A 47,781-nucleotide genomic window follows, 5' to 3' on the forward strand; every position below is an offset into this window, starting at 1 on the left:
CCAGCAGCCGTTTGACAACCTTGAGGACCAGAATGTCGCGGAATCCGTAGAGCCGCTGCGTTCCCGAACCCGCAGCGCCCCGCACGGCGGGTTCCACCAAGCCTGTACGTGCCCAGTAGTCGAGCTGGCGGTAGGTGATTCCGGCCGCTTTGCAGGCTGTCGGTCCGCGGTAGCCGGCGTCCTCATCGAGAACCGGCAGATCCTCAGTGAACAGCAAGCCCTGGGCTCCGGGAACCTTACCCGGCGCAGCGGCGTGGATGTGCTCGCCGGCAGTGCCTTTCGGACTCACTTGTGCCTCCTTGTAGCGGTTCCCGGTGGGGGTCCGCACGGGACACGGAGACGTCGGGAACGACCATCTTCAGTGTGCCCCGCTGAGCCTCTCAAGGGAAGGAGCTACGGATAGATCATGGAAATAAACCATGGGCTACAACGTGGGCTAACCCGGGAGCGGGGAGAGCGGAGATCCGTGCAGTGGGAACTCTATGCTTCGACGTTAGATCTGACCACGTCCAAGGTCAAAGATGCCCGCCCTTTTTCTCAGGGCGTGTCGGCTCAGCGCTCGAAGTCCTCGGGCTCAACGTCCGCCAGGAACTCGCGGAACTGGCGCAGTTCCTGCTCGGCGTTCTCCTGCTCCTCCTCCGCGGGATCCTCGTCCGTTGCCTCGGCGATCCGCACTCCGGCTTCGTCAAGAACCGCATCAGCGCACAGGATGGGACAGGCGGCCCGCAGGGCAACCGCTATGGCGTCGGATGCCCGGGAACTGACCGTAACTCCGTTGTCGAAAACAAGCTCGGCATAGAACACGGTGTCCTCGACGGAGACAAGCCGGACCTCACTGACGCTGCGCCCCAGGGCAACCACCACGGAGGCAAGCAGGTCATGGGTCATGGGCCGGGGAGGAACGATCCCCTGCTGCACGAAAGCTATGGCACTGGCCTCCGGGGCACCGATCCAAATGGGAAGGTGGCGCTCGCCGTTAATCTCCTTGAGCAGCACGAGGGGCTGATTGGACGGAAGTTCGATCCGCACGCCCACAACTTCGACTTCGCGCATGCTTTTCAGCTTTCCATTCGTGCGATGTGCCCGTTGACCAGGGCACTGTGCAGGTTAAGGCAAAGGTCACTGATTTCCCGGGCGGTCTCCGCTGCCCTGGCTTTGGAAGCAACATCGCGGCGGGATGCCAGCGGTGCCACCACGCTTTCGACCAGCCCCAGCTCACGGTCGGCGGCGGCCCGGAACGGACGCAGGTGCCGGGGCTCAATCCCGTGAGCCTGCAGCTTCGCGCCGGCACGGGCAACCTTCAAGGCGTGTTCGTCGTAGAGACCGTTCTCGGAGCTGCTGTCGGGAGCCGCAATGAGGCCGTAGTTGGCAAGGCTTTTCACCAGGTCAGCCGAGGCTCCTGATTCCCTGACCAGCTCGTCGAATGTCAGCCCGCGGGCAAGTGTCCGTGCGGAGAGTTCCCCGGCCAGCTGTTCGGAGACCGCGCGCGGGGTCAATGACATGCCGCCGGGCAGCGACTCGGGCCGTTCTCCCCGGTCGATGGCGTCCAGATAATCCTTGATGACCTTCAGCGGCAGGTACTGGTCGCGCTGAAGCGCCAAAACGAAACGCAGCCGCTCAACGTCGGCGGTGGTGTATTTCCGGTAACCGGCTGCCGTCCGCTGCGGCGTCACCAACCCCTTTTCCTCCAGAAAACGGATCTTGGATGCGCTGATGCCGGGGAAATCGGTGCTGAGTTCCCTCAGCACCTCCCCGATATTGAGCACACGGCCGCGCAGGCGCTCGTTCCCCGTGCCAAGGGTCCGCCTGATGGGCTGTGATGCTGACATACGTGGTACCTGTTCCCTCAAGTGTTCCCGTGGACATCCGGCCGGACACTTTCGTGCCGGCGTTTCCTACTGCTTGGCGGCTGTGGGCCGTGCGGCATAGAAGGTCAGCCGGAACTTGCCGATCTGGACCTCGTTGCCCGTGCGCAGCAGCAGAGAATCCACGCGGTCATTATTCACGTAGGTGCCGTTCAGGCTCATCGAGTCGACCACCCGGAATCCCTCGGGAGTCCGGCGGAACTCCACATGCTTGCGGGAAACCGTCACGTCATCAAGGAACACATCCGCATTGGGATGGCGTCCCGCAGTTGTTACATCCTGGTCCAACAGGAACCGAGCCCCGCTGTTGGGTCCTGAATGCGCGATCAGCAGTGCAGATCCTGCAGGCAGAGCGGCAACTGCAGCGCGCTCGTCTGTGCTGAGCTTGGGCTCGACAGTCGTATCGCTCTGCGGCGGCAGACTGATAGTCGTGGTGTCCTCGGCGCCCAGTTCACGCCGTTCTTCACCGTGGCCGGCGTTGTTGTCCTCGCGCGCCATGTTCCATCCTCCCCAAAAGATGCGGCCAACCAATCACTTCCTGGCTGGCCGCACAGTTCCTGCTGACAAAATCTTGCCGTACCGGCTGTCCTAGCCTACCTGCTGAACGGCCATCACGGCACTGACGTATTTCGGAGAACTCGGATCCAGCGCTTACCGGCCCCTTCCCGGACAGCCCCGGGCTGCGAAAGCACCCCTTCCCGCCTGTTGGCATCCGGAACAACAGGAACGGCGCCCGGGGCCGCCCTCGCATCGGACGGCACCCGGCTTTTCGGATTAGTCGTTGACGAGCGCCTTCAGATCCAGGCCCGCAACGGGCATGGTCTCCTGATACCTGGAGGTGTCGGCGTGGACGAGCGGGTTGTCCCCGTACCAGGTCATGCCGTAGGTCATATCCTTGGGTTCCCATACCAGCGGCTCATGGTCCGGATCAAAGAACGGGTAGCCGCCGGTGTAGAGCTCAATGCGGTAACCCGAACCCGGATCACGCACGTAGAGGTACATGGCCTGGCCGACGCCGTGCTTGCCCGGTCCCGCGTCAATCTGGATGCCCAGATCCCGCAGCTGGTCCACTGCGGTGAGGACGTCGTGCATGTTCTCAAGCGCGAAGGCGACATGGTGGAACTGGGCATCCTCTCCGGTCATGGACGAGCCGATGGCAATGTCGTGCAGTTTGGAATTCACTGACAGCCACGAGACATAGGGGACGTCCGGGTTGTCCGGCAGCATCATTGCCTCACGCCTCTTCATGCCCAGGGATTCACGGAGCCACCCTTCCGCCTGCGCCATGTTTTGCGTACTGGTCTGGATGTTAAGGTGGTCAATCCGCTGGACGCCGAGTCCCCTCCGGATTGAGCTGTTCCCGAAAAGCTTTGAACGCATCCCCTCCGGAGCCAGGGGGCGGTCGATGCCGTAATAGAGCTCCAGCGGATGCCCTCCGCCCGGCAGCAGGAGCCGGACGGCCTCACCGCGGCCGAGTTCCGCGCCGGCGCCCACGTGACGCACTTCGATGCCCTCTTCAACAAACTGGTCATGGAACAGTTCCACGTCCTGGGGCCGGTTGACCCGGAGGCTCATGGCATTGATCCGGGCTTCATTCTGCTGGGTCAGCACCAGAGAATGATGGATCCTTTCCTGGTATCCGCGCAGATAGGCAACGCCGTCATCCTCGGCGGTTACCTCCATGCCGAAGATGTCGCGGAAGAACCACAAAGACTTCTGCAGGTCCGGTGTGCCGATGTTGATGCCGCCCGCGTGGGCGATCGTGGGACCGGGATCATAGGTGGGGCGGGGTGCCATGCGTTTTCTCCTTATGGTGTTGTGGTTCCGGGCATCTCTTCTGGTTCAGGTTCGGACCCGCAGGCAATTAGGCCGCGGGTGAGCGGTAATGCGCGTTTGCGGCTTCGACAACTGGACCGCGGGGGTGGGCCGAGCGTTTCTCGGCGTCGTCACCGAAGCCGTCGGGGTACCAGCTGGGCCCGTCGCCGAGGTGGTTCAAAACCTCCCGGGCCACGGAAGCGGGATTGGACGCACGCACCCCGGGGGCATCAAACTGGTAGCCGAGACGCTCCATTGCGGGCGTGCGGGTCAGGCCCAGGCACAGCTCCAGAACATCTACGTTGTACGGGCGCATTTCCATCCACAGCGCCTCGGCAAAGTTGTGCACAAAGGCCTTCGCCGCAGAGTAGAAGCCAATTCCCGCGCCTCCGGCGAAGCCGCTGAGCGAACCGGTGAGCATGATGCCCCCGCGCTGACGCTCCTGCATGGGCAGGCCGAACCGGCGGACCAGGGCGGCAGTGACCGTGATATTCAGATCAATCACCCTCTGGGCGCGGTCCGCGTCGGAGGTCACAATCTCGCTGCCGTAGGTGTTGGCGCCGGCGTTGGATACCAGCAGGCCCACTTCGCGGTCTCCAAGCCGCTCGGCAATCGATTCGACGGCCCCTTCGGCCAGCAGATCCTGCTCAATGGCGAGCACTTCGACGTCGTACGACGCGCGGACGGATGCAGCCACCTCTGCGAGGGGGCCGGGTTTGCGCGCCACGATGGCCACATTGAGGCCACGCCCGGCCAGCTCGTGTGCCAGCGCGGCGCCCACGCCCTCCGATCCGCCGGCAATCAGAGCCCAGGGTCCGTACTTCTCGAAACCGCTCATTCCATATTCCTTTCGTTACCGGTCAAGCGCTTGTTTGCATCTCGAGCCACTGGTGATATTAGATACAAGCTAAAGGGAATTCGAAGGGGAATAACTGATGAGTCCACTGACCGGGATCGCCGCTCTTGAAGAGCGCATCCAACGCCTGGAAGACCACCGCGACATACTTGGCGTCCTCGCCGCTTATGGTCCCGCCGTCGACAGCGGCAGCGCCGACGCCGTGGCCGGCCTATGGACCGAGGACGGCAGCTACACCTACAGCCTTGGTGACGGGGAGGCAACACTGAGCGGCACTGAGGATTTCCTCGGCATGGTGCACGGGCCGTCGCACCAGAAGATCATTACGGAGGGCTCCAGCCATTTCCTGGGGATTCCGGACATTCGGGTCTCCGGCGACGCCGCCGTCGCCACCGGTTACTCCATGCTGGTGCGGCACCGGGACGGCGCCGATCCGGGCTATTACGTGGACAGGCTCTCCGCCAACCGCTGGGAGCTGACGCGCACCGGGCGGGGCTGGAAGGTCACCGCCCGCACCAACTCACTGCTGGACGGCCGCGCCGCTTCCCGCCACATGCTCGCCAACGCAGGGAGCGCAGCACTGTGAGCACACACCCCGGTTACACCGAGACTGAAGCCAACCCTGCCGCCGACCCGCTGTTCCGCGGGTTCAGCGTAAGGTCGCTGCACCTGCCCAACCGGATCGTCATGTCACCCATGACCCGCACCCACTCCCCCGGCGGCGTGCCCGGCGAGAACGTGGCCCGGTACTACCGGCGCCGGGCCGAAGGCGGCACAGGGCTGATCATCACCGAGGGCGTGGCCATCGACCATCCGGCATCGGTTGACCATGCCTCGGTGCCCAACATGTTCGCGGCGACGGCGCTGGACGGCTGGCGCTCCGTCGTCGACGGCGTGCATGAGGCCGGCGGACGCATCATCCCGCAGCTCTGGCACGTGGGACCCCTGTGGGGGGCGATGGGCGGAAGCCCGGATATCACCCCCATGCGGCCTTCCGGCCTGTGGGGCACACCGGGGATCACCACCTACTCCGATGAGTACGTGAGGGCAGCCGAACCGGTGACCCGCGCCATGACAACCGCTGACATCGAAAGCGTCATCAGCGCCTTTCGCGCCGCGGCCCGCAGCGCCGTCGACGCCGGTTTTGACGGCATCGCGCTGCACGGCGGGCACGGCTATCTCCTGGATGCCTTCCTCTGGGCGGACACCAATCGCCGCGACGACGAGTGGGGCGGGGACGCCGAACGCCGTGCAGCCTTCCCCGCTGCGGTGGTTCGGGCTATCAGGGAGGAGATCGGCGAGGAGCTGCCCATCTTCTTCCGCTTTTCCCAGCACAAGCAGCAGGACTTCGGCGCGCGGCTCGCCGACACCCCGGAAGAGCTCGGCGCCCTGCTCCGTCCGCTCGTTGCAGCCGGCGTCGATGTCCTTGACGCCAGTGCCCGCCGCTTCCAGGCTCCCGCGTTCGAGGGCAGCGACCTGAGCCTGGCAGGGTGGGCCAAGCAGCTCACCGGCGCCTCGGCCATGGCAGTGGGCAGTGTCGGGATCGGTTCGGCCATCAAGGACCGGCGCAGCAGCGGCAATCCGACCCTCGATAACCGGGAGGAGCTTCTGCGCCGCCTGGCGGATGACGAATTCGACCTCATCGCCATTGGGCGGCTGCACCTTGCCGACCCTGATCTGGTGCAGACCCTGCGCGCCGGACGGCCGCTGCCACAGTACGACTATGTGCTGCACGAGTCGGACCTGCTGTGACCGGCTAGGACGGGGAGCCGAACCACCGGGGCAGGCGGGTGAGGGTCCCGCTGGTCCTCCCCCGCCCGAACCGCATGTCCGGCACCGGCGGCAACGGAGTGCCGTTCAGACCGATATGTGGCCAGCAGCCCCTCAGGTTTCCATCCGTGCACTTCAGCGGCCAGTTTCCAGCCAAGGTTAAACGCGTCCTGAAGGCCGAGGTTCAACCCCTGCCCGCCGCGCGGCGGATGGACGTGCGCGGCGCCGCTGCGGAGGGCTTGACCAGAGCCATCACGCCCGGGCTCGGCCCCACGGGTGTCCGCACGGTCTGCATGCGCCCCCAGCGGATTGCCGACACGCTGGGTGCAGGTACGCTGGACAAAGTTGCCCGAAGCTGCCGGTCAGCCGGCAGTACTGAGACGAAGGATCCGGTCATCATCCGGCTCCGGGTTGCCCCGCCCGTCGGTGTTGTTCGTCAGCACCCACAGGCTCCCGTCCGGGGCTGCAACGACGTCGCGCAGCCGGCCGTACTCACCGCTCAGATACAGGGAAGATAAGCCTGTCTCCCGTAGGGGAACCTCCCGGAGGCTTTCCCCGCGCAGGTTGGCGATGTAAACGGAGTCGCCGACGACGGCGATGCCGCTGGGGCTGGCATCAGCAGGCTTCCACTGCTGAACCGGGTCAATGAAGCGTTCGGCGCCGGCGATGCCCTCGACGTCGGGCCAGCCGTAGTTGCCGCCGGGCGTGATCACATTAAGTTCGTCCCACGTGTTTTGACCGAATTCGCTGGCGTACATGGTTCCGTCCGCATCCCAGGCAATGCCCTGCGGATTGCGGTGACCGTAACTGTAGACCAGTGACCCGGGGAACGGATTGTCCTCCGGCACATCCCCCTCGGGCGTCATCCGTAGAATCTTTCCGGACAGGGATCCGGTGTCCTGGGCGCTGCCGCGGTTCCCGGCATCGCCGGTGGTGGCATACAGCAAGCCGTCGGGGCCGAACGCCAGGCGACCGCCGTTGTGAATGGAGCCGGCCTCGATGCCGCTCACAAGCGTTTCGGCACCGCCCAGCCCAAGGGAACCGCCGCTGCCCGTCAGCTGCCGCCGCTCGATGCGGTTTTCCGACCCGGCGGTGGCGTAGCTGTAGAGGTATCCGTCCTGCACGGCGATCCCGAGCAGGCCTCCCTCTCCCCCGCCTGCTGCGCCGTTTATGGTGCCGATCTCCCGGACGTTTCCCCCAGTGTCCACTTCAAGGATCCGGGCGGAGTCGCGTTCGCTGACCAGCGGGATGTCGCGGTGGAAGGTGATGGCCCATGGTGCTTCGAGTCCGGTGGCCACGGTCTGGGGTGAAGCAGTCCCGGCAGCCGGGGATTGCGGCGATGCCGGACCGGTGTCCCCGGTGCCGCTGCCGGTGGGTGAAGCGCTGCAGGCCGTGAACAGGGCCAGGCTCACGGCCCCGGCTACCGCAGCTCCGGCGGTCCGGCGTCGTTCTCGTTTCATGGCGGGTCCGCGTTTCCTCAGACAAGCTTTCCAGGGATGGGGGCGTTACCAAGGCTAAGGGGCCCGGCGGCATGAGGCGATACCGCTGCGAAGAATGAGGGGTTTCGAACAATCCGGTACACAGGCACCATTGATTTGGGGGCGCAGAAAGGAGAACTCATGAGAATCCTCTTTGTCCACGGTGCCGGAGGATGGCGGGATGACCAGCCGATGGCCTCAGATCTGCGCAGCCTCCCCGGAGCTGAGGTGCTGGCGCCCAGGTTTCCGGACGAAGACATGTCGGCCGCGGGGTGGCGCCGGGAGTTGGAGAGGCAGCTGCGAAATATCGGCCCGGAGCCCGTCATCGTCGCCCACTCCTTCGGTGCCTCCATGGTTTTGCTGCACTCTGCGGGTGGACCCGCGGAGCCGCTGCCCCGCGGGCTGGTCCTGCTGGCTATGCCATTCTGGGGTTCCGAAGGCTGGCAGGCAGAATACTCCCTGCCGGCAGACACTCAGCTGCCGGTGGATCTGCCGCTGTTCCTGCACCAGTGCGTGGACGACGACGTTGTACCGGCCGGCCACGTTGACCTCCACGCGTCCCGGCTTCCGCAGGCCGTCATCCGCCGCCATGAAAGCGGCGGACACCAGTTTCAGGGGCGGATGCCTGAAGTCCTCCAAGATGTCACCGCGCTGGGACACTGATCCCCATGGCATCAACCGCTCAGCCCCGGTCCGGTGCAGGTCGGGGCATGATCCGTTAAACGACAAAAGGCCCAACAGAACTTTCGTTCTGTCAGGCCCAGTTGTCGGGTTGACAGGATTTGAACCTGCGACCCCCTGACCCCCAGTCAGGTGCGCTACCAAGCTGCGCCACAACCCGTTCTTGACCGGTTCGTTTCCGGCCGAAGCAACTCGAATACTCTACCCCATGATGGGCAGTTTTCCCGAATCGGGAATCCCCGGACGCCGTAACAGCGTCCGGGGGCCGGATTGCTAGCGGTTCTTGCCGCGCTTTTCGCGTACGCGCATGTTGACCTCGATGGGGGTTCCCTCGAAGCCGAACGTCTCACGCAGGCGGCGCGTGATGAAGCGGCGGTAGCCCGGATCAAGGAATCCGGTGGTGAAGAGCACGAACTTCGGCGGACGCGAGGAAGCCTGCGTGCCGAAGAGGATACGGGGCTGCTTGCCTCCGCGCACGGGGTGCGGGTGGGCTGCCACAAGCTCGCCAAGGAAGGCGTTGAGCTTACCGGTGGGGATGCGCTTGTCCCAGCTCTCCAGGGCCTTGTCCAGGGCGGGAACAAGCTTGTCCTTGTGCCAGCCGGTCATGGCCGAGATGTTCACGTGCGGGGCCCACTCCACATGGGCGAGGTCGCGCTCGATCTCGATCTGCAGGTAGCGGCGGCGTTCGTCGTCGAGCAGGTCCCACTTGTTGAAGGCCAGCACCAGAGCGCGGCCGGACTCAATGGCCAGCTGCAGGATGCGGACGTCCTGCTCGCTAAGGACCTCGTCCACGGCCAGAAGCACTACGGCAACCTCGGCCTTTTCCAGCGCGGACTGGGTGCGCAGGGAGGCGTAGAAGTCCGCACCCTGTGCCATGTGCTGGCGGCGGCGGATGCCTGCGGTGTCCACGAAGCGCCAGGTGCGCCCGCCGAGTTCAATCAGCTCATCAACCGGGTCGCGGGTGGTGCCGGCGGTGTCATCGACAACCACGCGCTCGCTGCCGGCCAACTTGTTCAGCAGCGAGGACTTGCCCACGTTCGGGCGGCCGATCAGGGCGATGCGGCGGGGTCCGCCGGACTTGTCGAGTCCACCGTAGGCGGAGTACTCCGGCAGGACCTCCATCATGGCGTCCAGCATGTCCGCGGTGCCGCGGCCGTGCAGGGCCGAGACGGGGTGCGGTTCGCCGAAGCCAAGGCCCCACAGCTGCGCCGCGTCGGCTTCGTTCTGGATGTCGTCCACCTTGTTGGCGACAACAACGACGGGCTTTCCCTTGCCGCGCAGCATCCGCACCACGGCTTCGTCAGTGGCGGTGATGCCTACAGTGGCATCAACTACCAGCAGTACGGCGTCGGCGACGTCGACGGCAACCTCGGCCTGTCCGGCCACGCGGGCATGGATGCCGCGGGCATCGTGCTCCCAGCCGCCGGTGTCCACGAGGGTGAAGTTAACGCCGTTCCATGTCGCCGGGTAGGACACACGGTCGCGCGTCACGCCGGGGGTGTCTTCCACCACGGCTTCGCGGCGGCCCAGGATGCGGTTCACCAGCGTGGACTTGCCAACGTTCGGGCGGCCCACAATGGCGACGACGGGGTCCTGGCGCAGCGGGGCGTCTTCATCGTATTCTTCAAAGCCGCCGGCAAGCAGCGCGGCATCTTCTTCGTCAAGTTCGTAGTCGGACAGGCCGGCGCGCAGCGTTTCGGCACGCAGCTCGGTCTCGGCATCGTCCATGCTGGCCAGGCGTTCGTTTACCTGGTCCTCTCCGGCCGGAATGTATTCTTCCTGGCCAGTCTCGTCGCCGGCAGCGCCGGAGTATGAGGAGTTCGTCATTTTTGCTTTCTTTCCGTTGAGGTCTGCAGCACTGCAAGCAGGCCGTCTCCGGACGTTCAGCCCGGTAAGTTTGTGTGGGGTTCCGCGGGTGTTAACACCGCAGTTCCACCAGTCCATTGAAACACGCGCAGCACCGGCAGGGCACTTGGGCCCTGCCGGTGCACTGCAATCACGCTGCGGCCGGTGGTGTTATCCGGGTCCTAGTGGGTGCTGGCGTACACCACGTCCAGCACAGCCTGGACTGTCTCTTCGAAGTCCAGGTCCGAGGAATCGATGGTGACCACGCCGTCGGCCGCCTGCTGGAAATTGACCACCGCGGAATCCTTGGCGTCGCGGGTGATCACCTGTTCCTTCAGCTGTGCGGCGCTCTGCGTTCCGCCCAGCTGGACGCCGCGCCGGCGCAGGCGGGCCTCCTCGGAGGCGGTGAGCAGAATGCGTACTTCGGCACGCGGCGCGACGACGGTGGTAATGTCCCGGCCTTCGGCGACGATGCGCAGGCCCGAGTCCTTGATCAGCTGCTGCTGGCGGCGGACCAGTTCGGCGCGCGCACCCAGGGTGGTCGCCACCGCGCTGACCGAGGAGGAGACGATCGGTTCGCGGATGGCGTCAGTGACGTCACGGCCGCTGACGCGGACAAACTCGGCATCCGGGGACGTGCTGAGCTCAATGTCGGCGGCACGGGCTGCGGCTTCCACTGCCACGGCGTCCTCGAGGTCAATCCCGGCCTCCATGCAGTACAGCGTCACGGCGCGGTACATGGCACCGGTGTCCAGGTAGGCGGCGCGGAGCCGGCGGGCGGCTTCACGGCTGATGCTTGATTTTCCTGAACCGGACGGGCCGTCAATGGCCACGACAAGGGGTTTTCCAAGCCGGAACTCGGCCGGATTACGTTCTACAGTCACTGCACTACCTTCCACCCGCGGGCGCTTAATTCATGTACCAGGCTGTGTACCCGGCTGGGCAGGACAGAGATCTCCGCACGGCCCACCTGCTGGCCGGAGGAATGCTCCAGCCGCAGATCTTCCAGGTTCACACCAATCTCGCCGATCTCCGTCAGCAGCCGCGCAATCTGCCCCGGCGTGTCATCCACCAGCACGGTGAAGGACACGAAGGACTGCGGCGGCGCACCGTGCTTGCCCGGAATCCGGGCCTGTCCGGTGTTGCCTTCCGAGATCAGCTGCGCCATGTCCAGGCGGGCGCCGTCGGCCACCGGGTTTTCCAGCGTGGAGATAAGCCGGTTCAGATCCTCCCGCACACCGTAGAGGATTTCCACCAGGCGCGGAGCGTTTCCGGAGAGGATCTGCACCCAGAGCTTGGGATCACTGGCAGCAATCCGGGTCACGTCCCGCAGGCCGTTCCCCGCCAGTGCCATGGCCTGGGCCGGCGTGTCCTGCAGCCGGCTGGCCACCAGCGAGGACATAACCTGCGGCAGGTGGGAAATGAGAGCCACGGACTGGTCATGATCCTCGGCAGTCATCCGCGACACCACGGCACCAAGATCGATGGCCAGCGCCTCGGCACACTTGACTGCCTGCGGAGTGCTTTCCTCAGACGCGCAGATGACCCACGGCATGGAGGTGAACAGCTCCCCCAGCGCGGCAACCGGACCGGACTTTTCCCGGCCGGCCATAGGATGGGTGCCCACGTAGCGGCTCAGGTCCGCACCGGCGGCGCGCAGATCCGCCAGCACCGCACCCTTGACGCTGGCAATGTCGACGACGACGGCGTCGGGCCAGTCCTTCAGCGCCTGCCCGGCAAGCGCTGCGGTGACGTCCGGCGGTGCCGCCACCACCACCAGTTCGGGGGCGAAGCCTTCTTCCACTGTCTCCAGCAGCCGGCCCGCGCCGATGTCCCGCGCCACGGCGGCGGTCGACGGCGATATGTCGGACAGCGCAACGTCGATGCCCTGTCCGCGCAGCCCCAGCCCAATGCTGGTGCCAAGCAGGCCTGTTCCGATCACCAGGACGGGACCGGACAGGTGCGTGGCTGCTCCCTGTGCCGCGCCCACGCCCTAGAGGCCTACGGAGGCGAGCAGGTGGCCAACTTCCGTGCGGCCGAGCACCCGAATGCTGCCCTGGCGCTGATCGCCCACGCGGATCGGTCCCACCTGGGTGCGCACGAGACGCTCCACGGGGTGGCCGACGGCCTCGAACATGCGTCGCACAATGCGGTTGCGGCCCGAATGCAGGACAACTTCAACCAGGAGGTGGCCCGGGGTGGAGTCAACCAGCTTGAAGGAGTCCACCTGGGCGAAACCGTCCTCGAGGTCCAGGCCTTCGCGCATCTGCGCGCCGACGCCGTGGGCCATGGGACCGCGGACCTGCACCAGGTAGGTCTTGGGCACTTCGTAGGACGGGTGCGTGAGCCGGTTGGCGAGTTCGCCGTCATTCGTCAGCAGCAGCAGGCCCTCGGTGTTGGTGTCCAGGCGGCCCACATGGAACAGGCGTTCATGCTTGTTGGTGCTCTTGAGGAAGTCGCTGATGCACGGGCGGCCCTCGGGGTCATCCATGGTGCAGACCACGCCGCTGGGCTTGTTGAAGACGTAGTACTTCAGGTGTTCATCCAACTGCAGGCGCATGCCGTCCACGTGGATGGCAACCTGGGAGGGGTCAACGCGGACGCCCACTTCGGTGACAACCTCGCCGTCGACCTCCACGCGGCCTTCACGGATCATGTCTTCGCAGACACGGCGCGAGGCAACGCCGGCCTGGGCCATGACCTTCTGCAGGCGGACGCCCTCGGGATCGTGGTGGTCGGAGATGACCGGCTTGGCCGGGCGGCGGGTGGCTGTGCGCTTGACGACACCGAGGTTCTGTCCGAAACGCTCGTTGCGGAAAGCACGGTCACCGTTCTTGCGCTGGCCTGCCTGGGGACCGCCGGTGCGCGAAGCGCCGCCCTTGGTACCATACGGCTTGGCCGATTTGGGCGCACCGGCCTTGTAGCCTTCGGGCTTGAACTGGCCGGCGCCGGGCTTGGATGCGCCGGAGCCCTTGGAAGCGCCTGAACCCTTGCCGTCGAAGGCACGTGAGGCTGCTGAGCGGAACTTTTCGGGACGGCTCTCGGCGGACTCCTCGCGGGGGCGGTAGCCGTTGGCGCGGAATTCGCCGGCGCTCATACCGGGGTCGCGCTTGGCGGCGGCACGGCCGCCGGTGCGGGAACCGGCAGGCTTGGAGCCCTTGCCGAAGGATTTGCCGCCGGCAGCTCCGCCGCCGCGCGGGTTGTTACGGCCTGATCCGGAGCGGGGTGCCTGTGTCATAAAAAGTCCTTCGGGTGTAGCGGTTAGTAAGTAGTGTCTTCAAATTCAGCCAGGTTTTCCAGCCCGGGCAGGTGCGGCGCAAGCCGCGGAAGTTCGTCGAGGCTGCCCAGTCCCAGCCGTTCCAGGAAGTACGGCGTGGTCCGGTACATCATTGAGCCGGTCTCGGGTTCCGCTCCGGCATCATCGATGAGTCCGCGCTGGATTAGGGTCCGTACAACGGAGTCCACATTGACACCCCGGATGGCAGATACCCGCGCCCTGGAGACAGGTTGCCGGTAGGCAATCACTGCCAGGGTTTCCAGTGCAGCCTGAGTCAGACGAGCACTCTGGCCGCCCAGGACAAACTTCGAGACCACGGGTGCAAACTCGGCGCGGGAGTAGATCCGCCAGCCGCCGGCCACATCCCGCAGTTCAAAACCTCGCATTGAAGGAAAACTACGTACTGTGCCACCGGGTCCTCCCCCAGTATAGCCGTCATACTCGCGCTGCAGTTCCGTGAGGGTGTCCTGCACCTGCGGCACCGGGACCTCCAGCACCTCGGCGAGCTCGGCGGGGGTAACGGGTTCGTCGACCACCATCAGGACCGCTTCCACGGCCGCGCGGAGGTCGGTGTGTTCCGGGGAAGGGCCGCCGGAGTCAGGCTGCGCCACGGGGTCCTGCGGCATGTTCCTCCAAAGAGTGGGCGTGGTGGGAGTCGATATTCGCGAGGGAGCTGCCGGTATTCCGGGCCGCCGGACAGGCTCCGGGTGCCGCACACCAGCTGATCAGCAGTTCACCCAGCGGATCCGTCTGATCGAAGGAAACGGCGCCGTCCCGGAACAGTTCCAACAGCGCCAGGAACCGGGCCACGGCCACCGAACTGCCGGCGTCGTCCACCAGCGCAGCAAAGGACAGCCGGCCCTCCGTCTTGAGCCGGCGGGCAATAATGGCCGCCTGCTCGCGCACGCTGACCTTGGGGGCGTGCAGATGGGCCAGCCCCACCGTGGCGGGTTTCGCTGCCTGCGGGGCCAGGGCCCTGGCCGCCATGGCGGCGAAGTCCTGCGGGCCGGTCCGCCAGATCAGTTCCGGCAGCATGGCCGCAAACCGGGGTTCAAGTCCGGTACGGCGCGGGAAACGCTCTGCTTCGTCCTGCAGCCGGGCATCGAGGATACCGGCGATCTGCTTGAAGGCGCGGTACTGCAGAAGCCGGGCGAACAGCAGGTCCCGGGCCTCGAGCAGAGCCACGTCTTCGGCATCCTCAACGTCTCCGGCCGGCAGCAGGCGGGCTGCCTTCAGATCCAGCAGGGTGGCGGCAATCACCAGGAACTCGCTCGCTTCGTCCAGGGCCCAGGCCTGTTCCGCGTCGCCAAGAGCCTTGATGTAACCAATGAAGTCATCAGTGACATCGGCGAGGGCCACCTCGGTGATGTCCAGCTCCCGCTTGGAGATGAGGCTTAGGAGAACATCGAAGGGTCCGGTGAAGTTCTCCAGCCGGACCCGGAATCCGCGGACCGGCGGGGATTCAGTGTCCTTAGCCGCGGACTCCGCAGAGCCTGTCACCGCAGTTACGGGGCGCCGCCGCGGGAAATCAGTTCCTTGGCGAGGCGGCGGTAGGAGTCAGCACCGGGGTGGTTGCCTGCGTAGCTGGTGATCGGCTCGGCGGCCACGGTGGCGTCGGCAAACTTGATGGTCCGCTTGATGACCGTCTCGAAGACCTTGTCGCCGAAGGCTTCCACCAGACGGGAGATAACTTCGCGGCTATGGAGGGTCCGTGCGTCATACATGGTGGCCAGGACACCGTCGATCTGGAGTCCGGGGTTCAGCCGGTCCTGCACCTTCTCGATGGTTTCCACGAGCAGTGCCACGGCACGCAACGCGAAGAATTCGCAGATCAGCGGGATGATGACGCCGTGGGCGGCGGTCAGCGCATTGACCGTCAGCAGGCCCAGGGAAGGCTGGCAGTCGATGAGGATGACGTCATAGTCGTCCGCCACCCTGCGCAGTGCCCGTTCCAGGACCTGCTCGCGGGCCACTTCGTTAACCAGCTGCACTTCGGCGGCAGAGAGGTCGATGTTGGCCGGCAGCAGGTCGATGTTCTCGATGCCGGTCTGGTGGATGGCTGCGCGGATGTCCGCCTTGCGGTCCATCAGCACGTTGTAGACGGTGAGGTCCAGTTCATGCGGGTTGGTGCCGAGCCCGGCGGACAGGGCACCCTGCGGATCGAAGTCAACCAGCAGGACCTTGCGTCCGGCTTCAGCCAGCGCGGCGCCGAGGTTGATGGTGGACGTGGTCTTGCCTACGCCGCCCTTCTGATTCACCATGGCGATAATCCGTGCGGGTCCATGGGAGGTGAGCACCGGAGGTTCAGGGAATTCCGTCAGCGGGCGTCCTGTCGGCCCCATCACGGACTCGGCTGCGTCCTGTGTTGCGTCCTGCAGAGTTGTTGAACTCTGATCGCTGCTCACGTAATAATCCACGCTTCCGTCTCTAGCTGTCCTGCGGGCTGTCCCTGTCAAGATTACAGCGGTGCCGCACCTATACCGCTAATCGACGTGACGGAACGCCGCGAGCCTTGACTCTCAACTAGAGGTAGAACGTTGATCCGCGCCGCCGTTTGCGGGGCGAGTTCCGGCTCCGGGTTGTGGAACTTACGTGCAGATGGGGGCAGGACGAGGCAGGCACCCCACGCAGGGAACCGCCCGGCAGAGACGCCCGAGGGCGCTCCCGCTGTTGCGGAAGCGCCCTCGGTGCTGCAGTGCGGCGCGGGATAAACCCGGCGTAACCCTTAGCGGACTGCCGTGGTTTCCAGAACGGGTTCCGGAACCTGCGGCTCCGAGTGCCCGTCATCCATCGTGGATTCATCGAACGGGCGTTCGCGGTTCAGCACCGCGTTGACCTGCTCCTTGTCGATTTCCTTGGTCCAGGTACCGATCAGGACGGTGGCGACGGCGTTGCCGGTGAAGTTGGTCAGCGCGCGTGCTTCGGACATGAAACGGTCGATGCCGACAATCAGGCCAACACCCTCCACCAGGTCCGGGCGGTGCGACTGCAGTCCGCCGGCCAGTGTGGCCAGGCCGGCGCCGGTGACGCCGGCGGCGCCCTTGGACGCAATGATCATGAAGACCAGCAGGGAGATCTGCTCACCGAGTTCCAGCGGCATATTCATGGCCGAGGCCACGAACAGCGCGGACATCGTGAGGTAGATGGCGGTGCCGTCCAGGTTGAACGAGTACCCGGTGGGCACGGTAACGCCCACCACCGGCTTGGAAATGCCCAGGTGCTCCATCTTGGCGATCAGGCGCGGCAGGGCAACCTCGGAAGACGAGGTGGAGAAGATGAGCAGGTATTCACGGCCCAGGTAGCGCATCAGCTTGAAGATATTCACGCCGGTGCACAGCTTCAGCACGCTGCCAAGGATGACGGCGATGAACAGGGCACAGGTGATGTAGAAGGCAATCATCAGGACGGCCATGCTCTTGATTGCCTCGACGCCGGTTTCGCCGACGACGGCGGCAATGGCACCGAAGGCGCCGATCGGTGCCAGCCACATGATCATGCCCAGGATGCGGAATACCAGCTTCTGGATCTGGCCGATAAGAGTGAGGATCGGAGCTCCGGCGGAGCCCATCTTCTGCAGGGCGAACCCGACCAGCAGGGCCACAAACAGCGTCTGCAGGATGCTCTCGCCCGTCAGGGATGCAAGCAGCGTGGTGGGAATGATGCTGAGCAGGAACCCGGTCATGCCTTCGGCGTCCTCGGCGACCTTCGGCGCACTCTCGGCGCCGGCGGCAATGTTCAAGCCCTCGCCCGGGTGGATCAGGTTACCGACAACCAGGCCGATGGCCAGGGCGAAGGTGGACATGAGGATGAAGTAGCCCAGGGCCAGTCCGCCGACCTTGCCGACGGTTGCTGCTTTGGCGATCGAGCCGATGCCAAGGACAATTGTGCAGAAGATGACCGGCGCGATCATCATCTTGATCAGGCCAATGAAGGCGGTGCCAATGGGCTTCAGGCCTTTGGCGAATTCCGGCTGAACCAGGCCAAGAGTGGCGCCGAGCACCACCGCGAGAATTACTGCGATGTAAAGCAAGTGTGTTTTGTCCTTTTTGCGCGGACTCTTCGGTGAGTCTGCGCCGCGGGCAATGGTGGCAGATGCCATTTGTGCTGCTCCTAGGCTGGTTTTGCTGATGTGTCCCCGGCGGCACCGAGACTGCGGCCCTCCGCCAGTGCGGAGCCGTACGGGATTCGCCGGAACATAAGTCCTTCATAACCATGGTCACCCGGTGCTGTGATGACTGTCACGATTGTGGTCATACTGTTCTCAAGTGTTTGAACAAAAGGAAAATGAAGTGCGGAAATGGAGTTTGGCCAGCCGGCTGCTTATGGGGCAGCTGGTTTTCCTCATCTGCCTGTCCCTCGGACTCTCGCTGGCGCTCTACCTCCAGGCCGAACGGAACAGCTATGATGAGACCGCCGAACGGATGCTTTCAGTCGCGGAAACCGTTGCCGCGGATCCTTTTGTGCTCGAATCGACCGCCGCTGCGGATCCGAGCGCTGCCCTGCAGCCGTTCGCCAAGGCCGTCATGGATGCCGCGCACATCGATTTCCTGACCATCATGGCTCCCGACCGGACACGTTTCACGCACCGCAGCGAGGATGAGATCGGAAAGGCCTACATCGGTACCGTGGACCGGGCGCTGGCAGGGCAGTCCTTCACGGAAACCTATTCCGGCACCCTTGGCCCCTCGGTCCGGGCCATCGTCCCGGTTTTTGGGCCGGACGGCGGGGTCACCGCGCTAGTTGCCGCCGGCATCACCGTGGACCGGGTGGCCATCGCCCGCAATGCGGACCTGCCCGTGGTGTTTCTTACCTCCCTGGGGGCACTGGCCTGCGGGGCTCTGGCCTCCTACGTGCTCAGCCGCTATCTGCGGCGCACCACCCGTGACCACCGTCCCGACGAGCTCCTGGGCATGTTCACGTTCTATGACTCCGCCCTGCATTCGCTGCGCGAAGGCCTGCTGCTGCTGAACAATGACGGCGAGCTTGTCCTGTACAACGATCGGGCGGCGGCCCTGCTGGGCCTGCCGCCCGGCGGCAGCGGACAGCCCAGGGATTCCCGTTCCCTGGGACTGCCCGGCCCGCTGGCCGATCTGCTGCATGGCGGCAGGAGTGCCAAGGACGAGTTCCACTTTGCAGGCGACCGCATCCTGGTGGTGAACCAGTCTCCCGCCGTCGCTCCGCCGGTGCGTGACGGCATCCCAGGGCTTAGGCCCGGCGGCCGCGGCGGCAGGCGAAGCGTCCGGGCACCCAAGCGCTTCGGCACAGTCACCACTTTGCGCGACCACACCGATATCGAAGCCCTGACCGGAGAACTGCAGTCCATGCACACCCTGACCGACGCACTTCAGGCCCAGGCACACGAACACGCCAACCGGCTGCACACGCTGGTGTCGCTGATTGAGCTGGACCGGCACGGCGATGCACTGGAATTCGCCACCCGTGACTTGGCGCTGTCACAGAAACTGGCCGACGACGTCGTGGCCGCGGTGGGTGATCCCGCCCTGGCCGCGCTGCTCACCGCCAAGTCGGCGCAGGCCCGCGAGCGCGCCATCCGCCTGGACATAGATCTGGAACATGCCGGCTCCGCTGTCCCGCTGGAAGTGGATCCCGGAGAGCTGGTGACCATTGTCGGCAATCTGGTGGATAACGCCTTCGACGCCGTCGCGAACGTCCCGGAGCCTGAGGTGACGGCACGGTTTGCGGTTTGGGAGGACGGGGAGGGGACGACTGTTTTCGAGATCGTCGTGGAGGACAACGGCCCGGGCATTCCGGAGGTAAACACCGAGCAGATCTTCCACCAGGGGTTCAGCACCAAGGATCCCAAGGCACTGCTTCCCCCCGGGACGGCGGGAAGCATGCGGGGCATTGGATTACCCCTGGTCCGCCAGGCAGTGCTGCGCCTGGGCGGATCGCTGTGCCTTGATCCGGGCGGACAACCCGGCTGCGGTGCCCGCTTCACCGTTCTGGTTCCCCGGCCCGCCGCACGCCCGCTGGCTCCCCAAGGTGCCCCCGGTGAATACTGAGCAGGACATCAGCGTGCTCGTGGTGGAAGACGAAGGCATTGTCGCTGAGGCCCATGCCGAGTACGTGCGCCGCTGCCCCGGATTCACGCTGGCCGGCGTGGTGCATACCGGTACGGACGCCATCACCTTTCTCAACGCCTCCGCCGCCGACCTGGTTCTGCTGGACATGAACCTGCCGGACCTCCATGGGCTCGATGTGCTGCGGCGGATCCGGGGCGCCGGTGTCCCCTCGGATGTCATTGCCATCACCGCAGTGCGGGATCTCGCCGTCGTCCGCAGCGCCATGTCCGCGGGGATTGCACAGTATCTGATCAAGCCGTTCACCTATTCGGCGTTCAGCGGCAAGCTCGCCGCCTACCGTGAGTACCATCTGAATCTGGCCGGCCAGGGATCCTCCGCAACCCAGTCGGAGGTGGACAGGGCCCTGGCAGCACTGCGCCCCAACGTTCCGGCGGCGCTGCCCAAGGGCCTGTCCCCCGATACGCTGAAGACTGTTTCGGAGCTGCTCAAGGCGGCCGATGCACCGATGTCCGCCAGCGAGGTCTCGGCGGCCCTGGCCATGTCCCGGATTACCGTCCGGCGGTATCTGGAGCATCTGGACGATCAGCGGGCCGTGCTGCGGACTCCCCGCTACGGAACGCGTGGACGGCCGGAACTGGAGTACAGCTGGCGGCGGTGACTGAGGGTCCCCGCCCGGATCACGCCACGGGCTGGAATGCCGCCCGTCCCTGCATAGCGGAGGTGCCGAGGTCGCTCCGGGACAGCGCCGTACCTGCCTCCACGGCCTGCAGCCATTCCCGGGTTGTGCCCACGGCGGCAAAGTTGGACTGCAGCAGCACCATGAGCGCCTCATGCACCTGACGCGCACTGACCTGTCCCGCCTCGTTGGCCAGGTGGATTGCGCCGCTGGCATCCGACAACAGCTCCACCGTGAATCCCAGTGGCTCAGCTGCAGCGGCAGTAGCGATGTCGCAGTTATTAGTCATGTAGCCAACCAGGGTGATGGTGTCGATGTTGTTCTCCCGCAGCCAGTCCTCAAAATCGGTGCCGGCGAAAACGCTCGCGTAGCTCTTGCCGATCCGTTTCCAGGAGTCCCTGCGGCGCGCGGCAACGTCCGGATGCAGGTCCCAGCCCCGGGAGCCTTCCGCGAAGACCGGTGATCCCGCCGGCGCCTCATGCTGCACGACGACGACGGGCATCCCCTGCGCCTCGGCGGCGTCGATGACGGTGGTGATGTTGGCCAGGGACTCATCGCGGTCCGGATATTGGATCTCCAGAGGTCCGCCAAAATACTCATTCTGCACGTCAACGATGACGAGTGCGCGGGTCGGTTGTGCCATGGTGCGGGGCTCCTTGTGAGTTGTCCGGGTGATCGTGCTTCCAGCATGGCAGCGAACGGACCTCGACAGTGAGTGGCAGATATGCACACTTTCGATGAGAATAGGCCACGTGAAGATTGCCATCCACGCTTTTGACGGAATGACCCTCTTTCACCTGGCCGCACCCCTGCTGGTGTTCAGCGAAGTGTCCCGGCTCGGTTTGGCCGATGACTGGGAGACCGGTGTTTTCACCGAGACGGGAGCACCTGTCCGCAGCGCGGAAGGATACCTGGTGGAAGGGACTGCCGGCCCGGACCTTGCCCGGAACGCAGACCTGGTAATCTTCCCCTCCTGGCTGCCTGACCTTGCTCCGCCCTCCGACGGGTTGCTGACGTTGATCCGCAGCTCCCACGCACGGAATGCCGGAATTGCCGGGCTGTGCCTGGGCGCGTATCCGGTAGCCCGCAGCGGCGTGCTGGACGGCCGCAGCGCAGTCACGCATTGGGAGTCCGCCGGGGACATGGCCGCCGCACAGCCGGCCGTCAGCTTCGATGATTCCGCGCTCTACATTGACCACGGGGATGTTCTCACCTCGGCGGGGACAGCCTCCGCCCTGGACGCCTGCCTTCACATTGTGCGGAGGCATCTCGGATCCGCAGCCGCGGCGGACGTGGCACGGCATATCGTCGTCGCCCCGCACCGCGAGGGTGACCAGGCCCAGTACATTGCCCGTCCGGTTTCCGATTCGGGGTTGGGCGGACCGCTCGGCAGGACCATTGAGTGGGCTTTGGCCAATCTGGACCAGGACCTCAGCGTGGACGTGCTGGCTGCCCGCGCAGTCATGAGCAAACGCAATTTCACGCGGAGATTCCGGGAAACCACGGGCCTGGCGCCGGCACGATGGGTGCTTGGCCGGCGGCTCGACGAAGCCCGGATGCTGCTGGAAACCACAGCCTGGAGCGTGGGGCGAATTGCGCATGCCTGCGGTTTCGGAAGCCCGGTAACCTTCCGGCAGAACTTCATCAGGGCGTATTCGACCACGCCGACGTCCTACCGCACTCGGTTCACCAACCGCTGAGGATGATCGGCCGTTCCACAGCGCGCGGGCTTTTAGTCCACCCTGGCCTTCTCCAGCTTTCGGGCGTAGGACCGGTTGGCGCGTTGCCTGGCACCGCACCGCTCGGAGCACCAGTGCCGGCGTGCGTGCGTGCGGATCAGAAACCGGTCACACGGCGCCGCGGCGCAGGACGCAAGCCGGCCGGCATCGGGACCGGTCAGCAGTCCAGCGGCATCCTCGGCAATCTGGGCCATGGCGTGGGCAACAATCCTGCTCAGTGGATGGGTGTGGACGCGCTCCAGTCCCGCCCCGGGGGAATAGTGCAGTGGCGCTGCACTGGGCACTGCAGTCAGCGCGCGATTGAGGCCCTCCAGCGCTGACGGGGCCGGAGCGCTGCCTTCTGTGTGGGATCCGAGTATCCGCCGGAGATCCGCCCTCAGTCCCTCGAGCTGCTGCTGGCAGTAGGAAAGCAGGCCGGTGCCTTCCGGAGCCAGACCCTGCGCAATCAGCCACGCAGTGGCATTGTCCGGAGTATCAAGTTCATCAATCTGCGAACCACCGGGCAGGGTAACGACGCTGTTTGCCAGCGCCAGACTGAGGTGCGCGGCAGTGCCCGGGGCCGGAGGGAGTGGGACGCTCGTCATAAGCCTCACGGTATCAGTTGCACTTTGCCGTGAGAAACACCTAGGGTGGTTCTCACGTTAAATAGACAAAAATACCGTGATATGTGAGGCGCTTCACGAATCACCCCCACCCTTTCGGCACGGCTCCCTTCGTGCTTTCGGTCCTTGACAACGCCTTCACCGGTGTCGGACACCAGGTCACCGAAACGTACGGGGAGATCATTTCCCTGGCGAAGCTTGCCGACCGCCGCGGCTTCCGGCGTTTCTGGATGTCCGAGCACCATGCCATGCCCGGTGCCGCCATTCCTTCTCCGTTGCTGATGGCGGCCCGGCTCACCGGCGAGACCGAACGCATCCGGTTGGGTGCCGGCGGAATCATGCTTCCCAACCATGTGCCGCTGGGCGTCGCCGAACAGGTCGGCATGCTGAACGCGCTTGCTCCCGGACACATCGATCTGGGCCTTGGCCGGGCACCGGGAACGGACGGCGCCACGGCTGCTGCACTGCGCCGCCACTCATCTGCCAACGAGGAGTTCCCCGAGCAGATCGCTGAACTATTCGGCTTCCTGGGGCACGACTGGCCCGAGGGGCATCCCTACGCGGATGTTCCCGCAGTACCCGGTCCCTGGCAGGCCGACGAGAACCGGGTTCCGCGGCCTGCTGCCTCCGCCGACGTCTGGATCCTCGGGTCTTTGGTCTATTCAGCGCAGGTTGCAGCACGCCTTGGGCGCCCGTACGCGTTCGCCCTGCAGTTCGGCAGCGCAGACATCCTCAACGCCATGCGGATCTACCGGGAGAATTTCCGCCCCTCGGTTTACCTGGACCAGCCCTACAGTCTGGTCAGCATCGGAGCCATCGCCGATGAGGATCCGGAGGAGGCGCGCCGCCAGGCCACCTCCACCGCCATGGCGATGCTGCGCATGTTCCAGCGCAAACCCTTTGCCCTGCTGCCTCCTGAAGAAGTTGCGGCATACCCGGCGAACTTCCAGGAGCGGCAGGTACTTCAGGACTACACCGACCGGACAATCCACGGCACCGCCGGAGAAGTGGCAGCCGCTCTGGAGGATCTGCAGCGCCGGACGGGCGTGGATGAAGTGATGCTCGTGGTCGGCGGATACCTGCGCAGCACCCAGGCACACACCTTGGAACTGCTGGCAGACCACTACGGCATGCCCGCGGTGTAAGGTCCCCCGCCGGCCCCGGCTCACCGGCCGGGCGGATCAGAGCGGTACCCCTTGAAACGGTCGACGGCGGAAGGCAGGGACACTCCCACCGACCGGCCTACGGGCTCTGCGCGCCCGGGCCATCCGCGGAAACGCGGGCAGCGGCTGCAGCTACGGTGTCCCGGGCTGTGGCGCCCACGCCGATGAGGGTGGCCGACGCCGGGCCACACCAGTCGCCGTAACCCAGGAAGAACAGTCCCGGGCTGCCTGCCGAACGCGTTGCCGGGCGGGGTTCCGTTGCGGGAGCTCCATTTTGGAGCTGCAGCGACAGGGGCTGCAGATGGGCCAGACTGGGCCGGAATCCGGTGCACCACAGCACAACGTCGGCTGCCGCTTGCTCGCCGTCGGGCCATTGGACTCCGCCCGGGACGAAGCGGGAGAACAAAGGCCTGGCCTCCAACAGGCCGGCGTCGCGCGCCTTCCGCACCGCGGGAACCGCCACGATGTCACCGAGGGAGGCCGCGCTTCCGGGGCTGGGCTCGCCCGCCGCGAGAGCACGGACATGGCGGGTGGCAATCCGGAACAGTTCCGTGCCGTCCACGTCATCCGGGAGGTAGCGCGGGGGCTTCCGGGTCACCCAGGTGACCGATGCCGCCGGGGCGAGGTCTGCGGCGATCTGCGCACCTGAGTTGCCGCCGCCCACCACAATCACGTTCAAGCCGGCGTAGGCTCCGGGCCCCCGGTAATCCACCGTATGCAGTTGCCGGCCCTGGAAGGATCCGGCCCCGGGCAGCTGCGGAAAGTACGGCGCGTCCCACGTCCCGGTGGCATTGATGACAACCCGGCTGGTCCACTGTCCCCGGCTGGTGTCCGTAATGTATCCGCCATCCGCGCCCGGGGATATGGCTGTGGCCCGCACCGGCCGGTGAACGGGGAGCTGGTACCGGGCCTCATAGCTGCTCAGGTAATCAGCAACGTGCCGGGCCGTCGGGTTGCCGTTCCCCGGCCAGGCCGGCATCTGGTGCCCGGGCAGGGAGCTGTGCGCGGCCGGGGAAAACAGCTCAAGGCTGGGCCAGTAGTGCTGCCAGGCGCCTCCCGGTTCAGAGTTGGCATCCAGGATCGCGAAGGTCGGGGCCGGCCCGGACCTGCCGGTGGCCTCGTCCCGCCGCAACCGGTTCAGGTAGTAGCCTGCGGCGAGACCGGCCTGGCCGCCGCCAATGACCAGGATGTCGACGTCGCCACCCGAGTCCCCGAGCGTTTCTTCCGCAGCTGTATCCGTTCCCTGCATGGTTCCTTCCCAGCCCCGGTCTAGTTCTCCCGCTCCGCGGAGCGGCCGTGGGCCAGGCCCGTGGGAATGCCGAGGAACGCCGGTTCCGGTGCTGAACAGCAGGAAGAGCCCGCTGCTTCGGCGGCGCCGGCGGCCGGAGCTGCCACGGGTACCGGTGCGCAGCAGGAGGATTCGCCCTGGCCAACCGCGGCATCGGTGTCGCAGCTGCCCCCGAGGTCCGTGGAGCACACGCCGGTTTCAGGCAGGACCAGCTGAACGTCGTCGGCCGCTTCCTGGTCCCCGGCAAGGGCTGCGGCGATGGAGCGGACCTGTTCGTAGCCGGTGGCCATCAGGAAGGTGGGCGCGCGGCCGTAGGACTTCATACCGGTGATATAGAAGTCCTTTTCCGGGTGGGACAGCATCCTGGCGCCGTGCGGTTCCACCGTTCCGCAGCTGTGGAACTCCGGGTCGATGAGCGGGCCAAGGGCTCGCGGCGCCTCAACGGCAGGGTCGAGGTCGAGCCGGATTTCGCGGAGCATGTCCAGATTCGGCCGGAAGCCGGTGGCGGGAACCAGCAGGTCCACCTCGAGCCGGACCTCGCCCGACGGCGTGGCCCCCATGACGGCAAGAGTCTGTGCATTCTTGAATCCCGTAATGGTGAAGGAGGTGTGGAGGTCAATGCGTCCGTCCTGAACCAGAGCGCGCAGCCGGCTGCCGAGGGCGCCGCGCGCGGGCAGTCCGTCGAGATCGCCTCCGCCGTAGACGCCGTCGGCTGAAGAACTCCGGATGGCCCAGCTGATCCGGGTGCCCGGTTCCTGTTCCGCCAACTCGCCCAGCGCCAGCAGGGTGTTGGCGGCCGAGTGTCCGGCCCCGACCACCAGGACGTGTTTTCCGGCGAAGCGGGCACGGCCGCGGCCGGTGACATCGGGCAGCGGTGCGGTGATGAGTCCCGCAGCGTACGCCTCGGCTTCGCCCGGAGCCGCAAGTCCCGCCTGCCCGAGCGGGTTCGGAGTGCTCCACGTGCCGGATGCGTCAATAACGGCGCGGGCGCGGTGGTCGGTAATCTTGCCTTCGGCGTCCCGGACCCGGACCAGGAACGGAGCGATGTCCCGCCCGCCGGTGCGGGTCTTGTCCATGCCTTCACGGCTGACGGTGAGAACTTCGCTGGAGGTGTGCAGCACGGACCGGATGGCCGGGAGCGCCGCCAGCGGCCGAAGGTACTGTTCAACCAGTTCGGCGCCGGTGGGCAGGGTGTCGGCAACAGGTTCCTGCCAGCCGGTGCCGGCGAGCAGGCGGCGGGCGGCGGCATCGACGTCGTACCGCCACGGCGAGAACAGCCGAATGTGCCCCCATGCGCTGACCGCAGCCGCCGGTGTGTCTCCAGCCTCGAAGATCATGGGGGTCAGGCCGCGTTCGAGCAGATGCGCGGCCGCGGCTAGCCCCACAGGGCCGGAGCCGATCACGGCAATGGGAAGTGCGGACAACCGGGGTTCAGTGTTCTCAGGCAAGGGGGCCTCTCTCAGCAAAGGTGCGGGCGTTTATTTGGCCGGCAGCAGGTCGGCGATCAGGTCCCGGATGCGGGCCTTGATGTCGTCGCGGATGGGGCGGACAGCAGCCAGGCCCTGACCGGCCGGATCCTCGAGCTGCCAGTCCTCATAGCGTTTTCCGGGGAAGATCGGGCAGGCGTCGCCGCAGCCCATGGTGATCACGACGTCGGACTCCTTCACCGCCTCGGTGGTCAAAACCTTGGGCAGCTCGGCGGACATGTCAATACTTTCCTCGGCCATGGCTTCGACGGCGGCTGGATTGACTGATACAGCCGGAGCAGACCCGGCGGAGCGCACTTCGATCCGGCCGCCGCTGAGGGCGCGCAGGTATGCGGCCGCCATCTGCGAGCGCCCGGCATTGTGGACGCAGACAAAAAGGACTGAGGGCCTGGCTGTCACTTCGGGGGTGCTCATCGGTTCGTCATTTCTGTCGAGGCGGCGGGAACGGGGGCGGCGGCGGGCCAGTACCTCTTTTGCGCCCACAGTGCGGCGTACACCAGTGCCACCAGGACGGGAACCTCGATGAGCGGGCCGACGACGCCGGCGAGCGCCTGCCCGGAGGTCACGCCGTACGTGCCGATGGCCACGGCAATGGCCAGTTCAAAATTGTTGCCCGCGGCGGTAAAGGCCAGCGTGGCGGTGCGGGGATACCCCAGGTTCAGCACTCTTCCCAGCACCATTCCGGCGCCGAACACCACGAGGAAGTAAACCAGCAGCGGGAGGGCGATCCGGGCCACGTCCGCCGGGTTCGAGGTGATCTCATCTCCCTGCAGGGCGAAGAGCAAAACGATGGTGAACAGCAGGCCGTAGAGCGCCCAGGGGCCAAGCTTCGGGAGGAACCTGCCCTCGTACCATTCCCGGCCGCGGGCCTTCTCCCCGAGGACGCGGGTAAGGAAGCCCGCCAGCAGCGGAATACCCAGGAAAACCAGGAAGCTGGCGGTGATGGACCAGAATGAGAACTCTGCGCTCGTTGTTTCCAGGCCCAGCCAGCCGGGCAGGACCTGCAGGTAGAACCACCCCAGGGCGCCGAAGGCAATCACCTGGAACACGGAGTTGATGGCCACCAGCACGGCGGCGGCCTCACGGTCCCCGCAGGCCAGGTCATTCCAGATCATCACCATGGCGATGCAGCGGGCCAGCCCGACAATAATCAGTCCGGTCCGGTATTCAGGCAGGTCCGGCAGGAAGATCCAGGCCAGAGCAAACATGACGGCCGGGGCGGCCACCCAGTTAAGCACCAGGGACGTGATCATGAGCTTCCGGTCGGCCACCACGGCACGGGTCTCGTTATAGCGGACCTTGGCCAGGACCGGGTACATCATCACCAGCAGGCCGACGGCGATGGGCAGCGACACATTCGAGACCTTGATGGAGTCCAGGGCCGGACCAATACCGGGAACCAGCCTCCCCAGCAACAGCCCGGCAGCCATCGCGGCAATGATCCAGACCGGCAGGAACCGGTCCAGGGTGGAGAGCCGGGCGGTGACCTGTCCAGTGTGGGCTGGTGCGGTGGACATGCTCAAAGCTCCTTGGGCGGGACATCAACTGGGGGGACATCAGGAATCGATCACGATCGATGTATGCCGCTGTCGAGTATCCCCGCATATATCGACGGATGTCAATTGATGTGGATAATGGTGGGGTGAACTCCGTACAGACTGCTCCTGACCCTGTTGCTGAGGCCTGCTGCACTCCGCTGACATCCGAAGCCCTCAGCATTGAAGACGCCCAGCGGTTCGCACAGCTGCTCAAGGCGGTAGCAGAGCCGACCCGGCTGCGCCTGGTGTCCCTGATCGCAGCCCAGGAGAACAAGGAAGCCTGCGTCTGCGACCTCACCGGACCTGTGGGCCTGGGCCAGCCGACGGTTTCCCACCACCTGAAGATCCTGGTGGACGCCGGCATCCTGCACCGCGAGAAGCGCGGCGTATGGGCCTACTACTCCATCGTCCCGGGCGCCCTGGAACGCGCCGCTGCGGTCCTGGCTCCCCGGTGAGCAGCACCCCCGTCCCACAGAGCGGCGGGGACCCTCTCGTCCGCGCACTGGTCAAGGCTGACTGGCCGGCAGTGCAGGGCATCTATGCGGCCGGAATTGCGACGGGCCAGGCAACCTTCGAAAGCCGGACGCCCGGCTGGGAAACCTTCGATGCGCGGCATTTGCCCGGGCTCCGGCTCGTCGCCCAAGCCGACGGCGGGATCCTGGACTGGGCCGCTGCCTCCCCCGTTTCCGCCCGCACCGTTTACCGGGGTGTTGCCGAGCACTCCGTGTACGCCGACCCGGCGGCACGGGGACGCGGGGACGCGGCACTGGAAAAATCCTGCTGCACGCCATGGTGGCGGCCGCCGAGGACTCGGGCATCTGGACCCTCCAGTGCAGCATCTTCCCTGAGAACACCGCCAGCCTGGCCCTGCACCGGGCGGAGGGATTCCGGATTGTGGGCGTCCGGGAGCGTGTTGCCCAAATGACGTACGGCCCACAGGCCGGCAAGTGGCGGGACACCCTGTTTCTGGAGCGGCGCAGCGCCACCGTTGGGGCAACCTGAGGTCAGCAGCGAAGCTGCGCGTGGATGAACCCACCGGACCCGGTCCGGGTGTTCGGCGAGGCGCATGGGAGTCCCGCCGCCCAGGCGTTGAAAAATGCCTTGCCCATCGCCGGTGAACTGGGTATTTCCGAGGTCCTGCTCACCTGCAATGAAGACAGCGCCGGCTCACGGGCGACGATCGAAGCGAACGGCGGCGTCCTGGAGGACATCCGCCACGGCAAGCTCCGCTACTGGATCGCCGGCGCCCAGCAGCTCCTCACGCCCCGCCCCTCTTCCCCCGCGCCCCCGGGAGCTCTTAGCTCCCGGGCCGCAGCAGCGGCAGCAGCGTCTCGATGACTCCCGGATCCTCGATGGTGGAGGGAACGGTGTAGGCATCGCCGTCGGCAATCTGGCGCATGGTCTTGCGCAGGATTTTGCCCGACCGGGTCTTGGGCAGTGCCTCAACCACCTGCACGTCCTTGAAGTCCGCCACCGGTCCGATGGACTGGCGCACCAGCTTCACCAGGTCCGCGCGCAGCTCCTCCGCATCAATCTCGGAACCGGCCTTCAGCACCACATAACCGCACGGGCGCTGTCCCTTCAGCGAATCAGCCACCCCGATTACGGCACATTCAGCCACGGCTGGATGTGTCGCCACGATCTGCTCCATCGCCCCGGTGGACAGGCGGTGGCCGGACACGTTAATGACGTCGTCGGTGCGGCCCATGACAAACACGTAGCCGTCCTCATCCACATAGCCGGAGTCCCCGGTGGTGTAGCAGCCCTCAAAGATCTCCAGGTAGGAGGACCGGAACCGGTCGTCGCTGCCCCAGAGCGTGGTGAGCGTTCCGGGCGGCAGCGGCAGCCGCAGCACAATGTTGCCTTCCTCGCCGGCCGGAACCTCTGCGCCCGCGCCGTCAACGATGGCCAGCGAGAACCCGGGAACCGGCACCGTGGCCGAACCTGCCTTGATCGGAAGCTGCTCCAGACCCAGCGGATTGGCGCAGATCGCCCAGCCGGTCTCGGTCTGCCACCAGTGGTCCACCACGGGGACGTCCAGCGCTTGCCCGGCCCACGTGAAGGTCTCCGGGTCCAGCCGCTCCCCCGCGACAAACAGGGTCCGCAGCCGGGAGAGATCGTAGCCGGCCATCAGGGCTGCGTCCGGGTCTGCCTTGCGGATCGCGCGCAGCGCAGTGGGTGCCGTGAACAGGACATCCACGCCGTGCTGCTCCGCCACCCGCCAGAAGGCCCCCGCATCCGGCGTGCCCACCGGTTTGCCCTCATAGAGCACCGTGGTGGCACCGGCGATCAGCGGCGCGTACACAATGTAGGAGTGGCCCACCACCCAGCCCACGTCCGAGGCGGTCCACATCACCTGTCCCGGTCCGATGTCGTAAATATTGCGCATGGACCACGCCAGTGCGACGGCGTGGGAACCGTTGTCGCGGACCACGCCCTTGGGCGCGCCGGTGGTGCCCGAGGTGTACAGGATGTACAGCGGGTCCGTTGCGGCCACGGATACCGGACCGGCCGGGGACGCGTCTGCGGCGAGTGCGTCCCAGTCGTGCCAGGCGGTGCCGTGTGCGCCGTCGTACTCCTGCGGTGTGTGGGTGAACCCGGCACGTTCGGCAACCACCACGTGATTGACGCGGTGGGCTGCAGCAGCGAGGGCCTCCGCAACATTGGGCAGATACTCTACAGTGCGCTTGGGCTCCAGCCCCCCGCTGGCGGTAACGACGACGGCGGGCCGGGCATCGTCGATGCGGGCCGCCAGTTCCTTCGGGGCGAAGCCGCCAAAGACCACTGAATGGATGGCCCCCAGCCTCGCTGCGGCGAGCATGGCGATCACAGCTTCCGGAATCATGGGCAGATAGATGATGACCCGGTCCCCCGCCTCCACCCCGAGCCCGCGAAGCACACCGGCAAAGGTTTCCACCTCGGTCAGGAGCTGGCTGTAGGTGTACGTGCGTGTGCTGCCGAGCATCGCGGAGTCATAGATCAGCGCGTCAGCGTCTCCCCTGCCGGCGGCCACATGGCGGTCAAGGGCGTTGTAGCTGGTGTTGAGATAGCCGTCGGGGAACCAGTGGTACTGCGGAGCCTCCGACTCATCCAGGGCGCGCTTCGGAGCGGTGTCCCAGTCCACCAGTGAGGCGGCATCCAACCAGAACGCTTCGGGATCGCGGAGGCTGCGTGCATAGGCCTCCCCGTACGCGCCTTCCGTTGACCCAGCGGCGGACGGGGCTGCGGTGTCCGGTGCTTCGTTTCCTGCATCCAGGCCAGAGCTCATGAATCCTCCTCGATTCGCAATGTGATAACCATCACCCTAGGGCAGGACGATGCCGGGTCACAATTGGGCTGTGTATACATGACACAAAGCGAACTACAGCAGGTTCGCGGTTTTTGTTTCCCCAACCCGATCTTGTGTATACACTGATGAGACACATCACATCACGGAGCAGTTCGGCACCGCCGGCTGGCCACAAGCGTAAAGGAGCGCCAATGAGGGCAAGCGACCGCGCCTACCGGGCGCTCCGCGAAGACATCGTGGCCGGCAGCCTCCTGCCCGGAACCGTTTTGGGTGAAGTGGAGCAGTCACAGCGTCTGGGCATTTCCCGCACGCCCCTGCGCGAGGCACTGAGCAGGCTCACAGCCGATGGCCTCACCGCGCCGCACAACGGCCGCGGCGTGGTGGTTACATCCATTTCACCGGAGACAGTGACCGAGCTGTTTGAGCTGCGCCAGGCGCTGGAGTGCAAGGCGGCTGCACTGGCAGCCACCCGCGGAGAACCTGAACTTTTCACCGGCCTGCGCCGGGACTTCGAGCAGGCGGCGGATCTCATCGTCTCTGAAACGGAGCTGGATCCTTCCCGCTCGGCCTATTACGCCCTGGTGGCACGGCTGGATGAAGCCATTGACACGGCTGCGGCAAATACCTACCTCGCCCAGGCACTGGCCAACGTGCGGCTGCACCTGGCCCGGGTCCGCAGACTGGCCAAGGACAACCCCCGGCGGCTGCTCGCCACCGCGGGCGAACATGCCACCATTGCCTCCGCCATAGCGGCCCGGGATCCCGCGCTGGCTTCGGCAGCCACCTCGGTCCACCTGCATAAGTCGCTGGAACACTTCCTCGCAGCGGTCGGTCCGCCGGGATGAAGACCCTTTCAACCGGCACCCCAACACTTCACGACAGCACCATCGATCACAGTTCCGCCAAAACGTTCCCAGAACGTCCCCGAAAGGACACACCATGAATCTCCACAAAGTGCGGGTCCACCGCAGCGATGAGAACCTGGCCCGCGAAGACCAGCTGGCCTACAAGATCGCCGAGGTCGCCGCTGACCCCGTCGCCGTAACCGATGAGGTCACGGACATGGTCATCAACCGCATCATCGACAACGCCTCGGTAGCCGTCGCCTCACTGAACCGCGGACCCATCGTCGCCGCCCGCGCCCAGGCGCTGTCCTTCTCCCCCTCCGCGCACGGCAAGGGTTCCGCCGTCTTCGGCGTCGAGCAGAAGAGCTCCCCGGAATGGGCGGCCTGGGCCAACGGCGTTGCCGTTCGCGAACTCGACTACCACGACACCTTCCTGGCCGCCGAGTACTCCCACCCGGGTGACAACATCCCGCCGCTGCTCGCAGTCGCCCAGCACACCGGTGCCTCCGGTGCGGACCTGATCCGCGGCATTGCCACCGGCTACGAAATCCAGGTGGACCTGGTCAAGGCCATCTGCCTGCACAAGCACAAGATCGACCACGTGGCGCACCTCGGCCCGTCCGCGGCCGCCGGCATCGGCACCCTGCTGGGCCTCGACGTCGACACCATCTTCCAGGCCGTGGGCCAGGCGCTGCACACCACCACCGCCACCCGGCAGTCCCGCAAGGGCGAAATCTCCACCTGGAAGGCACACGCTCCGGCGTTTGCCGGCAAGATGGCCGTTGAAGCCGTGGACCGCGCCATGCGCGGACAGACCTCCCCCACCCCGATCTACGAGGGTGAAGACGGCGTTATTGCCTGGATGCTGGACGGCCCCGACGCCGCCTACGAGGTTCCGCTGCCCGAGGCCGGCGAAGCCAAGCGCGCCATCCTGGACACCTACACCAAGGAGCACTCCGCCGAATACCAGGCCCAGGCATGGATCGACCTGGCCCGCAAGATCCACCGCGAGCATCCCGAGGCTGCCGACGCTTCGCAGGTGGCCAGCGTGCTGATCGCCACCTCGCACCACACCCATTACGTGATCGGATCCGGCGCCAACGATCCGCAGAAGTATGACCCCACGGCCTCGCGGGAGACCTTGGACCACTCCATTCCGTACATTTTCACCGTTGCCCTGCAGGACGGTTCCTGGCACCACGTGGATTCCTACGCTCCCGAGCGTGCGGGCCGCGCGGACACCGTTGAGCTGTGGAACAAGGTCACCACGGTGGAGGATCCGGAGTGGACCCGCCGTTACCACTCGCTGGACATCAGCGAGAAGGCGTTCGGCGGCAAGGTCACCATCGTCCTGAACGACGGCACCGAGATCACCGACGAAATTGCCGTGGCCGATGCACACCCGCTGGGCGCCAAGCCGTTTGCCCGCGCAGAGTACATCAACAAGTTCCGCACCCTGGCCGCCGGCCTGGTCTCCGAAGAGGAGATTGAGCGGTTCCTGACCACCGTCCAGCGCCTGCCCGAACTGGCTGCCGGCGAACTGGACCAGCTGAACATCACTGCGGCCGAGGGCGTCATTGACCCGGCCAACGCTCCGAAGGGACTTTTCTAAATGCTGTACTCCTCCGTAACACCCGAAGCCAAGCGCATTGCCTTCCGCGAAGGCCTGGCGTCCGGCACGCTCCAGCAGTTCCCGGGAGCGTTCAACCCGCTCTCTGCCCGCCTGATCGAGGAAAAGGGGTTCGACGGCGTCTACATCTCCGGCGCTGTCCTCGCCAATGATCTCGGCCTGCCGGACATTGGTTTGACCACCCTGACCGAGGTGGCCGCCCGGGCCGGGCAGATTGCCAGGATGACGGACCTGCCCGCCATCGTGGATGCCGACACAGGTTTCGGCGAGCCGATGAACGTGGCGCGCTCCATCCAGGAACTCGAGAATGCCGGCCTGGCCGGCTGCCACATCGAGGACCAGTTCAACCCGAAGCGCTGCGGCCACCTGGACGGCAAGAATGTCGTGGACCTGGAGACCGCCACCAAGCGGATCCGTGCCGCTGCGGACGCACGCCGTGATTCGAATTTCCTCATCATGGCGCGCACCGACATCCGCGCCGTGGACGGATTGGAAGCTGCGCAGGACCGTGCCCGTGCCCTTGTTGACGCCGGAGCGGACGCCATCTTCCCCGAAGCGATGAAGACGCTGGAAGAGTTCGCTGCCATGCGGGACGCCGTTGACGTGCCGATCCTGGCCAACATGACTGAGTTCGGGAAGAGCAATCTGTTCAGCTACGACGAGCTGGCTTCGGTGGGCGTCAACATGGTCATCTACCCGGTGACCCTGCTGCGCAGCGCCATGGGTGCCGCTGAGCGCACGCTGGAGACCATAAAGGCCAAGGGCACCCAGCAGGATGACGTCTCAAACATGCTCACGCGTGCACGTTTGTACGATCTGGTGGATTATGAAGCCTACAACCACTTCGACACCTCGGTCTTCAACTTTCAGATCCCGGGCAAGCACTAGCATTTCCGGCCGGAATCCCCCGCAACACCACTGCGACAAAGGAGTCTTTCGTAATGTCAGATGATCAGATCCACAAGGGACTGGCGGGTGTCCTCGTTGACACGACCAAAATTTCCAAGGTCAACCCGGAAACCAACTCGCTGCTGTACCGCGGGTATCCGGTCCAGGAGCTGGCGGCCCGCTGCAGCTTCGAAGAGGTTGCCTACCTGCTCTGGAACGGCGAGCTGCCCACGGCGGATGAGCTGGCCGAGTTCACCGCGGGTGAGCGCGCCCAGCGTGCGCTCACCCCGGAGCTGAAGGCCGTCATCGACGCCCTGCCGACCACGTGCCATCCCATGGACGTGTGCCGCACTGCGGCATCCGTGCTGGGTGCATCGCATGAGCTGGCCGAGGACTCCTCGGTGCAGGCGAACATGGAGAAGTCCGTGAGCCTTTTCGCGGCCATGCCGGCAGTGGTTGCCTATGACCAGCGCCGCCGCCGCGGTCAGGACGTGGTGGAACCCCGCGATGACCTGGATTACTCGGCGAACTTCCTCTGGATGACGTTCGGCGAGGAAGCCGCCCCCGAGGTGGTGGAAGCGTTCAACGTTTCGATGATCCTGTACGCGGAGCACTCCTTCAACGCCTCTACGTTCACCGGCCGCGTCATCACATCTACCCTCTCGGATCTGCATTCGGCGGTCACCGGTGCCATCGGTGCCCTCAAGGGACCGCTCCACGGCGGTGCCAACGAAGCCGTGATGCATACGTTCGAGGAGATTACCCGGAGCGCGGGCGACGGCGACGTTGCCGCCCACGCCGCGGGCTGGCTGGACGCCGCGCTGGCGGACAAAAAGAAGATCATGGGCTTCGGCCACCGGGTGTACAAGAACGGCGACTCGCGGGTGCCCACCATGAAGGCCTCGATGGACAAGATGGTCAAGCACTACAACCGTGAGGATCTGGGCGAGCTGTACACGGCGCTGGAATCCGCCATGGGTGAGCGCAAGAACATCCTGCCGAACCTGGATTACCCGGCCGGTCCGGTTTATCACATGATGGGTTTTGACACGCCCACCTTCACGCCGCTGTTCGTGGCCGCGCGGATTACCGGCTGGACGGCGCACATCATGGAGCAGCTTGAAGCCAATTCCCTGATCCGCCCCCTCAGCGCCTATGACGGCTCCGAGGAACGGCACGTGGGCTAAGCACTGAGACTGCACTGCAAGGGCCCGCCGCGGGGATTCCTCCGGCGGGCACTTGCGTATTCGCGCTTTCCCGTCCGGCCGTATATCTTTCGTGGGAACCCGGAAGGAAGAACCATGAAAAACATCACGGCACTTGCCATGGTCCTTGCTGCTGCAACGGTTTTCACGGCCTCCTGCAGTCAAGGCGCCGAGGAGCGGCCAGCAGCACCGGATTCCCCAGTCGCTTGGGCTGACCAGGTTTATCAGCTCCAGCAGGAGATCACGTCCCACCGCGGGGACGGCGAATTGGCAGAGACCCGCGTGGGAGGAGGATCTGTCTCTGCCGGTGACGAGAGCAGCCTGAGATTCGATCCCATTGTTTCGGGGCCGATAGCAGCGAGCTTCCTGTGTGACACCGGAACCGTCTCCGTCTCGGTGGCCGGAGGAGCGCCTGCCGACGTTGATTGCGGGCAGGTGAAGATCTTCAGCGGTGTGGAACCTTATGAGTTCGGCACCGGCCTCATGATTACCGTCGCCTCCGAGGCGGACACCCGTTGGGCCGTGGAGTTCAGCTCAGTTGGTGCGGGACCGAACTAGCAGAGCGTTTCTGGGCTGGAACAGCCTGCGGGTCAGGAGCCGGGCAAGGCATCAGGAAAAGACGATGCCGGCAACGCTTTCGTTGTCAGGGCCCAGGGTGACGACGGCGTCGAAGTACCGTCCGGCGAGCACCTCCGGCATCCAGTGGGCGGAGTCCGGCCACATCCGGGCATAGGGAACCTCCCCCACCCGATACCAGGTAGGGATGATTTCAGGCGACTGCGCCGGCTCGCCTTCCCAGGTCCGGGCCCGGTACACCACCGTGGACATGTCCCACTCCGGACGGGCGGGGAACACGAATTCGATTGTCCCGGCACGCTCCAGGTCTCTTTCCCGCAGCGTAACGCCGGATTCCTCGAACACCTCACGCACCGCAGCCTCCGCCGGGGTCTCCCCCGGCTCCACATGGCCGCCGAGCGTGACGATCCGGCCGGTGCCGAACCCGGTCTGCTTTAGACCCATCAGCACTTCGGTACCCTGCTCCGGAGTGTCGCGCATCAGGAAGCACAGCACCACCGGCACAGCCCGGGAAGGCTGTACCGCAGAGGTGCCGACCGGCCCGGAATCGTCCCCGGCGTCGTTCATTTGTCCGTTCACAGCGCCCTCGGATGCGCGGCGGCGTAAACCTCGCGCAGGGTTTCGGCGGTCACCAGGGTGTACACCTGGGTGGTGGTCACCGAAGCGTGCCCCAGCAGTTCCTGGACCACACGGACGTCAGCTCCGCCTTCCAGCAGGTGGGTGGCGAAGGAATGCCGCAGCGTGTGCGGAGAAACGTCCCTGCCGATCTGTGCCTTTTCCGCTGCGTTCTTCAGAATGGTCCAGGCACTTTGCCGGCTGAGGCGGCCGCCGCGGGCATTCAGGAACAGTGCGGGGGTGCCCTTTCCCTTGGCAGATGCGGCGGGCCGGCCACGGACCAGGTATTCGTCCAGTGCACGCGCAGCATAGGAGCCCAGCGGCACCAGGCGCTCTCTGGATCCCTTGCCGAACAGCCGGACGACGTCAGGGCCGTTGGCCGGGATCCGTTCCAGCGAGAGGTCATCAATGTCCAGGCCAACGGCTTCGCTGATGCGTGCTCCCGTGGAGTACAGGAACTCCAGCAGGGCCCGGTCGCGCAGCCCGGTGGGTGTTTCGGTGGAGACTGCCTCCAGGATCCGGGTGACCTCGTTGACGCTGATGGCCTTGGGCAGGCGTTTGCCGGGCAGCGGCGGGTGCACGTCCGCAGCCGGGTCTGTGCCGGTCAGCCCTTCCAGTGCCCAAAATTTGTGCAGTCCGCGCACGGCAACCACAGTCCGTGCCGCGGAGCGGACGCTCAGGGCGGAAGCGCCGTCGGAACCTTCAACGATGGACTGTGCGAAGGCTGTGACATCGTGCCGCGAGATGCGGGCCACGTCCTCCACCCCGCGGGAGGTCAGGAACCGGGCATAGCGCAGCAAATCGCGGCGGTAGGCGTCCAGCGTGTTGACCGCCAGTCCGCGTTCCACGGCCATGTGCTGCAGGTAGCCGCCAATTTCCCGGCCGACGGCAGTGGCGCGCAGCTCGTCAGCGGCGGACGGACCCTTAGGCGCGGGGGTCTTCCTGGGAGCGGCGGGGCTTTTGGTTGCCGGCACCGCTGTACCGCCGGCCGTACCGCCGGTGGCCTGCGCCTCCGTTGCTGTTCCGGCTGCCGTCGCCGCGGCTTCACCGTCCGCTTTGTCCTGGGCCAGTGCTGCCCGCAGGAGCTCGGCGGGTGAGTCCAGCTTCAGGGTGGCATTGATGGAGGAGAAATCGAACACAACGGTGTCGTTAAGCTGCGGAGCAGACGGCGGCTGGAACGGCGAAGCAGTGCCGGCCGGCACCGGCGCAGGACTGTGTCCGCCTGCAGGGAGATCGGAGGCGGCCATGGCAGTCTGTGTCCTAAGAAGAAACGGGGCCCTGCGGCCACGTGGAGTGCTGGGAGTGGTGCTCCGGCCAGGGAGCATTGGCCGGGCGGAGGTTCGCGAAACCGGACGGACGGGCTGCGGCGGCGGCCAGGACACCGGCCACGGCCGAGGGGCTGTGGAGCCGGCCGTCCAGCACCGCCTGGACGGCGTCGTCGAGGTCTACCCACGCGGTACGGATTTCGGCTTCCTCATGGGTGCGCTCGTGCCGGTCCGCTTCGGGAACTTCGCTGATGCCGCGGGCGAGGTAGATCCGCAGGGCCTCGCGGGAGGAGCCGGGCGAGAGGAACAGATCCGTGAGCACATTCCACTGGCTGGCTTCAATATCGGCTTCTTCGGCCAGTTCCCTGGCCGCTCCCACCTGGAAGTCTTCACCGTCGATGTCCAGCAGTCCGGCGGGGATTTCCCAGAGGGTCATCCGCACCGGGTGCCGGTACTGGTTGATCAGCAGCACCTGGCCAGCGTCGTTCATCGCCAGGACCGCCACCGCGCCGGGGTGGCGGATGTAGTCGCGGACCAGGGGTTCGCCGTCGTCGGTCAGCTGGAACTTCTCACTGACCACGTCCCAGACCCGCCCGGTGTATTCCACGGAGGAACTGAGCAGGCGGCGGGGACTTTGTTCGTCGGCGAACCCTCTGGTCTCGCTCATGGGTTGTTAGCCCTTCCCGTTCTGGTGTGCCAGGGCGGCCTTCACCAGGCCGGCGAAGAGCGGGTGCGGACGCGTCGGACGGGAGCTGAGCTCCGGGTGCGCCTGCGTGGAGACGTAGTACGGGTGCACGTCCGCCGGAAGCTCAACGAACTCCACCAGTCCGCCGTCAACGGTGGTGCCGGAGAAGGACAGGCCTGCCTCGGCAATCTGGTCGCGGTACTGGTTGTTAACCTCGTAGCGGTGGCGGTGGCGTTCGGCCACGGCAGTCTTGCCGTACGTCTTGGCCACTACCGAACCCTCTTCGAGCTTGGCGTCCCACAGACCCAGGCGCATCGTGCCGCCCATGTCGCCCTCACCTGAAACAATGTGCTTCTGCTCCGCCATGGTGGCGATGACAGGGAACTTGGTGTCCGGCTCGAACTCCGAGGAAGACGCGCCTTCCATGCCAACCACGTTGCGGGCGTACTCGATGACCATGCACTGCAGACCCAGGCACAGGCCCAGGGTGGGGAGCTTGTTTTCCCGGGCGTAGGTCAGGGCGCCGAGCTTGCCTTCCAGGCCGCGGATACCGAAGCCGCCGGGAACACAGATGGCGTCGACGTCGGCCAGGGCCTCTGCTGCGCCTTCAGGCGTGGCGCACTCGTCCGAGGGAACCCACCGGATGTTGACCTTGGTCTTGTTGGCGAAACCGCCGGCACGCAGTGCCTCGGTAACGGAGAGGTACGCATCGGGCAGGTCCACGTACTTGCCGACCAGAGCAATGTTCACGTGGTGCTTGGGGTTGTGGACGGCTTCGAGGAGCTTGTCCCACTTGGTCCAGTTGACGTCCTTGAACTTCAGGTCCAGGTGCTGGACGATGTACGCGTCCAGGCCCTGGGAGTGAAGGGTCTTGGGGATGTCGTAGATGCTGGGGGCATCAGGGCAGCCCACGACGGCGTCCACGTCAACGTCGCACATGCGGCCGATTTTGGCACGCATGGCGTCCGGTACCGGACGGTCCGAACGGATAACAATGGCATCCGGCTGGATACCGATGGAACGGAGCGCCGCCACGGAGTGCTGGGTCGGCTTGGTCTTCAGTTCCTGGGACGGACCAATGTACGGAACCAGCGACACGTGGAGGAAGAAAACGTTGTTGCGGCCGATGTCCTGGCGCACCTGGCGTGCTGCTTCCAGGAAGGGCTGGGACTCGATGTCGCCAACCGTGCCGCCAATTTCGGTGATGATGACGTCGGGGGTCTTCTTCGCCTCGGAGGGCAGGCGCATCCGGCGCTTGATCTCGTCGGTGATGTGCGGAATGACCTGCACGGTGTCACCGAGGTATTCGCCGCGGCGTTCCTTGGCAATAACCGTGGAGTAGACCTGACCGGTCGTGACGTTGGCCGAACCGTCGAGGCTCTCGTCAAGGAACCGCTCGTAGTGTCCAATGTCGAGGTCCGTCTCAGCGCCGTCGTCGGTCACGAAGACCTCGCCGTGCTGGAAGGGGTTCATTGTGCCCGGATCCACGTTGAGATAGGGATCGAGCTTCTGCATGGTCACCGCTATGCCGCGCGACCTCAACAGATGGCCGAGACTTGACGCTGTCAGTCCCTTACCGAGTGAGGACGCCACGCCACCGGTGACGAAGATGTGTTTGGTCGTAGAAGACGACTTGGGAAACCTGGAATTTGATCGCTGCACCACGGAGTTTGAGCCTATCACCTTTTGTAGTTCTGAGTTTGTCGTCATGGATTTTGTTCCTGCGGCACTGGACTACTGATGCGGCGGATGTCCCGCCGCGGCCAGGAGTTCAACTGCGTGCGCCCGGGCGGACTCGGAGTCCTCCTGGCCCGCCAACATCCTGGCAAGTTCCTTGATCCGCTCTGCATCGTCCAGAACGGTAACGTCACTGGCGGTTACGCCGGTTCCATCTTCCTCCATTGCCGACATCTTAATCACGCGGATGTGATGATCGGCAAAGGCGGCCACCTGCGGAAGGTGGGTGACAACAATCACCTGCACATGTTTGGCCAGCATGGCCAGCCGGCGGCCGATTTCGACGGCAGCCTTGCCGCCGACGCCTGAATCCACTTCGTCGAAGATGAAGGTGGGCACCGGGTCCACTTCGGCCAGCACCACCTCGATCGCCAGCATGACGCGGGACAGCTCACCGCCGGATGCTCCCTTGCCCAGCGGCCTGGCCGGGGCGCCGGGATGCGGCTGGAGCAGGAAGGAAATGCTGTCCGCTCCGTGCATGCTCAGCTCATCAACGGCTGTTACCTCGATGACCAGATTGGCGCTGGCCATGGCCAGCGCGGACAGCTCGTCGCTGACCCGCTGTGCAAGGTCAGCTGCCGCGTCGGTCCGGAGCTTGGTCAGATCTGCCGCCGCAGACGTCAGCCCGGCGTGAAGCTCGGTGATTTCCGCCTCCAGAGCTTCAATCCTGCTGCTGTCATCGCCCAGTTCAGCCAACCTGACCCGGCTGGTTTCGGCCCATTCCAGGACCTCATCCACGGAGGGCGCGAATTTGCGCAGCAGCGCGGAAATTTCAGCACGGCGGGTTTCCACTTCGGCCAGCCGTTCGGGGCCTTCCCCGTCCAGGGAGGCGCTGTAGCTGGCCAGCTCCGCGGCTATGTCGGTGAGGATGTAACCGACCTCTGCCAGCCGTTTGGCTGAGTCCGCCAGCGCGGGGTCGTGCTCGCCGGCCAGCTCGAGCTGGCGTTTGGCTGCCTCCACGAGCGAGGTGGCGTCGGAGCCGTCGGAGAAGTCGCCTGCGATCAGGGCCTGGTGTGCGCCCACGGCGGCGGTCCGCAGTTCTTCGAAGTTGTTGAGCCGGGAGGCTTCGGCTTTGAGGGTTTCGTCTTCGCCCGGCATCAGCTCCAGGGCATCGATTTCTTCCAGCGACGCCGATAGGTACTCCGCTTCACGCTGCCGCTCACGGGCCTGGTTCCGCAGATCGGCCAACTCCGTCACGGCCGCCTTCCAGCGCCCGTAATCCGCCTGGTAGGAGGTCAGAAGGGAAGCCAGCGCCGGTCCCGCATACTTGTCCAGTGCTTCGCGCTGGGCGGCCGTACTCTTGAGCCGGAGCTGGTCCGACTGCCCGTGCACCGCCACCAGGTGCTGGCCTACTTCGGCAAGGACGCCCACCGGAGCGGACCGGCCACCCACATGCGCACGGCTGCGGCCTGCCGCGTTGACGGTGCGGGCGAGCATCAGCTCGGTGACGCCGTCGTACGTTTCCAGTTCAGCGCCTGCGTCCTCCGCCCGCGTGACGGCGGCGTTCTCCGGCGGAAGCCGGACCACAGCCTCTGCCAGGGCCGCCTTCGCCCCGGTACGCACGGCTCCGGCGTCGGTCCGTGCACCCAGCAGCATCCCCAGGGCCGTAATGACCATGGTTTTACCGGCACCGGTTTCACCGGTTACCACGGTGAATCCCGGCCCAAGTTCCAGCGTGGCGTCCGTGATGACGCCAAGGTCCCGGATTCGGATCTCTTCAATCATGCCGATCCTCCGCGCTCTGCCGTATGCCGGGATATTTCCACGCTCTCCGAGAGGTCCCCCGGGCTGCCGACCGGTCCGCGCCAGCCCTGGGTGGGGAGCTGGAACTTGCGCACCAGCCGTTCCGAGAACGGTGTCGAGCGGGTTCGGGCAAGCCGCACCGGAATGGCGGAGCGCGTCACTTCCACCCGGGCTCCCGGCGGCAGTTCTGCGCTGCGCCGGCCGTCGCACCAGAGCACTCCGGCGGCATCCGTGCGGGTCAGGACCTCCACGGCAAGAATGGACGCAGGGGCCACCACGAGCGGCCGGGAAAACAGTGCGTGTGCGCTGATCGGCGCGATCAGGAGTGCTTCCACCTCGGGCCAAACCACCGGACCGCCGGCGGAGAAGGAATAGGCGGTGGAGCCCGTGGGAGTCGCCAGGACCACGCCGTCGCAGCCAAAGGAGCTGATGGGGCGCGCGTCGACCTCCACCACGACTTCGAGCATCCGCTGACGGTCAGCCTTTTCTATGGCGGCCTCGTTCAGGGCCCAGGTATGGGCAATCAACTGATTCTCGAACCAGACCTTGACGTCGATGGTCATGCGTTCTTCGACGGTGTAGGCCCGCTCGACCACCCAGTGCACGGTCTGTGCAAGATCAGCGCGTTCGCTCTCAGCCAGGAAGCCTACGTGCCCCAGGTTGACGCCGAGCAGCGGGACGTTTGTATCGCGGACCAGTTCTGCGGCCCGCAGGATGGTGCCGTCCCCGCCAAGGACCATGCCCAAATCCACACCGTCAAGGGCTACATCTTCTCCGAGAATTTCAGTGGGCGCGGTCAGGACGCCGTAAACGGACTGAATGTCCTCCAGATCCTTCCGCCGCATGACCGGGATCAGTCCGGAAGAGTGGAGCTGGGTGCACGCTTCCTGGGCGGCAGCCATGGCAGCCTGCCGGCCGGTGTGGGCCAGCACGAGTATCCGTCTGCTCATGTCTGTATCGTCCTGTTCCGCCCCCGGGGGAGCTGATTGGAATTCCGTCAGTCTTCTGCGGGGCGTTCCCCGTCTGCCAACCGATCAGCCGGCTTAGTTCCGGGTCCATCAAACCCGTCGAAGGCCTCATCCACCAAACGCCGGGCCGCAGCCTGTGCATCCAGAGTCGCATCCGGATGAGGTGTTCCCGGTGCAGGCACCTGCAGCCACAGGAAGAACTCAACGTTGCCGTTCTGGCCCGGAAGCGGACTTGGCGCCAGGCCGGCAATGTGCAGGTTCGCCGTCAGCGCAGACTCCACCACCCGCGCCACTGCCATTCGGTGCTTCTGCGGGTCGAGAACAACCCCGGCTTTCTCCAGCTTCTCACGGCCCACCTCAAACTGCGGTTTGACCATGAGCAGCAGGTTTCCTCCCGGGCGCGTCGCACCCGCCAGGGCAGACACCACCATGGTCAGGGAGATGAACGAGAGGTCGGCCACGGTCAGGTCCACCGGTCCCCCGATGTCCTCCGGATCCAGGTACCGAACATTCATGCCTTCATGCACATCAACGCGCGGGTCCCGGCGCAGCACTTCCACCAGCTGATCGTGCCCGACGTCGACTGCCACCACGCGCTGTGCGCCCCGCCTCAGCAGGACGTCGGTGAAGCCTCCGGTGGAAGCGCCCGCATCCAGGCAGCGCAGCCCTGCAGTGTGTACCTGCGGGAACGCGTCGAGCGCGCCTGCGAGCTTGTGGCCGGCCCGGCTGACATAGTCGGGGACCCCGTCATCGAGCACCGTCAGGCTGTCCGCATCGGAGACGGAAGCCGATGCCTTGCCCAGCACGGCACCGGCCCGGGAAACCCGGCCCGCAGCAATAAGCTTGGCGGCGTGGGTCCGGGAACGGGCCAGTCCCCTGGTAACCAGTTCCTGGTCGAGTCTTGCCACGTCCTAGCGCTCCTCTGAAAGGTCGGCGTTCAGTTGAGCCAGAAGACTGTCATGAAGCGCCGAGTACACGGCAAGGTGTTCGGTGGTGGGCAGTTCCGGGACGACCCTCGCAGCTGCCAGGGCAGCATCAACCGCAGGGTCCGCCGTGACCGCCAAAGCGGAAGGCCAGGAGCCGGCGGCGGCCGCCGGCTCCATCCCTGCGATGTCCATCTGGCTGTCATCCATCCGGCGATTGCCCATTCCTTTTTCCAACGTTTCGAATCCAGCCTATCCGCCGGCGGTGACAGTCCAGCTGAGCACCGGCGCGGTGGCCTTCTCCTCGTGGGGACGGGCGTTCCACCATGCGGCGCAGGCTGCCCTCCAGCTGTCCAGGTCGGTGCTTTCGCCCGTGATTTCCACGGTGTCCCCGTTCACCCTGGCAACCGCAGCACCGCAGCGGCTCACGCCGTCGGCGGTTTCAACCTCGGGGTACGGCCGGTACAGCTCGTCGAGGTTGGCGATCAGATATGCCGGCCGCTCCTGTGTGCGGGCTGCCAGCGCGGTTTGAGGCGTGTCGACGCCGGTAAGAACCATTGCCGTAGCGAATCCCGCGTTGTTGCCGCCGAGGATGTCGGTGTCCAGCCGGTCGCCTACCACGAGGGGCCTTTGCGCCCCCAGATGACGGGCGGCCGTCAGGAACAGCGGCGCCTCCGGCTTTCCCGCAACGAGAGGTGTCCTGCCGGTGGCCGCTGCGACGGCGGCCACCAGCGTTCCGTTGCCGGGTGCGATCCCCCGGGCCTGCGGAATGGACATGTCAGTGTTGGTGGCAACCCAGACGGCACCGCGTTCAACGGCAAAGGCGGCCTCCGCCAGGTCTTTCCAGCCAAGGCCGGGATCAAAACCCTGAATGACGGCGTCCGGCCGGTCATCCGCGGAGAGCACCGGGACCAGTCCCTGTTCCAGGACCTGTTCCATAAGCCACGCACTGCCCGTCACGAGGACCGTGGCACCTGCCGGTACGGAAGCCGCCAGCAGCTCGGCACCGGCCTGTGCCGAGCCGAACACGGTCTCCGCCGTTGCCGGCGCCCCTAACTCGCGCAGGTGCGCTGCCACCGTCTCGGAGGAACGGGAAGCGTTGTTGGTGACGTAAGCCAGCTGCACACCGGCGCCGTCGAGGCGCAGCAGCGCTTCGACGGCACCTTCAATGGCGTGCGGACCCGCGTAGACGACGCCGTCCAAATCTGAGAGGACGGCGTCATATCCGGCGATCAGCGAAGTGTCCGCCATGATGCTACGCGCGGTCCTCGTCGACGTCACCGGCAGGTGCATCGGCTGAGAACTCGTCGTTGTCATTGCCGTCGTCGTGCAGTTCAACGGTGTTGTCGTCGTCGTCTTCGTCAGCTTCCAGGACGCCAATCACGCCTTCCTGCTCATCCGAGGGCAGCGCATCGACGTCGTCGGTCAGGTCCAGCTCGCCTCTGGTCTCCGCCTGCTCGGTTTCAACCGGAGCAGCGAAAGGAGTGTCCGAACGCTCAGCGACCGGACGGTCCTCGCGGTCCTCGCGGCCGCGGCGCGGCTTCTCCGGCTTCTCTTCTTCGTCGTCGAGGTCGTAGATGTCCGGCTCAGCGAACTCCCCGATGCCGAGGGCCTTTTCGGCCAGAAGTGCCCGGTTGCGCCACTGCTCAGCTTCATCGTTGCGGTTGACCAGATCAAGGGCGTCAGCGTAGGCACGGAACAGACGGGGGCTGAAGGAGAACGCACGGTTCTTGTCCAGCTGCGGGATTTCCAGTGCGGTCACGGCAGCGTCATACTGCTCCATGTCCATCCGGGCGCCCGAAGCCACGATGGCCATGTCCACCTGGCCTGCCGTGTCCAGTTCCTTCGCCTCGTCTGAGCGTGCGATGTCCAGGGCACGGTCCGCACGGCCGAGACCGCGTTCGCAGTCGGCCATCATGGCCAGGTAGGCATTGGAACCGCTGATGCGTCGGTAGGTCCGAAATTCGCGCAGGGCTTCGGCAAAGTTCTCCGAGGCATATGCCGTGAGGGCCACAGCCTCACGGACTGCTGCCATGCGGCCGCCGCGGCGGCTGGCAGCCAGCGCGTGCTGGAAGGCCAGTTCAGGATCGATGTCGATCAGGCGTCCGGCCATGACCAGGTGCTTGGAGACCCATTCGCCGTTGACTTCCTCCAGGACACGCAGCTGAGCGCGCGTGACCTTGTCCAGCTCCTGTCCTGTGACGTCGTCGTCGATCTCGGGGGAACGCTCACGGTCGGGACGGTTGGCGCTGCGCAGGTCGCGGGCATTGTGCTTGCGCTCAACAACCGGTGCATCCTCGCTCCGGTCCGGCCGGTCCTTCGAGAAGGCGGGCTTACGGTCGCTGCGGTCGCCAAAAGAAGGCTTGCGGTCGCCGAACGAAGGCTTACGGTCACCGCGGTCGCCGAAGGACTTCCGCTCACCATCACGCGGGGGACGTCGGTCATCACCACCGAACGAAGGCTTCCGGTCGCTGCGGTCACCGAAGGATGGCTTACGGTCTCCGTCGCGTGCCGGACGGCGGTCATCGCCGCCACGAGCCGGGCGGTCACCGAACGACGGCTTACGGTCTCCGTCGCGTGCCGGACGGCGGTCATCGCCGCCACGAGCCGGGCGATCACCGAACGACGGCTTACGGTCACCGCGGTCACCGAACGACTTCCGCTCACCATCACGCGGGGGACGGCGGTCATCACCACCGAATGACGGCTTCCGATCGCCGAAGGAAGGCTTACGGTCGTTGTCACGTGCCGGACGGCGGTCATCGCCGCCACGAGCCGGGCGATCACCGAACGAGGGCTTACGGTCACCGAACGACTTCCGCTCACCATCACGTGCCGGCCTGCCGCCAAAGGACGGCTTGCGGTCTTCGTAACGCTTGGGGGCGTTCCGGTCATTCGTGGCAGGACGGCCGCGGTCATCCCGCTTATCCGACGAGCTGCTGCGGGCGTTGTTTCCGTCGCCGCGCTGGTCCCTGTTATTTTGCTCTGACATGCTGGTGAGTTCCTCTCGTCGTGAGCCGACCAACGGAATTTACTGCAGTCGCTCGTCACTATGGATATATAAAAGTCGGTTCTAAAGTTTTGGGGCCTAAACAGGCACAGTCTGATTCTAGTCCAGGTGGCTTCGGGTGTGGTCATCCTCTACCGCTAACTACTGAAGCGATTAGGTGAGTCTTCCCACCTCCCGATGCAGCGGGCGGGCAAGCGGCCCAGCCGGGTGAGGCGGTTGTGCTGGTTAAACAGTTGAGGCCCGTACCACACGGTACGGGCCTCAACCTCTGAACAAAT

The 47,781-nt window shown here is 65.6% G+C and carries 47 protein-coding genes, 1 tRNA gene and 1 pseudogene (1 of these 49 cut by a window edge); 15 read left to right on the forward strand and 34 right to left on the reverse strand.

All coding sequences use genetic code 11. The features are described 5' to 3' along the window. The 6 genes from QMA10_RS07180 to QMA10_RS07205 all read right to left on the reverse strand — a co-directional run. A protein-coding gene (locus QMA10_RS07180) for a MerR family transcriptional regulator (protein ID WP_290167148.1) crosses the window boundary here: on the reverse strand, positions 1-289 show its beginning. It extends 299 nt beyond the left edge of the window; the window shows 289 of its 588 coding nt (coding positions 1-289); its start codon is at positions 287-289; its stop codon lies off the left edge, out of view. A 263-nt stretch (positions 290-552) separates the two neighbouring features. After that, a complete protein-coding gene (locus tag QMA10_RS07185) occupies positions 553-1,053 on the reverse strand; it encodes a bifunctional nuclease family protein (RefSeq protein ID WP_290167149.1) in 501 nt (166 codons plus the stop codon). 5 nt (positions 1,054-1,058) lie between these two features. After that, a complete protein-coding gene (locus QMA10_RS07190; protein ID WP_290167150.1) occupies positions 1,059-1,829 on the reverse strand; it encodes a MerR family transcriptional regulator in 771 nt (256 codons plus the stop codon). Positions 1,830-1,895: 66 nt separating this feature from the next. Then, positions 1,896-2,363 (reverse strand): FHA domain-containing protein, encoded by a 468-nt coding sequence (locus QMA10_RS07195; RefSeq protein ID WP_290167151.1) that lies wholly within the window; start codon positions 2,361-2,363, stop codon positions 1,896-1,898. A gap of 276 nt (positions 2,364-2,639) precedes the next feature. After that, positions 2,640-3,662: a VOC family protein gene (locus QMA10_RS07200; RefSeq protein ID WP_290167152.1), complete on the reverse strand. Its 1,023-nt coding sequence runs from the start codon at positions 3,660-3,662 to the stop codon at positions 2,640-2,642. A 67-nt stretch (positions 3,663-3,729) separates the two neighbouring features. Then, positions 3,730-4,518 (reverse strand): SDR family NAD(P)-dependent oxidoreductase, encoded by a 789-nt coding sequence (locus QMA10_RS07205; protein ID WP_290167153.1) that lies wholly within the window; start codon positions 4,516-4,518, stop codon positions 3,730-3,732. A 97-nt stretch (positions 4,519-4,615) separates the two neighbouring features. On the opposite strand from QMA10_RS07205, the gene QMA10_RS07210 reads away from it, so the two are divergent. Beyond that, the gene (locus QMA10_RS07210; protein ID WP_290167154.1) at positions 4,616-5,122 is read left to right on the forward strand and encodes a nuclear transport factor 2 family protein; all 507 of its coding nucleotides are present in this window, start codon (positions 4,616-4,618) and stop codon (positions 5,120-5,122) included. Then, entirely contained in the window at positions 5,119-6,288 is a 1,170-nt protein-coding gene (locus tag QMA10_RS07215; RefSeq protein ID WP_290167155.1) for a 12-oxophytodienoate reductase, read from the forward strand. Before QMA10_RS07210 ends, QMA10_RS07215 begins: the two co-directional genes overlap by 4 nt. A gap of 89 nt (positions 6,289-6,377) precedes the next feature. Here QMA10_RS07215 and QMA10_RS07220 read toward each other — a convergent pair. Together QMA10_RS07220 and QMA10_RS07225 are read right to left on the reverse strand one after the other, a co-directional pair. Then, positions 6,378-6,551: pseudogene (locus tag QMA10_RS07220) on the reverse strand (FAD-dependent monooxygenase); the annotation flags it as partial. A 117-nt stretch (positions 6,552-6,668) separates the two neighbouring features. Continuing rightward, positions 6,669-7,766, reverse strand: a complete 1,098-nt coding sequence (locus QMA10_RS07225) for a PQQ-dependent sugar dehydrogenase (RefSeq protein ID WP_290167156.1) — start codon at positions 7,764-7,766, stop codon at positions 6,669-6,671. 159 nt (positions 7,767-7,925) lie between these two features. Here QMA10_RS07225 and QMA10_RS07230 point away from each other — a divergent pair, with 159 nt between their 5' ends. After that, complete coding sequence (locus QMA10_RS07230; protein WP_290167157.1) at positions 7,926-8,447, forward strand: alpha/beta fold hydrolase; 522 nt, start codon at positions 7,926-7,928, stop codon at positions 8,445-8,447. A gap of 104 nt (positions 8,448-8,551) precedes the next feature. Here QMA10_RS07230 and QMA10_RS07235 read toward each other — a convergent pair. The 9 genes from QMA10_RS07235 to QMA10_RS07275 form a co-directional block, all read right to left on the reverse strand. Then, positions 8,552-8,625, reverse strand: a tRNA-Pro gene (locus tag QMA10_RS07235). Positions 8,626-8,738: 113 nt separating this feature from the next. Further along, positions 8,739-10,292, reverse strand: a complete 1,554-nt coding sequence (gene der / locus QMA10_RS07240; RefSeq protein WP_290167158.1) for a ribosome biogenesis GTPase Der — start codon at positions 10,290-10,292, stop codon at positions 8,739-8,741. 200 nt (positions 10,293-10,492) lie between these two features. Further along, on the reverse strand, positions 10,493-11,194 hold the full coding sequence (cmk, locus tag QMA10_RS07245; RefSeq protein ID WP_290167159.1) for a (d)CMP kinase: 702 nt from the start codon (positions 11,192-11,194) through the stop codon (positions 10,493-10,495). Beyond that, complete coding sequence (locus QMA10_RS07250; RefSeq protein ID WP_290167160.1) at positions 11,191-12,300, reverse strand: prephenate dehydrogenase; 1,110 nt, start codon at positions 12,298-12,300, stop codon at positions 11,191-11,193. The genes cmk and QMA10_RS07250 overlap by 4 nt, the downstream gene beginning before the upstream one ends. A gap of 3 nt (positions 12,301-12,303) precedes the next feature. Beyond that, a complete protein-coding gene (locus tag QMA10_RS07255; protein WP_290167161.1) occupies positions 12,304-13,548 on the reverse strand; it encodes a pseudouridine synthase in 1,245 nt (414 codons plus the stop codon). Positions 13,549-13,571: 23 nt separating this feature from the next. Further along, positions 13,572-14,213 (reverse strand): SMC-Scp complex subunit ScpB, encoded by a 642-nt coding sequence (scpB, locus tag QMA10_RS07260; RefSeq protein ID WP_290167162.1) that lies wholly within the window; start codon positions 14,211-14,213, stop codon positions 13,572-13,574. Then, positions 14,185-15,087 carry a ScpA family protein gene (locus tag QMA10_RS07265; protein WP_290167163.1) on the reverse strand — a complete coding sequence of 301 codons (903 nt, stop codon included), beginning with the start codon at positions 15,085-15,087 and terminating at the stop codon, positions 14,185-14,187. Before QMA10_RS07265 ends, scpB begins: the two co-directional genes overlap by 29 nt. Positions 15,088-15,092: 5 nt before the next feature. Continuing rightward, the gene (locus tag QMA10_RS07270) at positions 15,093-15,992 is read right to left on the reverse strand and encodes a ParA family protein (protein WP_290167164.1); all 900 of its coding nucleotides are present in this window, start codon (positions 15,990-15,992) and stop codon (positions 15,093-15,095) included. Between the two features lie 320 nt (positions 15,993-16,312). Beyond that, positions 16,313-17,686 carry a cation:dicarboxylase symporter family transporter gene (locus QMA10_RS07275; protein WP_290167165.1) on the reverse strand — a complete coding sequence of 458 codons (1,374 nt, stop codon included), beginning with the start codon at positions 17,684-17,686 and terminating at the stop codon, positions 16,313-16,315. Between the two features lie 166 nt (positions 17,687-17,852). Between QMA10_RS07275 and QMA10_RS07280 the strand changes: the two genes are divergently transcribed. Both QMA10_RS07280 and QMA10_RS07285 read left to right on the forward strand, forming a co-directional pair. Further along, positions 17,853-19,610 carry an ATP-binding protein gene (locus QMA10_RS07280; protein ID WP_290167166.1) on the forward strand — a complete coding sequence of 586 codons (1,758 nt, stop codon included), beginning with the start codon at positions 17,853-17,855 and terminating at the stop codon, positions 19,608-19,610. Continuing rightward, a complete protein-coding gene (locus QMA10_RS07285; protein ID WP_290167167.1) occupies positions 19,600-20,289 on the forward strand; it encodes a response regulator in 690 nt (229 codons plus the stop codon). The genes QMA10_RS07280 and QMA10_RS07285 overlap by 11 nt, the downstream gene beginning before the upstream one ends. A 19-nt stretch (positions 20,290-20,308) precedes the next feature. Here QMA10_RS07285 and QMA10_RS07290 read toward each other — a convergent pair whose 3' ends face one another. Beyond that, positions 20,309-20,950 carry a cysteine hydrolase family protein gene (locus QMA10_RS07290; protein ID WP_290167168.1) on the reverse strand — a complete coding sequence of 214 codons (642 nt, stop codon included), beginning with the start codon at positions 20,948-20,950 and terminating at the stop codon, positions 20,309-20,311. A 109-nt stretch (positions 20,951-21,059) separates the two neighbouring features. Here QMA10_RS07290 and QMA10_RS07295 point away from each other — a divergent pair, with 109 nt between their 5' ends. After that, positions 21,060-22,007, forward strand: a complete 948-nt coding sequence (locus QMA10_RS07295) for a helix-turn-helix domain-containing protein (RefSeq protein ID WP_290167169.1) — start codon at positions 21,060-21,062, stop codon at positions 22,005-22,007. Between the two features lie 32 nt (positions 22,008-22,039). Here QMA10_RS07295 and QMA10_RS07300 read toward each other — a convergent pair whose 3' ends face one another. Further along, positions 22,040-22,630 (reverse strand): ABATE domain-containing protein, encoded by a 591-nt coding sequence (locus QMA10_RS07300; RefSeq protein ID WP_290167170.1) that lies wholly within the window; start codon positions 22,628-22,630, stop codon positions 22,040-22,042. Between the two features lie 131 nt (positions 22,631-22,761). Between QMA10_RS07300 and QMA10_RS07305 the strand changes: the two genes are divergently transcribed. After that, positions 22,762-23,793, forward strand: coding sequence for an LLM class flavin-dependent oxidoreductase (locus tag QMA10_RS07305; RefSeq protein WP_290167171.1), 1,032 nt, complete (start codon positions 22,762-22,764; stop codon positions 23,791-23,793). 97 nt (positions 23,794-23,890) lie between these two features. On the opposite strand, the gene QMA10_RS07310 is transcribed toward QMA10_RS07305, so the two are convergent. The 4 genes from QMA10_RS07310 to arsB are packed head-to-tail and all read right to left on the reverse strand — an operon-like array spanning position 23,891 to position 28,103. Further along, positions 23,891-25,060, reverse strand: coding sequence for an ArsO family NAD(P)H-dependent flavin-containing monooxygenase (locus tag QMA10_RS07310; RefSeq protein WP_290167172.1), 1,170 nt, complete (start codon positions 25,058-25,060; stop codon positions 23,891-23,893). Positions 25,061-25,080: 20 nt separating this feature from the next. Beyond that, positions 25,081-26,547 carry an NAD(P)-binding domain-containing protein gene (locus QMA10_RS07315; RefSeq protein WP_290167173.1) on the reverse strand — a complete coding sequence of 489 codons (1,467 nt, stop codon included), beginning with the start codon at positions 26,545-26,547 and terminating at the stop codon, positions 25,081-25,083. A 30-nt stretch (positions 26,548-26,577) separates the two neighbouring features. After that, positions 26,578-27,000, reverse strand: a complete 423-nt coding sequence (locus tag QMA10_RS07320; RefSeq protein WP_290167174.1) for an arsenate reductase ArsC — start codon at positions 26,998-27,000, stop codon at positions 26,578-26,580. Next, positions 26,997-28,103 carry an ACR3 family arsenite efflux transporter gene (arsB, locus tag QMA10_RS07325; RefSeq protein ID WP_290167175.1) on the reverse strand — a complete coding sequence of 369 codons (1,107 nt, stop codon included), beginning with the start codon at positions 28,101-28,103 and terminating at the stop codon, positions 26,997-26,999. The genes QMA10_RS07320 and arsB overlap by 4 nt, the downstream gene beginning before the upstream one ends. Positions 28,104-28,228: 125 nt before the next feature. Between arsB and QMA10_RS07330 the strand changes: the two genes are divergently transcribed. The 3 genes from QMA10_RS07330 to QMA10_RS07340 all read left to right on the forward strand — a co-directional run bounded on the left by QMA10_RS07330 (position 28,229) and on the right by QMA10_RS07340 (position 29,462). Then, positions 28,229-28,579 (forward strand): metalloregulator ArsR/SmtB family transcription factor, encoded by a 351-nt coding sequence (locus QMA10_RS07330; protein WP_290167176.1) that lies wholly within the window; start codon positions 28,229-28,231, stop codon positions 28,577-28,579. Between the two features lie 334 nt (positions 28,580-28,913). Further along, positions 28,914-29,126 carry a hypothetical protein gene (locus tag QMA10_RS17670; RefSeq protein WP_356834129.1) on the forward strand — a complete coding sequence of 71 codons (213 nt, stop codon included), beginning with the start codon at positions 28,914-28,916 and terminating at the stop codon, positions 29,124-29,126. A 24-nt stretch (positions 29,127-29,150) separates the two neighbouring features. Next, positions 29,151-29,462 carry a hypothetical protein gene (locus tag QMA10_RS07340; RefSeq protein WP_290167177.1) on the forward strand — a complete coding sequence of 104 codons (312 nt, stop codon included), beginning with the start codon at positions 29,151-29,153 and terminating at the stop codon, positions 29,460-29,462. Here QMA10_RS07340 and QMA10_RS07345 read toward each other — a convergent pair. Next, the gene (locus tag QMA10_RS07345) at positions 29,422-31,392 is read right to left on the reverse strand and encodes an acetate--CoA ligase (RefSeq protein WP_290167178.1); all 1,971 of its coding nucleotides are present in this window, start codon (positions 31,390-31,392) and stop codon (positions 29,422-29,424) included. The genes QMA10_RS07340 and QMA10_RS07345 overlap by 41 nt on opposite strands. A 212-nt stretch (positions 31,393-31,604) precedes the next feature. Between QMA10_RS07345 and QMA10_RS07350 the strand changes: the two genes are divergently transcribed. From QMA10_RS07350 to QMA10_RS07370, 5 genes are all read left to right on the forward strand, one after another. After that, complete coding sequence (locus QMA10_RS07350) at positions 31,605-32,258, forward strand: GntR family transcriptional regulator (RefSeq protein ID WP_290167179.1); 654 nt, start codon at positions 31,605-31,607, stop codon at positions 32,256-32,258. Positions 32,259-32,352: 94 nt separating this feature from the next. Further along, a complete protein-coding gene (locus tag QMA10_RS07355) occupies positions 32,353-33,870 on the forward strand; it encodes an MmgE/PrpD family protein (RefSeq protein ID WP_290167180.1) in 1,518 nt (505 codons plus the stop codon). Further along, positions 33,871-34,776 (forward strand): methylisocitrate lyase, encoded by a 906-nt coding sequence (prpB, locus tag QMA10_RS07360; RefSeq protein ID WP_290167181.1) that lies wholly within the window; start codon positions 33,871-33,873, stop codon positions 34,774-34,776. A gap of 53 nt (positions 34,777-34,829) precedes the next feature. After that, positions 34,830-35,963 (forward strand): bifunctional 2-methylcitrate synthase/citrate synthase, encoded by a 1,134-nt coding sequence (locus QMA10_RS07365; RefSeq protein WP_290167182.1) that lies wholly within the window; start codon positions 34,830-34,832, stop codon positions 35,961-35,963. 114 nt (positions 35,964-36,077) lie between these two features. Continuing rightward, positions 36,078-36,539 carry a hypothetical protein gene (locus QMA10_RS07370; protein ID WP_290167183.1) on the forward strand — a complete coding sequence of 154 codons (462 nt, stop codon included), beginning with the start codon at positions 36,078-36,080 and terminating at the stop codon, positions 36,537-36,539. 51 nt (positions 36,540-36,590) lie between these two features. Here the strand turns inward: QMA10_RS07370 and QMA10_RS07375 are convergent, their stop codons facing one another. The 10 genes from QMA10_RS07375 to QMA10_RS07420 form a co-directional block, all read right to left on the reverse strand. Continuing rightward, positions 36,591-37,136 (reverse strand): 8-oxo-dGTP diphosphatase, encoded by a 546-nt coding sequence (locus tag QMA10_RS07375; protein WP_290167184.1) that lies wholly within the window; start codon positions 37,134-37,136, stop codon positions 36,591-36,593. After that, entirely contained in the window at positions 37,133-38,074 is a 942-nt protein-coding gene (gene xerD, locus QMA10_RS07380; RefSeq protein ID WP_290167195.1) for a site-specific tyrosine recombinase XerD, read from the reverse strand. The genes QMA10_RS07375 and xerD overlap by 4 nt, the downstream gene beginning before the upstream one ends. A 358-nt stretch (positions 38,075-38,432) precedes the next feature. Beyond that, entirely contained in the window at positions 38,433-39,104 is a 672-nt protein-coding gene (locus tag QMA10_RS07385; RefSeq protein ID WP_290167185.1) for an NUDIX hydrolase, read from the reverse strand. A 6-nt stretch (positions 39,105-39,110) separates the two neighbouring features. After that, positions 39,111-40,805 carry a CTP synthase gene (locus tag QMA10_RS07390; protein WP_290167196.1) on the reverse strand — a complete coding sequence of 565 codons (1,695 nt, stop codon included), beginning with the start codon at positions 40,803-40,805 and terminating at the stop codon, positions 39,111-39,113. A 51-nt stretch (positions 40,806-40,856) separates the two neighbouring features. Continuing rightward, positions 40,857-42,584, reverse strand: coding sequence for a DNA repair protein RecN (gene recN / locus QMA10_RS07395; protein WP_290167186.1), 1,728 nt, complete (start codon positions 42,582-42,584; stop codon positions 40,857-40,859). Next, positions 42,581-43,552, reverse strand: a complete 972-nt coding sequence (locus tag QMA10_RS07400; protein ID WP_290167187.1) for an NAD kinase — start codon at positions 43,550-43,552, stop codon at positions 42,581-42,583. Before QMA10_RS07400 ends, recN begins: the two co-directional genes overlap by 4 nt. A gap of 47 nt (positions 43,553-43,599) precedes the next feature. Then, entirely contained in the window at positions 43,600-44,478 is an 879-nt protein-coding gene (locus QMA10_RS07405; RefSeq protein WP_290167188.1) for a TlyA family RNA methyltransferase, read from the reverse strand. Positions 44,479-44,481: 3 nt separating this feature from the next. Further along, positions 44,482-44,718, reverse strand: coding sequence for a hypothetical protein (locus QMA10_RS07410; RefSeq protein WP_290167189.1), 237 nt, complete (start codon positions 44,716-44,718; stop codon positions 44,482-44,484). A gap of 27 nt (positions 44,719-44,745) precedes the next feature. Next, positions 44,746-45,744, reverse strand: coding sequence for an HAD-IIA family hydrolase (locus QMA10_RS07415; RefSeq protein ID WP_290167190.1), 999 nt, complete (start codon positions 45,742-45,744; stop codon positions 44,746-44,748). 4 nt (positions 45,745-45,748) lie between these two features. Beyond that, positions 45,749-47,485 (reverse strand): hypothetical protein, encoded by a 1,737-nt coding sequence (locus QMA10_RS07420; RefSeq protein ID WP_290167191.1) that lies wholly within the window; start codon positions 47,483-47,485, stop codon positions 45,749-45,751. Positions 47,486-47,781: the final 296 nt, after the last annotated feature.

Source organism: Arthrobacter sp. APC 3897, assembly GCF_030407495.1.
GTDB lineage: Bacteria > Actinomycetota > Actinomycetes > Actinomycetales > Micrococcaceae > Arthrobacter_B.

Excerpts from the sequence above, each read along its gene's own strand:
- QMA10_RS07185 (WP_290167149.1), bottom strand. The coding sequence starts at position 1,053 with ATGCGCGAAGTCGAAGTTGTGGGCGTGCGGATCGAACTTCCGTCCAAT.
- QMA10_RS07190 (WP_290167150.1), bottom strand. The coding sequence starts at position 1,829 with ATGTCAGCATCACAGCCCATCAGGCGGACCCTTGGCACGGGGAACGAG.
- QMA10_RS07195 (WP_290167151.1), bottom strand. The coding sequence starts at position 2,363 with ATGGCGCGCGAGGACAACAACGCCGGCCACGGTGAAGAACGGCGTGAA.
- QMA10_RS07200 (WP_290167152.1), bottom strand. The coding sequence starts at position 3,662 with ATGGCACCCCGCCCCACCTATGATCCCGGTCCCACGATCGCCCACGCG.
- QMA10_RS07205 (WP_290167153.1), bottom strand. The coding sequence starts at position 4,518 with ATGAGCGGTTTCGAGAAGTACGGACCCTGGGCTCTGATTGCCGGCGGA.
- QMA10_RS07210 (WP_290167154.1), top strand. The coding sequence starts at position 4,616 with ATGAGTCCACTGACCGGGATCGCCGCTCTTGAAGAGCGCATCCAACGC.
- QMA10_RS07225 (WP_290167156.1), bottom strand. The coding sequence starts at position 7,766 with ATGAAACGAGAACGACGCCGGACCGCCGGAGCTGCGGTAGCCGGGGCC.
- QMA10_RS07230 (WP_290167157.1), top strand. The coding sequence starts at position 7,926 with ATGAGAATCCTCTTTGTCCACGGTGCCGGAGGATGGCGGGATGACCAG.
- der (WP_290167158.1), bottom strand. The coding sequence starts at position 10,292 with ATGACGAACTCCTCATACTCCGGCGCTGCCGGCGACGAGACTGGCCAG.
- QMA10_RS07255 (WP_290167161.1), bottom strand. The coding sequence starts at position 13,548 with ATGACACAGGCACCCCGCTCCGGATCAGGCCGTAACAACCCGCGCGGC.
- scpB (WP_290167162.1), bottom strand. The coding sequence starts at position 14,213 with ATGCCGCAGGACCCCGTGGCGCAGCCTGACTCCGGCGGCCCTTCCCCG.
- QMA10_RS07275 (WP_290167165.1), bottom strand. The coding sequence starts at position 17,686 with ATGGCATCTGCCACCATTGCCCGCGGCGCAGACTCACCGAAGAGTCCG.
- QMA10_RS07290 (WP_290167168.1), bottom strand. The coding sequence starts at position 20,950 with ATGGCACAACCGACCCGCGCACTCGTCATCGTTGACGTGCAGAATGAG.
- QMA10_RS07300 (WP_290167170.1), bottom strand. The coding sequence starts at position 22,630 with ATGACGAGCGTCCCACTCCCTCCGGCCCCGGGCACTGCCGCGCACCTC.
- QMA10_RS07310 (WP_290167172.1), bottom strand. The coding sequence starts at position 25,060 with ATGCAGGGAACGGATACAGCTGCGGAAGAAACGCTCGGGGACTCGGGT.
- QMA10_RS07320 (WP_290167174.1), bottom strand. The coding sequence starts at position 27,000 with ATGAGCACCCCCGAAGTGACAGCCAGGCCCTCAGTCCTTTTTGTCTGC.
- arsB (WP_290167175.1), bottom strand. The coding sequence starts at position 28,103 with ATGTCCACCGCACCAGCCCACACTGGACAGGTCACCGCCCGGCTCTCC.
- QMA10_RS17670 (WP_356834129.1), top strand. The coding sequence starts at position 28,914 with ATGGTGGCGGCCGCCGAGGACTCGGGCATCTGGACCCTCCAGTGCAGC.
- QMA10_RS07340 (WP_290167177.1), top strand. The coding sequence starts at position 29,151 with ATGAACCCACCGGACCCGGTCCGGGTGTTCGGCGAGGCGCATGGGAGT.
- QMA10_RS07345 (WP_290167178.1), bottom strand. The coding sequence starts at position 31,392 with ATGAGCTCTGGCCTGGATGCAGGAAACGAAGCACCGGACACCGCAGCC.
- QMA10_RS07350 (WP_290167179.1), top strand. The coding sequence starts at position 31,605 with ATGAGGGCAAGCGACCGCGCCTACCGGGCGCTCCGCGAAGACATCGTG.
- QMA10_RS07355 (WP_290167180.1), top strand. The coding sequence starts at position 32,353 with ATGAATCTCCACAAAGTGCGGGTCCACCGCAGCGATGAGAACCTGGCC.
- prpB (WP_290167181.1), top strand. The coding sequence starts at position 33,871 with ATGCTGTACTCCTCCGTAACACCCGAAGCCAAGCGCATTGCCTTCCGC.
- QMA10_RS07365 (WP_290167182.1), top strand. The coding sequence starts at position 34,830 with ATGTCAGATGATCAGATCCACAAGGGACTGGCGGGTGTCCTCGTTGAC.
- QMA10_RS07370 (WP_290167183.1), top strand. The coding sequence starts at position 36,078 with ATGAAAAACATCACGGCACTTGCCATGGTCCTTGCTGCTGCAACGGTT.
- QMA10_RS07385 (WP_290167185.1), bottom strand. The coding sequence starts at position 39,104 with ATGAGCGAGACCAGAGGGTTCGCCGACGAACAAAGTCCCCGCCGCCTG.
- recN (WP_290167186.1), bottom strand. The coding sequence starts at position 42,584 with ATGATTGAAGAGATCCGAATCCGGGACCTTGGCGTCATCACGGACGCC.
- QMA10_RS07400 (WP_290167187.1), bottom strand. The coding sequence starts at position 43,552 with ATGAGCAGACGGATACTCGTGCTGGCCCACACCGGCCGGCAGGCTGCC.
- QMA10_RS07410 (WP_290167189.1), bottom strand. The coding sequence starts at position 44,718 with ATGGGCAATCGCCGGATGGATGACAGCCAGATGGACATCGCAGGGATG.
- QMA10_RS07415 (WP_290167190.1), bottom strand. The coding sequence starts at position 45,744 with ATGGCGGACACTTCGCTGATCGCCGGATATGACGCCGTCCTCTCAGAT.
- QMA10_RS07420 (WP_290167191.1), bottom strand. The coding sequence starts at position 47,485 with ATGTCAGAGCAAAATAACAGGGACCAGCGCGGCGACGGAAACAACGCC.